At 61.4% G+C, this 54588-nt stretch carries 56 protein-coding genes, 3 tRNA genes, 3 pseudogenes and 1 riboswitch (2 of these 63 only partly in view); of the genes and pseudogenes, 24 read left to right on the top strand and 38 right to left on the bottom strand.

Translation table 11 applies throughout. The features are described from left to right. A protein-coding gene (locus A4G99_RS13490; protein ID WP_066144515.1) for a M20 family metallopeptidase crosses the window boundary here: on the top strand, positions 1-528 show its end. 585 nt of this gene lie to the left of the window's left edge; 528 of the gene's 1113 nt are visible here — the last part of the coding sequence; its start codon lies off the left edge, out of view; the stop codon is at positions 526-528. A gap of 99 nt (positions 529-627) precedes the next feature. Here the strand turns inward: A4G99_RS13490 and ddh are convergent, their stop codons facing one another. After that, the gene (gene ddh, locus A4G99_RS13485; protein ID WP_066144512.1) at positions 628-1563 is read right to left on the bottom strand and encodes a D-2-hydroxyacid dehydrogenase; all 936 of its coding nucleotides are present in this window, start codon (positions 1561-1563) and stop codon (positions 628-630) included. A gap of 129 nt (positions 1564-1692) precedes the next feature. Here ddh and A4G99_RS13480 point away from each other — a divergent pair, with 129 nt between their 5' ends. Next, entirely contained in the window at positions 1693-2265 is a 573-nt protein-coding gene (locus A4G99_RS13480) for a hypothetical protein (RefSeq protein ID WP_066144510.1), read from the top strand. 201 nt (positions 2266-2466) lie between these two features. Here A4G99_RS13480 and A4G99_RS13475 read toward each other — a convergent pair whose 3' ends face one another. The 3 genes from A4G99_RS13475 to A4G99_RS13465 all read right to left on the bottom strand — a co-directional run bounded on the left by A4G99_RS13475 (position 2467) and on the right by A4G99_RS13465 (position 6447). After that, complete coding sequence (locus A4G99_RS13475) at positions 2467-4185, bottom strand: ABC transporter permease (protein WP_066144507.1); 1719 nt, start codon at positions 4183-4185, stop codon at positions 2467-2469. A gap of 1 nt (position 4186) precedes the next feature. Continuing rightward, a complete protein-coding gene (locus A4G99_RS13470; protein ID WP_066144504.1) occupies positions 4187-5059 on the bottom strand; it encodes an ABC transporter ATP-binding protein in 873 nt (290 codons plus the stop codon). A 125-nt stretch (positions 5060-5184) separates the two neighbouring features. Next, positions 5185-6447: an NUDIX domain-containing protein gene (locus A4G99_RS13465; protein WP_066145231.1), complete on the bottom strand. Its 1263-nt coding sequence runs from the start codon at positions 6445-6447 to the stop codon at positions 5185-5187. Between the two features lie 174 nt (positions 6448-6621). Here A4G99_RS13465 and A4G99_RS13460 point away from each other — a divergent pair, with 174 nt between their 5' ends. Continuing rightward, complete coding sequence (locus A4G99_RS13460) at positions 6622-6945, top strand: MazG nucleotide pyrophosphohydrolase domain-containing protein (RefSeq protein ID WP_066144501.1); 324 nt, start codon at positions 6622-6624, stop codon at positions 6943-6945. Between the two features lie 47 nt (positions 6946-6992). Here A4G99_RS13460 and A4G99_RS13455 read toward each other — a convergent pair whose 3' ends face one another. The 3 genes from A4G99_RS13455 to A4G99_RS13445 all read right to left on the bottom strand — a co-directional run bounded on the left by A4G99_RS13455 (position 6993) and on the right by A4G99_RS13445 (position 11199). Then, a complete protein-coding gene (locus A4G99_RS13455) occupies positions 6993-8225 on the bottom strand; it encodes a digeranylgeranylglycerophospholipid reductase (protein WP_066145228.1) in 1233 nt (410 codons plus the stop codon). Between the two features lie 359 nt (positions 8226-8584). Continuing rightward, on the bottom strand, positions 8585-9448 hold the full coding sequence (locus tag A4G99_RS13450) for a 2-oxoacid:ferredoxin oxidoreductase subunit beta (RefSeq protein ID WP_066144498.1): 864 nt from the start codon (positions 9446-9448) through the stop codon (positions 8585-8587). Beyond that, positions 9445-11199, bottom strand: coding sequence for a 2-oxoacid:acceptor oxidoreductase subunit alpha (locus tag A4G99_RS13445; RefSeq protein WP_066144494.1), 1755 nt, complete (start codon positions 11197-11199; stop codon positions 9445-9447). Before A4G99_RS13445 ends, A4G99_RS13450 begins: the two co-directional genes overlap by 4 nt. A 93-nt stretch (positions 11200-11292) precedes the next feature. Between A4G99_RS13445 and A4G99_RS13440 the strand changes: the two genes are divergently transcribed. The 3 genes from A4G99_RS13440 to A4G99_RS13430 are packed head-to-tail and all read left to right on the top strand — an operon-like array spanning position 11293 to position 13311. Next, positions 11293-11931, top strand: coding sequence for an FAD-dependent oxidoreductase (locus A4G99_RS13440; protein ID WP_066144491.1), 639 nt, complete (start codon positions 11293-11295; stop codon positions 11929-11931). 52 nt (positions 11932-11983) lie between these two features. After that, complete coding sequence (locus A4G99_RS13435; RefSeq protein WP_066144488.1) at positions 11984-12868, top strand: oxidoreductase; 885 nt, start codon at positions 11984-11986, stop codon at positions 12866-12868. 50 nt (positions 12869-12918) lie between these two features. Beyond that, positions 12919-13311 (top strand): DUF5611 family protein, encoded by a 393-nt coding sequence (locus A4G99_RS13430; RefSeq protein ID WP_066144485.1) that lies wholly within the window; start codon positions 12919-12921, stop codon positions 13309-13311. Here the strand turns inward: A4G99_RS13430 and sepF are convergent. Beyond that, a complete protein-coding gene (sepF, locus tag A4G99_RS13425; RefSeq protein ID WP_066144483.1) occupies positions 13308-13667 on the bottom strand; it encodes a cell division protein SepF in 360 nt (119 codons plus the stop codon). The genes A4G99_RS13430 and sepF overlap by 4 nt on opposite strands. A gap of 114 nt (positions 13668-13781) precedes the next feature. Here sepF and A4G99_RS13420 point away from each other — a divergent pair, with 114 nt between their 5' ends. The 5 genes from A4G99_RS13420 (at position 13782) to A4G99_RS13400 (ending at position 17346) form a co-directional block, all read left to right on the top strand. Then, positions 13782-14486, top strand: a complete 705-nt coding sequence (locus A4G99_RS13420) for a DUF1028 domain-containing protein (RefSeq protein ID WP_066145225.1) — start codon at positions 13782-13784, stop codon at positions 14484-14486. A gap of 75 nt (positions 14487-14561) precedes the next feature. Beyond that, a complete protein-coding gene (locus A4G99_RS13415; RefSeq protein ID WP_066145222.1) occupies positions 14562-15041 on the top strand; it encodes an RNA-binding protein in 480 nt (159 codons plus the stop codon). A 58-nt stretch (positions 15042-15099) separates the two neighbouring features. Further along, a complete protein-coding gene (locus A4G99_RS13410; protein WP_066144479.1) occupies positions 15100-15402 on the top strand; it encodes a hypothetical protein in 303 nt (100 codons plus the stop codon). Positions 15403-15444: 42 nt separating this feature from the next. After that, positions 15445-16728 carry a ribonuclease catalytic domain-containing protein gene (locus A4G99_RS13405; protein ID WP_066144477.1) on the top strand — a complete coding sequence of 428 codons (1284 nt, stop codon included), beginning with the start codon at positions 15445-15447 and terminating at the stop codon, positions 16726-16728. Positions 16729-16737: 9 nt separating this feature from the next. Continuing rightward, complete coding sequence (locus A4G99_RS13400) at positions 16738-17346, top strand: uracil-DNA glycosylase family protein (RefSeq protein ID WP_066144474.1); 609 nt, start codon at positions 16738-16740, stop codon at positions 17344-17346. Here the strand turns inward: A4G99_RS13400 and A4G99_RS13395 are convergent, their stop codons facing one another. Next, positions 17347-17652: a HalOD1 output domain-containing protein gene (locus tag A4G99_RS13395; RefSeq protein WP_066144469.1), complete on the bottom strand. Its 306-nt coding sequence runs from the start codon at positions 17650-17652 to the stop codon at positions 17347-17349. 162 nt (positions 17653-17814) lie between these two features. Beyond that, on the bottom strand, positions 17815-18234 hold the full coding sequence (locus tag A4G99_RS13390; RefSeq protein ID WP_223301872.1) for an Lrp/AsnC family transcriptional regulator: 420 nt from the start codon (positions 18232-18234) through the stop codon (positions 17815-17817). A 600-nt stretch (positions 18235-18834) separates the two neighbouring features. On the opposite strand from A4G99_RS13390, the gene A4G99_RS13385 reads away from it, so the two are divergent. Further along, positions 18835-19416 (top strand): hypothetical protein, encoded by a 582-nt coding sequence (locus A4G99_RS13385; protein ID WP_150123106.1) that lies wholly within the window; start codon positions 18835-18837, stop codon positions 19414-19416. A gap of 114 nt (positions 19417-19530) precedes the next feature. Here the strand turns inward: A4G99_RS13385 and A4G99_RS13380 are convergent, their stop codons facing one another. The 13 genes from A4G99_RS13380 to A4G99_RS13320 all read right to left on the bottom strand — a co-directional run bounded on the left by A4G99_RS13380 (position 19531) and on the right by A4G99_RS13320 (position 28928). After that, complete coding sequence (locus A4G99_RS13380; protein ID WP_066144464.1) at positions 19531-19935, bottom strand: hypothetical protein; 405 nt, start codon at positions 19933-19935, stop codon at positions 19531-19533. Positions 19936-20085: 150 nt separating this feature from the next. Next, a complete protein-coding gene (locus A4G99_RS13375) occupies positions 20086-20337 on the bottom strand; it encodes a hypothetical protein (RefSeq protein WP_066144461.1) in 252 nt (83 codons plus the stop codon). 108 nt (positions 20338-20445) lie between these two features. After that, complete coding sequence (locus A4G99_RS13370; RefSeq protein WP_066144458.1) at positions 20446-20883, bottom strand: type II toxin-antitoxin system VapC family toxin; 438 nt, start codon at positions 20881-20883, stop codon at positions 20446-20448. Then, complete coding sequence (locus tag A4G99_RS13365; RefSeq protein WP_066144455.1) at positions 20883-21122, bottom strand: AbrB/MazE/SpoVT family DNA-binding domain-containing protein; 240 nt, start codon at positions 21120-21122, stop codon at positions 20883-20885. Before A4G99_RS13365 ends, A4G99_RS13370 begins: the two co-directional genes overlap by 1 nt. After that, positions 21115-21621, bottom strand: a complete 507-nt coding sequence (locus tag A4G99_RS13360) for a hypothetical protein (RefSeq protein ID WP_066144452.1) — start codon at positions 21619-21621, stop codon at positions 21115-21117. Before A4G99_RS13360 ends, A4G99_RS13365 begins: the two co-directional genes overlap by 8 nt. Then, a complete protein-coding gene (locus A4G99_RS13355) occupies positions 21618-21947 on the bottom strand; it encodes a hypothetical protein (RefSeq protein ID WP_066144448.1) in 330 nt (109 codons plus the stop codon). Before A4G99_RS13355 ends, A4G99_RS13360 begins: the two co-directional genes overlap by 4 nt. A gap of 176 nt (positions 21948-22123) precedes the next feature. Beyond that, positions 22124-22195 (bottom strand) — tRNA-Ala (locus tag A4G99_RS13350). 5 nt (positions 22196-22200) lie between these two features. Beyond that, positions 22201-22818 carry a rhomboid family intramembrane serine protease gene (locus A4G99_RS13345; protein WP_066144444.1) on the bottom strand — a complete coding sequence of 206 codons (618 nt, stop codon included), beginning with the start codon at positions 22816-22818 and terminating at the stop codon, positions 22201-22203. Positions 22819-22973: 155 nt separating this feature from the next. Further along, on the bottom strand, positions 22974-23282 hold the full coding sequence (gene rpsJ, locus A4G99_RS13340; protein ID WP_007979652.1) for a 30S ribosomal protein S10: 309 nt from the start codon (positions 23280-23282) through the stop codon (positions 22974-22976). Positions 23283-23285: 3 nt separating this feature from the next. Beyond that, positions 23286-24551: a translation elongation factor EF-1 subunit alpha gene (gene tuf, locus A4G99_RS13335; RefSeq protein WP_066144441.1), complete on the bottom strand. Its 1266-nt coding sequence runs from the start codon at positions 24549-24551 to the stop codon at positions 23286-23288. 144 nt (positions 24552-24695) lie between these two features. After that, complete coding sequence (locus A4G99_RS13330) at positions 24696-25646, bottom strand: homoserine dehydrogenase (RefSeq protein WP_066144438.1); 951 nt, start codon at positions 25644-25646, stop codon at positions 24696-24698. Further along, positions 25643-26182: an amino acid-binding protein gene (locus A4G99_RS13325; protein WP_066144434.1), complete on the bottom strand. Its 540-nt coding sequence runs from the start codon at positions 26180-26182 to the stop codon at positions 25643-25645. The genes A4G99_RS13330 and A4G99_RS13325 overlap by 4 nt, the downstream gene beginning before the upstream one ends. Before the next feature lie 559 nt (positions 26183-26741). Next, entirely contained in the window at positions 26742-28928 is a 2187-nt protein-coding gene (locus tag A4G99_RS13320; protein WP_066144431.1) for an elongation factor EF-2, read from the bottom strand. A gap of 141 nt (positions 28929-29069) precedes the next feature. On the opposite strand from A4G99_RS13320, the gene A4G99_RS13315 reads away from it, so the two are divergent. Continuing rightward, on the top strand, positions 29070-29831 hold the full coding sequence (locus A4G99_RS13315; protein ID WP_066144428.1) for a DUF5781 family protein: 762 nt from the start codon (positions 29070-29072) through the stop codon (positions 29829-29831). Between the two features lie 78 nt (positions 29832-29909). Here A4G99_RS13315 and A4G99_RS25960 read toward each other — a convergent pair whose 3' ends face one another. Continuing rightward, entirely contained in the window at positions 29910-30332 is a 423-nt protein-coding gene (locus tag A4G99_RS25960; RefSeq protein ID WP_223301871.1) for a helix-turn-helix domain-containing protein, read from the bottom strand. A gap of 131 nt (positions 30333-30463) precedes the next feature. Between A4G99_RS25960 and A4G99_RS13305 the strand changes: the two genes are divergently transcribed. Continuing rightward, positions 30464-31261 (top strand): SDR family oxidoreductase, encoded by a 798-nt coding sequence (locus A4G99_RS13305; protein WP_066144425.1) that lies wholly within the window; start codon positions 30464-30466, stop codon positions 31259-31261. Between the two features lie 112 nt (positions 31262-31373). Here A4G99_RS13305 and A4G99_RS13300 read toward each other — a convergent pair whose 3' ends face one another. The 8 genes and pseudogenes from A4G99_RS13300 to A4G99_RS13265 form a co-directional block, all read right to left on the bottom strand. Next, complete coding sequence (locus tag A4G99_RS13300) at positions 31374-32000, bottom strand: 30S ribosomal protein S7 (protein WP_066144422.1); 627 nt, start codon at positions 31998-32000, stop codon at positions 31374-31376. A gap of 2 nt (positions 32001-32002) precedes the next feature. Continuing rightward, complete coding sequence (locus A4G99_RS13295) at positions 32003-32431, bottom strand: 30S ribosomal protein S12 (RefSeq protein WP_007979666.1); 429 nt, start codon at positions 32429-32431, stop codon at positions 32003-32005. Between the two features lie 460 nt (positions 32432-32891). Then, positions 32892-33334 (bottom strand): annotated as a pseudogene (locus A4G99_RS13290) (NusA-like transcription termination signal-binding factor). Next, on the bottom strand, positions 33334-34515 hold the full coding sequence (rpoA2, locus tag A4G99_RS13285) for a DNA-directed RNA polymerase subunit A'' (protein WP_066144418.1): 1182 nt from the start codon (positions 34513-34515) through the stop codon (positions 33334-33336). The pseudogene A4G99_RS13290 and the gene rpoA2 overlap by 1 nt, the downstream one beginning before the upstream one ends. Continuing rightward, positions 34508-37437 (bottom strand): annotated as a pseudogene (locus tag A4G99_RS13280) (DNA-directed RNA polymerase subunit A'). Before A4G99_RS13280 ends, rpoA2 begins: the two are co-directional and overlap by 8 nt. Then, positions 37437-39263 carry a DNA-directed RNA polymerase subunit B gene (gene rpoB / locus A4G99_RS13275; protein WP_190303755.1) on the bottom strand — a complete coding sequence of 609 codons (1827 nt, stop codon included), beginning with the start codon at positions 39261-39263 and terminating at the stop codon, positions 37437-37439. The pseudogene A4G99_RS13280 and the gene rpoB overlap by 1 nt, the downstream one beginning before the upstream one ends. Further along, complete coding sequence (locus tag A4G99_RS13270; protein ID WP_066145217.1) at positions 39263-40819, bottom strand: DNA-directed RNA polymerase subunit B''; 1557 nt, start codon at positions 40817-40819, stop codon at positions 39263-39265. Before A4G99_RS13270 ends, rpoB begins: the two co-directional genes overlap by 1 nt. Further along, positions 40819-41046, bottom strand: coding sequence for a DNA-directed RNA polymerase subunit H (locus A4G99_RS13265; protein WP_066144413.1), 228 nt, complete (start codon positions 41044-41046; stop codon positions 40819-40821). The genes A4G99_RS13270 and A4G99_RS13265 overlap by 1 nt, the downstream gene beginning before the upstream one ends. 286 nt (positions 41047-41332) lie before the next feature. Between A4G99_RS13265 and A4G99_RS13260 the strand changes: the two genes are divergently transcribed. The 6 genes and pseudogenes from A4G99_RS13260 to A4G99_RS13235 all read left to right on the top strand — a co-directional run bounded on the left by A4G99_RS13260 (position 41333) and on the right by A4G99_RS13235 (position 47079). Beyond that, positions 41333-41405, top strand: a tRNA-Asp gene (locus A4G99_RS13260). A gap of 223 nt (positions 41406-41628) precedes the next feature. Beyond that, on the top strand, positions 41629-42087 hold the full coding sequence (locus A4G99_RS13255; RefSeq protein ID WP_066144411.1) for a group I intron-associated PD-(D/E)XK endonuclease: 459 nt from the start codon (positions 41629-41631) through the stop codon (positions 42085-42087). Between the two features lie 67 nt (positions 42088-42154). Then, positions 42155-42227, top strand: a tRNA-Asp gene (locus tag A4G99_RS13250). A 380-nt stretch (positions 42228-42607) separates the two neighbouring features. Further along, a complete protein-coding gene (locus A4G99_RS13245) occupies positions 42608-44128 on the top strand; it encodes a COG1361 S-layer family protein (RefSeq protein WP_223301870.1) in 1521 nt (506 codons plus the stop codon). A 6-nt stretch (positions 44129-44134) separates the two neighbouring features. Further along, positions 44135-46611, top strand: a pseudogene (locus A4G99_RS13240) (RND family transporter). Positions 46612-46647: 36 nt separating this feature from the next. After that, on the top strand, positions 46648-47079 hold the full coding sequence (locus tag A4G99_RS13235; protein ID WP_066144407.1) for a universal stress protein: 432 nt from the start codon (positions 46648-46650) through the stop codon (positions 47077-47079). A gap of 1 nt (position 47080) precedes the next feature. Here the strand turns inward: A4G99_RS13235 and crcB (A4G99_RS13230) are convergent, their stop codons facing one another. The 3 genes from crcB (A4G99_RS13230) to A4G99_RS13220 all read right to left on the bottom strand — a co-directional run bounded on the left by crcB (A4G99_RS13230) (position 47081) and on the right by A4G99_RS13220 (position 49052). Beyond that, entirely contained in the window at positions 47081-47443 is a 363-nt protein-coding gene (gene crcB, locus A4G99_RS13230) for a fluoride efflux transporter CrcB (protein WP_066144405.1), read from the bottom strand. Continuing rightward, on the bottom strand, positions 47440-47880 hold the full coding sequence (crcB, locus tag A4G99_RS13225) for a fluoride efflux transporter CrcB (protein WP_066144402.1): 441 nt from the start codon (positions 47878-47880) through the stop codon (positions 47440-47442). Before crcB (A4G99_RS13225) ends, crcB (A4G99_RS13230) begins: the two co-directional genes overlap by 4 nt. Positions 47881-47889: 9 nt before the next feature. Then, positions 47890-47958, bottom strand: a riboswitch (Fluoride riboswitch). Positions 47959-48005: 47 nt separating this feature from the next. Beyond that, positions 48006-49052, bottom strand: a complete 1047-nt coding sequence (locus A4G99_RS13220) for an ATP-binding protein (RefSeq protein ID WP_066144399.1) — start codon at positions 49050-49052, stop codon at positions 48006-48008. A gap of 76 nt (positions 49053-49128) precedes the next feature. Between A4G99_RS13220 and A4G99_RS13215 the strand changes: the two genes are divergently transcribed. From A4G99_RS13215 to A4G99_RS13200, 4 genes are all read left to right on the top strand, one after another. After that, positions 49129-49614, top strand: coding sequence for an Ig-like domain-containing protein (locus A4G99_RS13215; RefSeq protein ID WP_066144396.1), 486 nt, complete (start codon positions 49129-49131; stop codon positions 49612-49614). A 441-nt stretch (positions 49615-50055) separates the two neighbouring features. Further along, positions 50056-50589 (top strand): DUF1697 domain-containing protein, encoded by a 534-nt coding sequence (locus tag A4G99_RS13210; protein WP_066144393.1) that lies wholly within the window; start codon positions 50056-50058, stop codon positions 50587-50589. A gap of 65 nt (positions 50590-50654) precedes the next feature. Beyond that, positions 50655-51896: a hypothetical protein gene (locus A4G99_RS29400; protein WP_066144390.1), complete on the top strand. Its 1242-nt coding sequence runs from the start codon at positions 50655-50657 to the stop codon at positions 51894-51896. 49 nt (positions 51897-51945) lie between these two features. After that, entirely contained in the window at positions 51946-52578 is a 633-nt protein-coding gene (locus A4G99_RS13200; RefSeq protein WP_066144387.1) for a class I SAM-dependent methyltransferase, read from the top strand. 24 nt (positions 52579-52602) lie between these two features. On the opposite strand, the gene A4G99_RS13195 is transcribed toward A4G99_RS13200, so the two are convergent. The 3 genes in view from A4G99_RS13195 to A4G99_RS13185 are tightly spaced (at most 59 nt apart) and all read right to left on the bottom strand, a layout consistent with a single transcriptional unit that may run on beyond the window. Further along, positions 52603-53367, bottom strand: a complete 765-nt coding sequence (locus tag A4G99_RS13195; protein ID WP_066144384.1) for a protein-L-isoaspartate O-methyltransferase — start codon at positions 53365-53367, stop codon at positions 52603-52605. Between the two features lie 25 nt (positions 53368-53392). Continuing rightward, entirely contained in the window at positions 53393-54304 is a 912-nt protein-coding gene (locus tag A4G99_RS13190; protein WP_066144381.1) for a class I SAM-dependent methyltransferase, read from the bottom strand. A gap of 59 nt (positions 54305-54363) precedes the next feature. Beyond that, on the bottom strand, positions 54364-54588 hold the 3' end of the coding sequence (locus tag A4G99_RS13185) for an HVO_0476 family zinc finger protein (protein ID WP_066144378.1). 426 nt of this gene lie beyond the right edge of the window; 225 of the gene's 651 nt are visible here — the last part of the coding sequence; its start codon lies off the right edge, out of view; its stop codon occupies positions 54364-54366.

Raw genomic sequence — 54588 nt, 5'->3', positions numbered from 1 at the left:
GCCAGCGAACCCGAAGCGGGCGAAAACGCGATTTACCGCGCCACCGACGCCGTGGACATCGTGCGCGACTGTTCGGTTCCTACCGTCTCCGTCCTCGGGAACGAACTCTCGGGGAGCGTCGTCGCCACCGAAATCGAGGGCGGTAGCGCGTGGAACGTCATTCCCGCGACCTGTGACGTCACCATCGACGAGCGCACCGTCCCCGGCGAACGCGCCGCCCTCGAAGCGGTCGAGGAAATCGACGGCGTCGAGTGGTCCGTCGAACAGGACTTGCCACCGATGGAGTGCGACGACGCCGACTTCGCCGACACGGTGCTCGCGGCGGCGGAAGACGCACAGGACAGCGACCCCGAACAGGTGACGAAACCCCACGCCACGGACGCGGGCTGGTTGGCACAAGCGGGCGTGACGTGCGTGGTCTGCGGTGCCTCCGAACCCGGTGAAGCCCACACGAAGAACGAGAGCGTCGGCATCGACGTGCTGGAGCGCTGTTACCGAATCTACCTGAACACCGCCGAGCGACTGTAGGGGCAGTGGCGAATGGGGACCGAGTTGGGGTTTCTCGATCCGCCGTATTTTTCGTGATTGCAGTTCCCGGGAGATGGACATCGACTGCCCAGTCACGACTCAGACGACGCGGTTCGTGAGTTGTTCGTCGGCGTCGATGTGCTGGACGTTCTCCCGGACCAGTTCCGCGATGTGATCGTAGTAATCCACCTCCATCGCGGAGGCGTGCGGCGTGATGATGACGTCGTCCATGTCCCAGAGCGGCGAGTCCTCGGGCAACGGCTCCTCCTCGAACACGTCGAGTGCGCCACCGGCGATGCCCCCGTCTTGCAGGGCGGCAACCAAGGCATCCTGATCGGCGCAGGGTCCACGGGCGACGTTGATGAAGTAGGCGTCGTCCCGCATGGCGTCGAACTCCGCTTCGCCCATCAACCCTTCCGTCTCGGCGGTGAGCGGGGTAGCCAGCGCGACGAAGCGGGCGTTCGAGATGGCCTCGTGGAGGTGGTCGTCCGCGTAGACGGTCCGGACGTGGGGAACCGACTCGGCCGAGCGGCGGACGCCGGTGACGTGCATACCGATAGCGTCGGCCCGTTTGGCGATTCCCTGTCCGAGCGTGCCGAGACCCACCACGCAGAGCGATTCGCCCTGCAGCGTGAACGGTTCGTCCCAGTCCGGGCGACTCCACTCGTGGTCGACCTGCTGGCGGGTGTAGACGTGCAGGTGGCGGGCGAGTTGGAGCATCGTCCCCAACACGGTCTCCCCGACGCTGGTGCCGTGAATCCCCGTGCTGTTCGTCAGAATGATCCCCGCGTCCTCGAACTCGTCCAGCGGGAAGCGGTCGTATCCGGCCTGAACCGAGTGGATCCATTCGAGGTCGGCATCGACAAACGAATCACGGTACGCGAAGGTGACGAGCGCGTCGCAGTCTGCCAACTCGTCCGGGTCGTCGCCCACGACGACGACCGTCGGGTCGACGGACGAAAGCGCATCCCGCAACTGTGCGGGAGGGAAGATGGCGCGAACGGACTCGTGGACACCGAGGTGAGATATCTCCATGGAGGGGGTACCCACGGCGACAGGATGAATCTTCGGACGGCGGCAGTCGGATCGGGATCGCCGATAGTTTCCTGTCACCCCGGTACCAGATCGGTGGTTTCCTGTCACCCCGGTACCAAATCGGGCACGATGACTGGACGCGGTGCCATCGGCGGTTGGTCGTTCGAGCCGAAACAGTGCACGGTCAAGCGACACTTTCTCCGCGAGGAGCTATGGGTGAACGACGCGGACGGCGAAACGGTGCTCGCCACCGAACGAGGGGTCGCGGGCGGAAAAGCGACGTTCCCGTTCGAGGATTCGGATGGCAATCCCGTCTTCCACGTCGATTCGGGACAGACCTACGATATCGCCGGGGAGTTCACCGTCGTCGAAGCCGGAACCGAGGAACCTCGACTCGTCCTCACGAAGGAGTTCGACCTTGGCAGTCGCCACTGGACCATCGAACGACCGGACGGCGAGACGCTCGCCGAACTCGATTCCCGACGGGGCGTCTTCGGCGCGTTGAACGGCGTCACGAAACTCGTCTCTCCGTTCCCCCGTACGTTCTCCATCACGGCCTCGAACGGCGAACACATCGGCACTCTCGGGAAGCGAATTCATCCCCGGACCATCTACGACGTGCGCATCGACCGACCGGGCGCGATTCCGCGGACGACGCTCGTCGTCGGCGCGGTGGCTGTCGCGGTGCTCGAAGGCGTATAAGATCGGAACGAGAAGTCACGTCCGTCGTGAATCGAAGCGGTGGTTCGGTGTTAAACCCATCATCACAAGGGGCTCAGTGGGGGTAACATCTCGTCATCACCACCGACCGATGGTAGAGGGTAGGGGGTGAAAAGGGTCACGTAGTGGCCCTGCCCGCTGTGGTACCCCGTCCGACGAACCGCGATGGGTTTCCGATTCGCGCTATTCGATTTCCAGCTTCCGGCGGAACAACGCAAGTCCGAAGAGGACGGCGCTAACTCCGATGAAGGCGAACGGCACACCCATCGCAACGCTGTCCGTGGTCACACCGATGAAGTCGAGGAGGGAACCGCCGTTGAGCGGGCCGACGTACCAGAGCGCCAGATACGAGAGCTCGAACAGAGTGGACGTCCGACTCCAACCTCCGGCCGCGCTCGCCAACGAGGGGGGGAGCAGCACGCCACTCGCGAATCCGGCCAGTAACGCGGTTCGTCCGGTAACGACGAACACCACGAGCATGCCGCTCCCGACGGCAACCGCGACGAGGACGCCGGCGAGCCACTCCGCGACGAGTTGTCGAATCGGATTCGTCGAAGCGAGTACCAGCGGCATCATCCGATGGCGAACCGTTCGGACCCCCATCTCGGACCAGATCAACAGCGGCCAGACGAACGCCAACGGGTACACCGACGTGCGGAAGGCATCGACCGGGACCTGCGTGACACCGGCAGTCAGAAGGCTGCCGAGCGGAATCGCGACCAGGAGGGCGGCCCCACAGTACCACCACCACCGTCGTCCCCGAAGCGCGAGCCGCAACTCGGCGACGGCCAGTTGACGGATTTCACCGGAACCCCGACTCTCGACGGGGGTCAGGGATACCGATTCGACCGTCTGCCCTCCGGTCGGAGATGTCGAACTATCGGTTCCGCCGACGACGGGTATCGAAGCCCGTATTCGAGACGGCACGCCGAACGTCGGCACGCCAACGCGGAGCCGTGGGAACCACCCCCCGCCACTCGATGGTTCGGTCGATGACAAGCGGTCGAACGGAACGGTCGAAAGGAAGACCACGAGAAGTCCGAGAAGCACCAATCCGAGACGTTGTGGGAACACCCAATGTGGCCACGCTCCGCCGTTCCAAAAGAACGTCTTCTGTGCTTCGAGCGTGCCGACCGACGGAAGACCCCCGTCGTACATCGGTTGTTGGGCGAGCAGCGCGCCCGCCGTCAGCGAGTACACTGCGAGATAGCCCATGACGTCGAACCCTTTCGTCCAGAGGGGGAGTTCGCTCGGCAGCGTGCTCCCGACCGGCGAGAGTGTCGTTCCCAACACCATCGGAACGAGCAAAAAATAGCAGATGTTTCCGAACGTGCCGTTCAACGTATCGACGGTTTCGAAGAGGAGCGAAACTGCCCCGACGAGCGCACAGAGGGGAAGCGCGAAGACGAACAGCGGGAACAGGAGCGAAATCGGGTTCGTCGGACCGACGCCGTTGACCGCGTGGTTTGCGATGGTGGACAACCCGAGCGTCACGACGATGACGACGCCGAGCGCGACGTTACTCAGCCACTTTCCGACGAGATACGTTCGGTCCGAAATTGGGGTGCTCGCGACCAGCCGTGTAACCTCGTACTTTCGGTCGCGGTCGAGCACGTTCTTCATCAGATAAAATCCGACGAACAACAGCACCACTGATCCTGTCAGCCCTGCTTTCAACCCGATGTACGCTGCCGTCGGCTCCCCGTGGAAAGCCGTCATCGTCCCGTCGCGGTGTATCTGGTACGCGAGCTTGATTCCCCCCACGTTGACCAGGTATCCGACGTACGCGATCACGGCCAACACGACCAGTAGGCGACGTGAGCGTGCTCGCTGAAGGAAATCGGCCCGCGCGACGTGGTAGGACTGTCGTAGCTTCGTCCGCGTCCCGGTCGTTCGTGTCATCTTAGCTCCCGTGCCGGTGTTCGACCGTTTCGAGATACGCGTCTTCGAGCGTCGGGGTTACCGGTTCGGCGTCGGTCGGCGGCGTCTCGGCGATCAGCCGAACTTTGACCCCGTCCGACCGCTGGACGGTACTACAGATCGGATACTCCTCGCGTAACGCGTTCAGCTCCGATTGCGACACGATGCACTCGTACACGTCACCGGCAACGCGATCGATGAGTTCCTCGACGCTCGCGTGCGTGACCAGTCGGCCGTCGTCCAGCAGCGCTATTTTGTTGGCCGTCGCTTCGACGTCCGGAACGATGTGCGTCGAGAGGATGACGATACGGTCGCTGGCGGTGTTCGCCAAGGCGCTCCGCAACCGAACGCGCTCTTCGGGGTCCAGCCCGACCGTCGGTTCGTCCACGACGAGGAGGTCCGGGTCGTTGAGCAACGCCTGTGCGATACCGACGCGCTGACGCATGCCACCCGAGAACGTCTTGAGCTTTCGTCCCCTGACATCGACCAGATTTACGAGGGTCAACAGCTCGTCGATACGGGCACTCGCCGTCTCGCTGTCGAGTCCACGGAGGGCGGCGACGTAGTCGAGAAACTCTTCGAGTTTGAGGTCCGGGTAGACGCCGAAATCCTGCGGGAGATAGCCGAGAACGGGTCGAACGGCTCCCGGCGATTCGACGATATCTGTATCGTTCCAGTATGCCGTGCCGGTCGTCGGTTTCATCACGGTCGTGAGAACGCTCATGAGGGTCGATTTCCCCGCTCCGTTCGGGCCTAACAGACCGTGAATCCCGTCGTGCATCTCCAGGGTGACGTCACGGATTCCCCAGACTTGCTCCGAGTACTGCTTTCCGAGATTTTCCGTATGGAGCTTCATTGGCAAATCTCTCTGGTCAAAACATTAGTAATTACTCACCGACAATTACTCGGTCGAGCCATTTCGACAAGTTCGGCGAACTCTTCCTCGTACATCAGCCAAACGCTGTTTCCCGCTGATTCAGCTCAGGAACGGTCGTCGGTCCACTGTGAGAGACCTTCCAGTTTCTCGGCCACCGAACCGATTCCCCCGCGGTCCAGGATACCGCGCTCGGTCACGTAGCCGGAAACGAGTTCGGCGGCCGTCACGTCGAAGGTCGGATTCACCACCGACAGGTCCGCATCGCCGTCGTACACCGCATTCGGTGAGCCGTCTTCCAGCACGGGTTCGTCCGTCGTCCGAACCTTGTCGGTCGCGGTGACGACGAGAACGGGGACGTCCTCCCGGTTCGCCGCGAGCGCCGCGCCCCGCGTTCCGGTCTTGTTCACCACGTCGCCGCTCGGGAGCACCGAATCCGCGCCGACGACGACGCAGTCGATTTCTTCGGTCGCCAGCACGTGCGCCGTCGCGGCGTCGGTGTGCAGGGTTACGTCGGTTCCCTCGGCCAGCGCCTCCGCCACGCCCACTCCCTCGTTCGCGGGACGCGATTCGGCGACGAACACGCGCGCCGCGTTCCGGAGCGCATCGAGCACGGTCCCCGAGCGCGAGAGCGTGAGCACCGCGGCGTCGGCGATTTCCTCACGGGCGTTTTCCGTCGCGTCCTCGTCCACGCGGTAGGCTCGTTCGATGCCCTCGATAGCGGCGCGTTCGACCGTCTCGGGGTCCGCTCCCCTGCTCGCGTCGGCTATGGCGCGATTCACGCGGTTTCCCAGCGCGGCCATGCTCGGACGGGCGTCGAGCAAGTCGCGGGCGAGGGCGGCGAGTTCGTTCCAGTCTCTGCTGTTGCTCTCCCTGCGAACCGCACACGTTCCCGCTCGGTCCCGAAGGACTTCGAGCGCCCGGACGGAGATATACGCCGACCCGTGTTCGGCGTCCTCGCCGACCGATTCGACCGTCGGCGCGACGCGGTCGTAGGAGGTCCAGAGGTCCGGAACCGTCTCTCGACGAAGGATTTCCGTCGGCTGGACCCACTCCGCCTCGGTCGTCTCCCAGTCGATCCGTACGTCCCGGTTCGTACAGTCGAACAGGTACGGATGCACGACCCAGCGTTTGTCCAGCGATTCGTCGTCCACCTCGAACGGGTCGCCCGCTCGGACGAACGTGCAGTCGTCCAGCAGTCCGGTCTCCTCCTCGATTTCCTCGCGCGCGAGGGCGTCGGGGTTCCCCTCCGCGTGTCCGGCCACCCCTCCCCACTGCCCGGAGTACGACCCCACCTCCTCGCTTCGCCGGAGGAGCAACACCTCCCCACGGTTGCGCAGCATGCAGGTCACGACGTGGGTTTCGTCCATGAGCGAAGCGACGAGAGCGCGGGAGTTCAACCTGTGGGCGAACGCGACGACGAGTAGAGTAATTGTCTTGGCGGAACCGACGAGGTCGGTTCTCCGAAACGATGCCGACCGCGTCGTACTTATCATCGAAGCAACACCCCGAAAATTTACTTCGAACTGTCGTTGACTGTGAACATGGACGAACAGCAAACCGTCGCCGCGTTCATGGAAGAGCACGGCATGACGTGCGACCCGGAGTTCCAGATTCTCGACTTGGCGGCCGAAGTTGGCGAAATCGCGGCCGACGCGACGAAATCATCGAAATGGGGGGCTGATTCGGAAGCGCTCGACGTGAAGTCGGACGAAATCGGCGATGCGCTGTTCTCGCTGCTCGCGGTGGCGAACGCCCTCGACGTGGACGCGGGCGACGCCTTGGACGAAGCGCTCGAAAAGTATCGGGAGCGGATTCACGAGAGCGGAAGCGCGATGTCGAAAGCGGAAACTGATTTCGACAAGTGAGCACTTCGAGAACCGAGTAAAACGGAGAGTACTTCGAGATCCGACCGTTACAGCGGAAGCCGCTCTTTGGCGAACCGCTTGAGGAGCGGGATGTCCTCCCGGTGAATCAGCTTCAGCATGCCGCGAATCTGGCCGTTGTTCGCGTTCGCCAGCGTGCTGTGGCTGAGCTGTTTGAGGTCGCGAATCAGCGTGTCGTAGCGCTCGTTTTCGGCGAGGTAGAGCAGTTGCGTCATCAGCAGGCGCATCCGGGCGTTGGGTGCCACGTTGCTGTGCCAGAGGTTGTCGTAGATGGACATGTTGTCCGCCGACGTGTCGGGGGTGGTCGTCATGAAACAGCGGTCGGCGGTTATCGCCGCCGCGCGTGCGGACTTCATGCCGACGTGGATACCCTCGCCCCAGAGCGGGTCGATAGTCGGAACGGTGTCGCCGATGGCCATGAAGTTGTCCGTGGAGAGCGCGCCCGGCGTCTGGATGTGGGCGGAGCCACGGTGTTGCTTGCCTTCGATTCGCTCCGCGTTCGCGAACCGTGGGTCGTTGTCGAGCCAGTACTGGAGGTAGTCGTCGATGCCCATGCCCTCCTTGGCGTAGTCGCTGTGGCTCTCGTTCTGGATGTAACAGAGTCCGACTTTCGCCGTGTCCTCGCCCGTGTGGAAGATCCACGAGTAGCCGCCGGGCGCGAGGTCGTGATCGAGTCGAAGCATCATCGCGTCCGTGAGGTCGGCGTACCCCTCGGGGTCGATATCGACGCCTTCCATCTCGAACTCGACGCCGATGGCCTGATTTTCGCGCTTGAGGTCGCTCACGCCGAGATGCTTTGCGAGCGGGGCGCTCGGACCGGTCGCGTCGATGATGATGTCGCCGTACACTTCCTGATTGCCGGAGTAGCGAACCCCGACGATCTCGTTGTGCTCCATGATCGGCTTCGCGACGCGGGAGCCAAACCAGTATTCGGCACCTTCCTCCCGGCTGTCTTCCACCAAGAAGCGCTTGAAATCGGCGAATTCGAGAACCGCACCCGGTTGGGACTTGGCGAAGTACTCGTTCGGGGATTCGAGGACGACGTTGTCGGTGTAGTTCATCACGACTTCGTCCGGGATGCCGAACGCCGCCATCATCGACGAGAACGTCCCAGCGGTCGATTTGTTGCTCTGTTGTGGGAAGCCGTCTTCCTTCTCGGCTTCGAGGACGACGACCTCGTAGCCACGCTGGGCCAAGTCCCGCGCACACTGCGCACCGGCGGGGCCCGCACCTGCGATGATCACATCGTAGTGCTCGCTCATGCCGTCACCTTCGTCGCACATGAGGAGGGTTCCTCCGTTTCGAACGCTTGCAATGAGGGGGAATCGGCGGTCGAACGGCCGTCGGTTCCGTCGCAGCGTCGGCCAGTGTCATAAGAGTCGAATGTCGTCACGGCGGGGGAACACCCGGTGCCGCTAACGACAGTACACATGTCCGCAGTCATCTCTATACCTTCTTACCGTTCATCTCATAAAAAACAGGCGCAAACGGCTTGATGAACCGGGTTTTCGTCGTGAGCGGATGGTCAGATGTGTCTGTGTCTCACACTACCATGGCCGGTCGACAGCGGGTTGGCTGGTCGTTGCGGAAAAAACAAAATCGAAATGGAACCCGAACTGCTTCAGTAGAACTCGCGCACGAGGTCCATCGCGTCCTCGGGTGCGCCGTCCGGAATCTCGGTCATGTTCTTCCCGAGACCGTGGAGTTCGCCGTACGGGACGCTGTCCTCGTCCTGGTAGATGACGCCCTGATACTCCTTGCTGGCGTCGAGGATTTTCTCCTTTGCCGCGTCGTAGTCGTGCGGGTCGTGACCCTCGTCCGCGAGGTCGACGATGGCGTCGCGGTAGTAGTCGTACGTGTCCACGTCGTTGAACGTGACACACGGCGAGAAGACGTTCACGAAGCCGAAGCCGTCGTGCTCGATGGCCTTCTGGACGATTTCCGCATGACGCTGTGCGTCCGTCGAGAAGGACTGTGCGATGAACGTCGCGCCCGCCGAGAGCGCGAGCGCGAGCGGGTTGACCGGCGGCTGTTTGGGGCCTTCCGGCGTCGTGCTCGTTTCGAAGTCCTCGCGGCTGGTCGGCGAGGCCTGTCCCTTCGTCAGTCCGTAGATGCGGTTGTCCATGACGACGTAGGACATGTCCACGTTGCGTCGAACTGCGTGGATGAAGTGACCCACACCGATGGAGTACCCGTCACCGTCACCACCCGCGACCATCACTTCGAGGTCGGGGTTGGCGAGTTTGACACCCGTGCCGACCGGGAGCGCACGTCCGTGAACGCCGTGGATGGCGTAGGAGTGCATGAACGTCCCGATCTTACCGGAGCAGCCGATACCGGCGACGACGAACGTGTCGTCCGGCGTGTTGCCGGTTTCGGCGAGTGCTTTCATCATCCCGTTCATCGTCCCGAAGTCACCGCATCCGGGACACCACGTCGGTTGCTTGTCCGACTTGAAGTCGGTGAATCGAACCTCTGAACTCATGCTTCTATCTCCTGTCCGAGTTTCGCCTTGATATCGTCAGCCAGTTCGTCGGCCTTGAATCGGATACCGTTGTACTTGTTTATCCGCTCGACACGGGTAAGCGCGTCGTGTTCGAGAACGTCCGCGAACTGCCCGGTGGCGTTACACTCGACCACGATGACCGTGTCCGCGGACTCGATGTCCTCGGTGAGGTCGGGACGCGGGAAGATGTACGGAACCGAGAGGAACCGAACGCTCACGTCGTCCGCTTCGAGGAAGTCGAGGGCTTCACGCATCGGCCCTTCGTTCGACCCCCACGAGATGACGAGCGTGTCCGAGTCGGAGTCACCGAACTCGCGCGGCGTCAAGTCCTCCTCTTCCTTGGCCGTCTCGACCTTGCGGTTGCGTTTGTCGACCTGCTCGACACGAATCTCGGTGTCTTCCGTCCGGCGACCGAGCGAGTTGTGTTCGAGACCGGTGGACATGTGGGCACCGCCCTTCGTTCCGGGGAACGCGCGGGGGCTGATGCCGTCCGCGGTCGGGAAGTGGGGTTGGAACCTGTCCTGTTCGTCCGTCCACGCGTCGATGTCGTCCTCGTCCACGACGTTTCCGCGGTCGATTTCGACCGCGTCCATGTCGAACTCCTCGGGCGCGAACGTCTGCTCGGTGACCGCCATCGCGAGGTCGGCGAGCAGGAAGACCGGCGTCTGGTACTTCTCGGCGAAGTTGAACGCCTCGATGGTCTTGTGGAAACACTCTGCGATGTTCGTCGGTGCGACGACGAACCGCGGAATCTCGCCGTGGCCACCGTACAGCGTCATGTTCAAATCGCCCTGTTCCTGCTTGGTCGGCATCCCGGTCGATGGACCGGAGCGCATCACGTCACAGATGACGAGCGGCGTCTCGCTCTGTGCGATGAGGCCGAACGTCTCGGTCATCAGGTCGATACCCGGACCGGACGTCGCCGTCATCGAACGTGCGCCTGCGCGCGCCGCGCCGAGCGCCATGTTGATGGCCGACAGTTCGTCCTCGGCCTGCATCACGGTGCCGCCGAAGTGCTCGATTCGGCCCGTGAGATACTCCATGACGTTCGTCGCCGGCGTGATCGGGTAGCCGGAGTAGAACCGACATCCCGCGGCGAGTGCGCCCATCCCGATGGCCTCGTCACCGTTGAGCAGGACGTAGTCGTTGTCCGTCGTCTCGACGTCGTAATCGAAGTCGTGATCGTACTCCTCCTGGACGTACTCCTGCCCGAGAAGGGCGGCTTTCTTGTTGTTCTCGACGATGGCCTCACCTTTGGAACCGAACTTCTTCTCGAGTGCGCTGTCGAGGTTCTCGATGGGGAAGTTCGTTACTTCGCAGGCAGCGCCGAGCGCGACGATGTTCTGCATGATGGTTCCGCCAGCGTCCTTCGCGAGGCTGCGGAGCGGAACGGCCAGCCCGATCATCTCCTCGGGAATGTCGACGTCCTCCATCTCCGTTCGTTCCCCGTCGTAGATGATGACGCTGTCCTCGTGAAGTTCATCGAGGTTCTCGTCGATCGTCCGCTGGGTCAGTGCTACGAGAATGTCCAATCGGTCCACGACGCTCTCGATTCGGTCGGTAGACGACCGAATCTTGTACGCGGTGTACCCACCTCGGATACGGGACGCGAAATCCTTCGACGTGAAGACATGTCGGCCCGCCCGGGAGAGTGCTTGCGCAAAGATTTTCCCGGTCGAATCGATTCCATCGCCGGCTTCGCCGCCGATGGCCCAGTTCAGGTCTTGCATCGTTGCTAGGCTACCCGGTGGCAAATCAAAAGCCTTCTGAAGCGGACTCGGTGAATCGGCAAGGAATTTGGTACTTACGGCCAAAGGTAGGATATGGATGGAACTGAGGTCGAAGTGAAGTCGGTGAGTAATGTCGGCGGAAATACAATCGCGTTGGAGATCGAGGCACCTTCGGACTTTTCGGCTCGGCCGGGACAGTTCCTGCAAGTCGCGGGAACCGTCGATGGCGAGGAGATTACGCGCCACTACACCCTTTCGTCGCCCGACGCGGAGGGGACGTTCGAGATCACGGTCGCCGTCGACCCGGACGGCGAACTCGGCCCCTGGCTCGCGGCGCGCGATGCCGGAGAGACCGTCGAAATCGCCGGTCCGTTCGGGCGGTCGTACTACGAGGGCGAACCGAGCGTCGTCGTTCTCGCGGGCGGACCGGGTGTCGGCCCGGCAGTCGGAATCGGAGAGCGCGCGCTCGCGGCGGGCGGCGACGTGACCATCGTCTATCAGGACGACGCCCCCGTCCACGAGGAACGACTGCGGGAACTGGAAGCGGGCGGTGCGACGGTCGTCATCACCGACGAACCGCTTCCCGAGAGCGAGAACGCGCGGACGGTTCTCTCGCGCGCGGACGGACAGGTATTTATCTACGGATTCACGCCGTTCCTGACGGAAGCACGGGACGTTCTGGCGACGGTCGGGCACGACCCGGACGAGGCGAAGTCCGAAAACTTCGGCTGAGGTCCAAAAAAACAGTACCCTTTTATCACACCGTGAAAATAACCCTCACTTAATGGGTCTCAGATGTTCGCTGTTAGGTCACGACTACGGCGAGTCCGAAATCGAGCGCGAGCGCGAAGAGCAAGGTAACGAAGTGGTGGTCGCGGTTCGGGAGTTCGAGAAATGTCAGCGCTGTGGCGCCGAAAGCGTCATCAGCGAGAACAAGGAAGTCACGACTATCGAGGAACCGGAACCGACGCCGGAACCGATTGAAAGCAGGACGGAAGAGGGGCTAGCGGCATCGGCATCGGCCGAACCGACACCGACCGAACAGGAATCGGTCGAACCGATGACGACCGGACCGGAATCCGAGACGGAAATCATCGACGAAACGGTCGAGTCGGACCCGGAACCGGTCGGTTTCAACGATGATGACTTCCATCCGCCGGAGAGCGCGGACGAGGACGACGGCGTCATCCTCGACGACGAAGACGACGAGGTCGAGGAACAGGGCCGCGGTCACGGCGAGTGGCCCGACCCCGAGGACACGAACGTGGACGAGTCGGCCCGCGGGTCGACGGACTGGCCCGATACCGGACTCGATGACGAGGGGTTCGACGCACAAGTCGATGACGGGAGCGACGTCGAGGTGAGCTTCGGTGGCGGATTGACGCCGGAAAGCACGCCTCACGCGGAGGACGGTGCCGAGGTTGTGGAGGCCGACACCAGTGAGGAAACGGGGTTCGTGCGGACCACGCGGCCCGAACCACAGCGGGAAACGGGATTCACACGCGCACGGGAGGCACCCCAACCGGACCAAGCCTCGGAATCGAGTCCGAGCGCGGAACTCATTTGTCCCGAATGCGGGCAGTTCGGCGGTGCTGCCTCGGGTTCGTCACTCCGTGCGGGAGACATCTGTCCGGAATGTCGGAAAGGATACCTGAGCGAACACGAGTAGACGCGACGCGAAAAGGGTAAACATCCACCCCTCTAATCTGGGTCCAACTCATGAAAGAATACAAAATGCGACGCGGTGAGCATCTCGAAGACAGAATGCCCGACCTGAAAGCGAGCATCGAGGACTACTTCGGTCCCATAACGGATACCGAGGATTTCAACGGACACGAACTCTACGTGGTCGAAGAACCGGACAACCCCGTTTTCAAGCGAATCGTGGCCGGTGCCGCATCGTACAGCGGAAAGAAGGACAAACTCGCCGTTGACTTCGAGGAGCGTCCCGCCGAGGACGTCATCGCGGAGGGGAACGCCGACGCTGCCGCCGACGCGGTGAGCAAGAAAAACGAGTTCCTTCTCGAAGCGACCGGCCGCGACGCGAAGGCACGCCGTGACTCGTTGAAGCGAACCGTCGAAGACGACGCGGACACGCCGGATAACGTCTAATTCCGACCGAGTTTTGTTCGACTGACGTTGACACCGGTCGGCGTCACGATAAGCTGATCATCACCTTTCTGAACGATGTCGCCGTTGACCTCGCGGGCGACCTGCTGAAGCTCGTCAGTGATGCGCTCGACGGTGGTGTCCTGCGTCCGAAGTCGAGTGATGTCAGCGATAACGATGTCGCCGTCGTAGACGGCGTCTTTGATGGCGATAACGTCCTGCTGTCCTTGGATCTCGGCGATGTGAACGTTCAATCCCGACTCGCTGGGTGTGGTCTCGAAGTCGTCCAAATCCAGCTCGACATAATCCCCGGCGCTTCCCGATTGCGTCTCGCCGAGAATCTTATTCATGAATCCCATAGAACTACGGGGCAATCGAACGAGTATAGTTCTTACGTCAGACGGAGCAACGAGCGAGCACGTAGAGCAGTCGAAAAACGCGCTTTTTTGCTCGCACGCTGTGTTCGCCTCTCCATGACGTTCAGCATCTGCGTCCGAGAGGGGTACACGGACGAAAACGGGGACGACCAGACGCGGTTCGGCGTCGCGGTGACGACACGCCTCCCGGGGGTCGGAACGCTCTGTCCATTCGCCAGCGAAAACGGGGCGATTGCCACCCAGAGCCTCGTCAACGTCGAACTCGGACGGAAGGGTATCGAGTACGTGGACGACGGCCTCGCGATCGACGACGCGCTCACGGCGCTGCTCAACGCCGACGACGGCGCGGAGAACCGGCAACTGCACGGCGTGGATGCCGAGGGGACGTTCACCTTCTCCGGGGAGGAGTGTCACGGCTGGTACGGCCACGAGAGCGGCGAGAACTACACCGTCGCCGGGAACCTGCTGACCGGCGAATCCGTCGTCGCCGAGACGGCACGCGCGTACCGCGAGAGCGCGGACGAGGACCGGCCGCTCGCCCAACGACTCATCGACGCGCTGGCCGCGGGCTACGCCGAAGGCGGGGACAAGCGTGAGGAACTGAACGTCCAGAGCGCCGCGCTGTTGATCGAGACGACCGAACCCGAGGAGACGGACCCGTACTACAACGACCTGCGCGTGGACGCGACCGAAACGCCGATCAGGGACCTACGGGAGGCCTACGAACTCGCCGGTGACGGGTTCACCGCCGCCGTCGAGCGCTACGAAGCGGCGAACGATGACGGGAACGACGATACGTAGCACGTACGACCCTCGATGCGGACGATGCCGGTCGAAACGGGTGGGTTTATAGACGAGACGAACGCACGACGGATTATGGAAGTCAAATCTCGCCATCATCTCCGGAGCGACGAGGTTCGGGAGATCGACGCGGCGCTCGAAGACACCCTCGGCGTCGAACTCGATGCCGACACCTACGAACTCGTGGAACTGGAGGATTCGGAGTTCGACATCGTCCTCGTGGACGGGGAACCGACGGTCTTCTACACCGACGACGAACCGTTCCTCACCGTTCAGGGTGCGAACGCCTACCCGCCGACGAAGCGCGTCGTCACCGTGGACGCGGGTGCCGTCTCGTTCGTCAGCGACGGTGCCGACGTGATGCGCCCCGGAATCGTGGAAGCGAGCGACGACATCGAATCGGGTGACCTCGTGGCCATCGCCGAGGAGACCCACGGCAAGGTGCTCGCCATCGGGCGTGCGAAGACGGACGGCGACGAGATGGTCGGCGACTCCGGAAAGGTGGTCGAGTCGGTCCATTTCGTTGGGGACGACCTCTACGAATTCGTAGTCTGATCGGACCCGAAACGTTCCCGGCAAAAAGGCGAAGTGTGAGGGCGTCGAAGGACGTGATATGTGGGGTTCCCGGTGGACCCGGGAGAGAAAGTCGGTCGACTGTATCGCGTGTGGCGATGCCGTTCGGCGCTCCGCGGCGCGCGAGTACGACAAGGAGGGGAACCGTTGGGAGCGCAACGGAAAGACCTTCGAGCACCTCTGTAAGGCGTGTCACCGCGAGTTGTGTCATCAGCCCCGCGACGAGTTGGAGGGGCTTCTCGTGGAGATGGACGCCGACCACGTCGAACAGGACGAGTTTTTAGCCCGGTACGAAACCGCCATCCGAGACCGATACGGCCCGCTGGAAGAACGGGAAGGATAGTCAGTCGATACGCCTAACTTCCTAACTCCCTTATCGGCGGGCATGACGAGCGACGCACAGGCCGAGGCGGGCACCGCCGAAGGCCAAGGGCCGGTCGAAATCTCCGAAGATCTCGCCGAGCGACTCGACAGCAAGCGCGAACAGTTGTTCGAGAAGTTCGAAATCAGGGACGGGTTTCCCGGCCCCGTGATGACGGAGGCCGAGAAGCGGACCGAGAACATTCAACAGGAGATTCAGGACGAGGCCGACGAGCGCAAGGACCTGCGTGAGATGACGACGTGGACGACCGACCCCGTCGACGCACAGGACTTCGACGACGCGATTTCCGTCGAGGAGCACGAGGACGAGTACGTCCTCTGGGTCCACATCGCCGACGTGACCCACTACGTCCACCCCGAATCGAACATGTGGGAAGAAGCGGTCAAACGCGGGAACACGGTGTATCTCCCTGCCTACACGATTCACATGCTCCCGCCGATGCTGGCCGAGACGGTCTGTTCTCTGGTCCCCGACGAGGACCGACTCGCCCACACCGTCGAGATGCACCTCGACAAGGAGAACCTCTCGTACGAGACCATCGACATCTACAAATCCGTCATCCGGAGCGACGAGCGACTCACCTACTCGCAGGCCGAGGAGCGACTTGACGACGAGGACGCCCCGCTCCACGAGGAGTGTAAACTCTCCTTCGAACTCGCCGACCGGATGCACGAGCAGCGAAAGGAGGACGGCAGTCTCGTCCTGAACCCGCGACGTGACCGCGCCCACACCATCATCGAGGAGTCGATGCTGAAGGCGAACAAGGCCGTCACGCACGAACTGATGTGGGGCCGCGGCGTCGAGGCGATGTACCGAGTTCACCCGCAACCGACGCCCGACGAGTGGGGCAAGGCGCTCCAGGAGATTCAGGACTTGAACGGCGTTTCGATTCCGGGTAGTACGTGGGACGACCCGCGGATGGCCGTCAACGCCACGCTGGAGGAAGCGCCGGGGCGACAACTCGACAAGATCCAGTGGGCCGTGATGAAGGTGATGCCCCGCGCTCGCTACATGAGCGATCCGTTCGGCGGCCACCACGCGCTGAACTTCGAGATTTACGGCCACTTCACCAGTCCCATCCGTCGGCTGTCGGACCTCATCAACCACTGGATCGTCTACACCAACGACGTGCCCGAGGACCTCGTGGCGCTCTGTGACCGCGCGAGCGACAAACAGGCCGACGCGGAAGCCTGTGAGCGCGAGTACAAACAGTTCCTCGAAGAGGTCGGGCTCGACCCCAACGCGGTCAACAACCGCGGCATCGAGGTCGTCGAGGACGACGAGTAGACGCGATCGATGTTCCCCGACTCCCGTAACGTCCTCGAACCGAACTGCTCGCGCTGTCCCGAACTCGTCGCGTGTCGAAACCGGATTTCGTGGGGGACCGGTCCAGTGGATGCCGACGTGATGGTCGTGGGCGAAGCGCCCGGTGCCGGGGAACCCGACGCCGAACTGTGGCAGGGGGGCAACTGGACGGGAATGGCCTACACCACGCGGCACTCGGGTCGAAAAATCCGGGGACTGTTCGTCGAACTCGGCTACGACGCCTACTTCACCAACGCCGTGAAGTGCTTTCCCGAGGGAGACGACGGCTCGAACCGCGAGCCGCGTGCCGAGGAGTTGGCGAACTGCTTCGATCACTTGCAAACGGAAATCGAACGGGTCGACCCGTCCGTCGTCGTCACGACGGGAAAACACGCCACGAAACTCCTGTTCGACTTCGAGTCGATTCGAATGAACGGCTTTCTCGACCGCGTGCTTTCGCCGGTCGAATGCGAACGGCTCGGCGTAACGGCATTGCCACTGCTTCATCCATCCTACGAGAACGTCTGGCGGAAGCGACTCGGCTACGACCGACCGGAATACGTTGCGGCTATCGGTTCCGAACTCTCGGCGTTGGTTTGATCACTCGTCTGCAGGTGCAGTTTCGGATGCACCGGACGGTGTGTCCGTGTCGTCCGTGATGTGTATCATCCCGTCGCTTTCGTACGTGATCTCGTACCCACGGTAGCTAAATACCGCTTTGCCGCCGATCCGAACCTGCCCATCGACTCGCGGCCGAAACAACGAATCCAATGCATCGGGGTCGACAGCGTCGTATAGACGTGGACCGATCTCGTCGGGTGACGCGTCCTCGTGGTCCGCGATCGCATTGACGACGGCGGTACTGGGCCGCTCGCCGTCCTGCAAATGGTAGGAAGTATGTTCCATTCCAGTACTTCCCTTAAGATTCGTCAATGGTTAAGTATGTCGGATAAATCTGTGTGAATCCCATCCTAAAGATAGTATTTCCCCAATTTCGAAATAATTCCCGGTGTCAGTCGGAGACGTCCTTCTGACCGAAGTGGTCGTACGGTTGCATGTGTTCGTCTTTCACCAGCAGTTGATCGACGACGTCCAGACCCATGTCGTCGAGTTGTTTGCTGACCTCGGTCGCGTCCTCGCGGGTCGTCGCGACGCCTCGACGTGGAGGTTCTGCACGCCGACCATGATCTCCTTGACGTTGACGACGCCCGACGCGTCGAGTGCCTCCGCCGCCAGTTCCTCGCGCTCGGGAATCGGAGCGGTGCAGATGAAGAGAACGCGGAGCGGGAATCCCGCCTCGTGGTAGTCGATCTGTGGGTGATAGCCTCTGATGACTCCCGCCTCTTCGAGACGTTGGAGTCGATTTCCGACGGTACTGGCGGAGACACCCACAGCGTCCCCGATTTCCGTCGTCGTCATGTTGCGTGCGTCCTCTTGGAGCAAGTGAAGGATGCCCCGGTCTACGTCGTCCAGTGTGTCGTTGCTCATTGGTTTGTTATCGAAACCGCTTCTCACTATTCGTATCCTGTTCCTAAAAAGTCGGCACGCGTTCGAGATGACAAACTTTCGTGGGAGGCATGGCCGAAACATGGCGAGAAGCCAACTCGCCACCAGAGCCTCCGGCACCGTCGAACACTTGCCTAGTAGTACACCCGGGCTTCGGGCGTATTTCATACGAACACCGCTACCCCCTTTATTATATTCCGAATAAGCGAGGCGTCCTCGGAAAAACTCGGTGAAACGGTGGCCGGACCGGATTTCCCGTGTCGGTCAAATTCCGGTTTGCAGCCGGTTTTCGCGGGGTTTGGGCCGTGAAACGGTCCGAGAAATGATGGATTTTACTGAACAATCCTCTTGTCTGTCGTGTTGAGAGGATCGTCGGGCATCCGGACTTCTCCGCCCGCCGGACCCATCGGAAACACGAGTGGGTCGAAGAGAACCGAGCGTCGAATCGAGTGCTACGGATCGTTTCGGGAGAACGGTCGTGGGTATCGCTCTCGATTTGGGAGGATAATATGTCACACTTATTGATTTGGAATTTCCCACGACTCGACAAGGCTTATGGGTTGATAGAATACTCCACTCACCATGCAAGCAACGAGGCGGATAAACCATACCTACCGAAACCGGCTAATCTCCGGGCTTTTAGCCGGTGTGGGGGCGTTTCTCGGCGGCTATGGCTTGACGTGGGCTTTCGTCACGCTCGACGAGTTGCCGACCTTTTCGTTCGCCGCCGAGAAGTGGCAAGTCGTCACGTGGTACTTCTACAACGCGCAATTCGTCGAAATCTCCCAAACCATCTCCGGTTCCGATGACTCCGACTACCTTCGGAACAGCGTCGATCTGATCGCCAACTCCTCGGATCCGTATATCCAGTTCCTCCATCTCCTCCCGCTCGTCGTCATCTTCATCGGTGGCGTTCTCCTCGCCTCTCACCTGGGTCGCGCCCGGACGGCCCCGCACGCGGCACTGAACGGCGCACACGTCGTCGTCGGCTACCTGCCGATCAGTCTCGTCGGCGCGTACATCGCCTCGAAACACGTCTCCGCCATCGGCGTGACCGCGCGCGTCGGTCCGAGGTACCTCGACACGCTCCTGTTCATGGGCCTCCTGCTCCCCCTCGTCGTCGGTTCACTCGGCGGCTTGGTTTACCACGTCGTTCGCGAATAACCTCCCACTCGCCACTCTCGCTTGTACTCGTCGTAAACGGTGGTAGTTGACTCGCGAAGATGGGTCCTTGCGGTTCCTGAACTCACTATATCGTCGAAATGAATCGAGAAGCCGTCAAGTAACGAGATGAATCAGATAGACGTGCCAGAACCAATCGAGCGGCGTCCAAACGCCGAAGGAGTGGGACACGGCGTCATCGAGCGCGATGAGCACGCCAAACAGCGCCGCCAACCGGAGATCGGACGCGCTGTCCGACCAGAACGAACGGAACACCACCGCCAGTAACGCACCTACGATACCCGATAGTGTCAGCAACGCTCCTGTGGCGGGGTAATCCGGCCACACGAAGAGGAAGCCGAACAGCGCCACCGTCAGCGCTGTCACGGTGGCCCATGCCTCTCGTTTGGGCATGCGGTTCGAGGCTACCCAGCAGACGATGTACGCCGCTAACACACCGATGTAGAGGTGGTGCGGAGCCAGAATGTTCCCGTCCGGAAGGCGCTGGGCTGGAAACGTCATCGTTCTTCGCCGTCGGAGGTGGCGGAGAACGAGTACGACCGAGGCATATATTTACTATACCCATCGTTTTCGAGTCAGGCCTTTTCAACCATCGTCCCCAGGCGCTGTCCAGATGAATCAGGGAACTACTACGTATTCGATTCCGTGAAACTACTGGCTGTTACCGACTCCTTGTCGATACTCGCTTCGGCTTTTCCGAACGGGCGGCGGTCCGGTGGCGAGTCCTGCGGAACACTCACCAATCGCCTCGCCACCAAGCGAACGAAGTGAGCGAGGGGGGGGGACTACGGCGAGTCCATCACGCACCGCGTCGATGTCCGCCAGCCACTGCAAAAAGACGCGCACCGTCGTCAGTTGCTTCTGCAACGTGATCGGCGCGATTTCGTCGCGTCGCCACGCCACGAAGTCCGACAGCGTCCTCCCCGAGAGGACCGTCGTATCGTCGATCCCTCGCTCGTCGAAGAAGTCGAGCAGATGGCCTAACCTCGTTCACTTTGAAGGGGATTTGGTTTATTCAGGAGAGTAGGGATTCGTCGCAGTGGTGAGTCGGGTGATTTCCTCGAAACGGTCGAGGTCGTCGTCAAAAGAATAGATGTACTCGATGTCGGTTCGCTGCATATGTGCGACGGTCGTGAGGTCAGGGAGTTCAACGTCGGGATACCGTCGGATGAGCGCTTGTGCTCGGTCGAAGTCCTCCTGGGCGATGTGACGGATTCGAAAGCCGCCGCTCTTGGTAATGGCGTTGAGCACTTTCACGCCCTCCTTGCCGCCCGCACGGTGCTGAATTGGCGTGATGGTCTCCATGAGGTTGGGCGATGTGACGACGCCGCGCGGGAGGTCGCCTCGATCAATCGCCTCGACGATTGGTTTCGCTTCGTCGTGCCACTGGTCGCGCTTCGAGCGCCAGCCGAGCAGCACGTTCGCGTCTACGAGAGCTTCCCCTCCCATCAGTCGTACTCGTAGGAGCGCACTTCAGTTTCCTCCACAGCGTCGGTTTCGCCCATGTCGATGGGTTCCATGTCGGCCATGTGCCCCATGCGTTCGCGGATGATTTCGGCCACGAGTCGGCCATCTTCGTCCACGGTCCAATGCAACCGGTCGCCGGGTTCGAGGTCGATCTGTTCGCGTACCTCGGCGGGGATCGTCGCCGAGTAGCTGCTATTCACCGTCGTTTCGAATTCAGACATACTGATAGGTTGGGGGTGTAGGTTCAAAACAATTACCCCGGAAATTGGGAGTGGGAATCGCCAGCTCGACTCGCACGCCGACATCGCCGATTCTCGTAGCGACGTAGGCGTTTCTCTCGGCACGAGTGAGTACGGACAGGTCGGGCGTCGGAGGCGACTCTTTGACCTCCGTGGTGGCGATCTTCACCGGGTCGCCGTAGATGTCCTTGGCACCGACGAAGTCGGCTTTCCTGAGGGTGCACAGATGTGCACACGCCCCCTCGTGGAACTGGAATCCTTTGCAGTCACACCGGCCAACGTAGCGGTCTCGCTGCTTGGCGAGCGCCACCACATGAACATTTCCACCAGGGAGAATCACGCGCCAGCCGTAGCTGCTAATCGGGTCGATGGCAGCGTTTTTCGGGTCCGCACGTTCCCACGAACTCCGCTTGTTGCGGGCCAGCACCGAGAAATTCAGCAGGTCGCCAGTCTCGGCGTCTTTTTGAGAGATAGCGCTCATGGAGGCGAACACCTCCTGACGAAGACACCAGCTTCTCCCGCTGCTGGGTCCTTGATGTGATCACGAATCGCCTCGACGACGGTCTCCGCATCGACCTCATCGAACTTGATCCACCCTTCGCTGTGTCGGTGCCAATTGACCTCGAAAAAGTTGCCATCTTCAACCAAATACCCGCTCCATCCGGCGGCATCTTGCCACAGCCGCAGTTCGCCGTTCTCGTCGAAGAGGTCAGTTACTTGGCGACGCTTGACGACTTCGACGGTCGCCTCGTTCTCGTCGAGGTCAACATCAACTCTCGTGCGCCTCTCTCCGTGACGCCCACTCATGCCGACTACCCCCGCGATCCTTCGACCCAATCGGGTGACGGCTTCGACCCGGTTGGAGTCGCCACTCGAACTCTATCAGAAACGGGTCTTCTTCTCACTCGGTGCCGTCGTGAAACGGGGACGCTACGCTGTCTCTCTTCAGTTTTTGGTGCCTTCGCAGGAAAGTGAAACTTCGATGGACTCGCCGGGATTTGAACCCGGGGCCTCTTCCTTGCGAAGGAAGCGATCTGCCACTGATCTACGAGCCCTCGAATTATTGTACCATCCGTGCGTTACTTGTAGCTTGTGTTTCGGTGCGGAGGATGTGAAGGCGTCCCGCGATTAGCCCCAGTGCGAAGCCGGTGAAGTGGGCGAGCAGGGCGACGCCAGGAGCCGCTGTCATCAGCGTGACGAGGGTCGTGAAGACGACGACGATGAGGACCTGCGCGCGGCGCGAGAGGCGTAGGCGGCCGAACACGGCCTCCGAGATGTCGTTGCTGGCGATGAGGTAGCCGTACAGGCCGAGAATCGCGCCGCTGGCTCCGAGGACGGCGGGGACCTGACTGCTGAACAGTTCCGTCACCCACACCTGCACCAGTCCGGCCGCCATCCCCACCGTGAGGAAGAAGGCGTGATAGCGGGCCGTCGTCGTCCCGCGCTCGACGATGAACCCGACGAGCACCAGCGCGACGGCGTTGGAGAAGAGGTGGGCGAACCCGGCGTGTGAGTACACGCTCAGCGGCAGCGTCCACACGTGGCCCGCCACGGGCGGCGAGAGCGCGAACAGCCCCAGCGCCAACGCGGGGCTGACGAACCGAACCGCGGATTGGACGACGAAGACGACGAGACAGACGGCGAGCGTCTGAATCGTCGGTGAGCGGGAAAGACGCATACCACTACTCGTCACCGAGACCACAAAAAATGACACCACGGGACGACCGCTCGTCGTCGTGACGGCACAACCGCTGGTCGATGGGTGAAAAACGAAAGAAGATTTGCAAAGATTTCCGTCGCGCGGGTATCCGCGCAACCGGTGAGTTCCTCGGTTCAGTCTTCGAGGACGATCTCGATGCTGACGTCGTTCGGAACCTGAATGCGCATCAACTGTCGAAGCGCGCGTTCATCGGCGTCGAGGTCGATGAGGCGCTTGTGGACGCGCATCTCCCAGTGTTCCCACGTCGCAGTGCCCTCTCCGTCGGGCGACTTGCGCGTCGGGATCTCCAGCGTCTTCGTCGGGAGCGGAATCGGACCGCTCAGGGAGACGCCGGTCTTCTCGGCGATCTCACGGACATCGTCGCAGATGTCGTCGAGGTCCGAGGGGTTGGCTCCTGCGAGTCGGACACGTGCTTGCTGCATCGTTTACTTCTCGTTGACTTCGAGGACCTGACCTGCTGCCACGGTCTGACCCATGTCACGGATTGCGAACGAACCGAGTTCCGGAATCTCGCCCGCAGGCTCGATGCTGAGTGGCTTTTGCGGTCGGACCGTGACGGTTGCTGCGTCACCGGACTTGATGAAGTCGGGGTTCTCCTCCGCGATTTCACCGGTGGACGGGTTGATCTTCGCGTCGATGGACTCGATGGTACACGCGACCTGCGCCGTGTGGGCGTGGAAGACCGGCGTGTAACCGGCCGTGATGACGCTCGGGTGCTGCATCACGACGATGCGAGCCTGGAACGTGTCGGCCACTTTCGGCGGGTTGTCGGCCGGGCCACACACGTCACCGCGACGGATGTCGTCCTTGCCGATGCCACGCACGTTGAAACCGACGTTGTCGCCGGGTTCCGCTTTCGGAACTTCCTCGTGGTGCATCTCGACGGTCTTCACTTCGCCACCGACGTCGCTCGGCTGGAACGAGACGTTGTCGCCCACGTTGAGCGTACCCGTCTCGACACGTCCGACCGGAACCGTACCGATTCCGGAAATCGTGTAGACGTCCTGGATGGGCAGACGGAGGTCTGCGTCCGTTGGCGGCTCGGGTGCGTCGAGGTCGTTGAGGGCCTCGAGCAGCGTCGGGCCGTCGTACCAAGGCGTGTTGTCCGAGGACTCGGAGACGTTGTCACCCTCGAACGCCGAGGTGGGGACGAACGTCGCGTCGTCGGACTTGAAGTTGACCTGCTTGAGGAGCTTCGAAACCTGCTCTTTGACGTCGTCGTAGGTGTCTTCCTTGTAGTCGACGACGTCCATCTTGTTGACCGCGATGATGAGCTCGTTGATACCGAGCGTCTTCGAGAGGAAGACGTGCTCCTGGGTCTGGGGCGCGACACCGTCGTCTGCGGCGACGACGAGGACAGCGTTGTCTGCCTGCGATGCGCCCGTGATCATGTTCTTCACGAAGTCACGGTGGCCCGGACAGTCGACGATGGTGAAGTAGTACTCGTCGGTGTCGAACTCTTGGTGGGCGATGTCGATGGTGACACCACGCTCTCGCTCCTCTGCGAGGTTGTCCATCACGTAGGCGAACTCGAAGCCGCCTTTACCCTTCTCTTCCGCTTCTTCGCGGTGCTGTTCGATAACGTGCTCCGGGACGCTCCCTGTCTCGAAGAGGAGTCGCCCGACCATCGTGCTTTTACCGTGGTCGACGTGGCCGATGACGGCCAAGTTCTGGTGTGGTTTGTCGCTCATTGTATATCTCACGCGCAGATGCGCTCTGGAGGAATTATTTGGCAGAAGCGGTTAAAACCATTTCGATACGCTATGCGAGCCATCTCGCCGCCGTCTGGCGGTTAATGGCAACAGATGTCATGGTGAAAATGAACACGGGGGCGGCTACGATTCGCGTTCGAGCCGCGTCACGTCGGCCAGCACTGCCGTCGCCGTTTCGGGGCCGCCCGCACCGCGTCCGCTGATGTTGAGTCGTCCGGCGTACTTCGTCTCGAATTGGACGATATTCCGGGTTCCGGACACCGCGAGCGTCCCGTTTTCGGGGACGAGACGCGGACCGACGCTGACACCGTCCCGGGCGACTTCGCCGACCAGCCGAATGGTCCACCCGTCCTCGGCCGCCAGTTCGAGCGCACTCCCCGGCAAATCGCGGATTCCATCGACGTCCGCGTCCGAAAGCGTGTGTCCACCGTCGAACAGTACGTTGGCGAGGATGGCGCATTTCAGCGCGGCGTCCGTCCCGTCCACGTCGAACGATGGGTCGGCTTCGGCCACTCCCAAATCCTGTGCTTCGGCGAGGACGTGTTCGTAGCTCAGTCGCTCGGTGGCCATCCGCGAGAGAACGAAGTTGGCCGTCCCGTTGAGTACGCCGCGAACGGCCGTGACGTTGTCCGCGCCGACGTCCTCGATGGTCGAGAGTACGGGAATCGCACCGCCGACAGTCGCTTCGAACAGGAGACTTCCTTCGCTGTCGCGTTCGTGCGCACGCAGTTCGTCGTATCGTTCCGCCACCGGTCCCTTGTTCGCCAGCACGACGTGACGGTCCCTGGCGAACGCTTCGCGCGCGTGGCCGAAACCGGGTTGTGCATCGCCGAGGGTGGTCGGCGTCGCCTCGACGAGCACGTCGTACTCGCTTTCGAGCGCCGTTTCGGGGTCGGCGTCCCCGACGGTTCCGTCGCTCTGCTTGCGCGCGAGTACAGACTCCACACCGATACCGTCCGCGTCCACGACGGCACCCGACGAATCAGTGAGCGCCGTCACCGTGTGGCCGTACTCGGCCGCCAGTTCGGCTACGGACCGACCGACAGCACCGGCTCCGAACACCGCGAGTTTCATGCTACCGCCTCCCCGTCCGTCAGCGGCTGGATGACGCGTAATTCCTTCTCACCGGCGATGGTGGCCACCGTGTCGAGAACGTCGTTCGTCTCGGTGGAATCCGTGGCGAGGCGCAGTCGAGCACTCGACACGTCGCTCGTCCCTTCGGGTGCGGACAGAGAGATATCGACGACGGAAGCGTTCGATTCCGTCGTGATTCTGGAGAGCGTGTCCGAAACGTCGGTATCGATGATATGCCCCGTGAGGATGACGGTAATCTCCTCGTCGTATCGTTCCGCACCCGCTCGAATGACGTTGATGCTCGCGGTTCGAAGCGCCGCGACGATGGTCTCGAACCGGTTCGGATGACATTCGAAATCCACTTCGACCGGAATGTTGCCGCGTGGTGTGAGCGACCCGCGTTCGTGAAAGACGCTGAGCAAGTTGCCACCGTGGTCGGCGATAGGTTTCAAGGCACGGAGCAGTTGACCCGGTTCGTCCGATAGTTCCAGCCGAACCGTGTATGCTTGTACGCGCCCCTCGTCGTGATCCGCCATGATGACTGGAGTGGGGTGATGGAGCAGTATAAGCCTTCAGACGGTCGCAAAATTATCCAATCGCAAGCGGGGGACGGGATGCAACGGAGCAAAACGGTGCGAAACCGGTGTTAGTCAGTTCCTGTGACAGTAGTTAACGGGGTCGTAGTAATATCCATGGAGGGTGAACCGACGAATCGGTGATAGAACATGAGATTTACCGATGCAGTCGGTGCGAGTAGTTCCGGTACGAGTCGAAAGCAGGATCACGTCTGTGCGTTCTGCCAGACCGCGTTCGACAGTCGAAACCAAGTGTGCCCCGTGTGCGACGCGGAGATCGTCTTCCGGGGGGACCGATAGCTGTTCGCGGCTGTAACTGACGGTACCTTCTCACCGATCTGAAAACGCTCGGCGAGCGATGCTAGCGACTCCACAGCCACGTGCAGTGAAACGGCAGTGATTCTACGCGGTGCGATGGCGATGATTCTACGCGGTGAGATATCCATCGAACAGCAGCGCAGGGCGTCAGCTCCTCGGTTCGTGACTGCACGAAAGAAAGGACGTTCGAGGGAGTCCTCGATTAGAAGTAATCGACGGCCTGCGGGAGTTCCAACTTCATGCCTTTGCGCTCTCGGATCTCCATGATGGTCTCGCGCTGGAGGTTGTCCGCCATAAAGCGGAACCCGGCGTTCTCCGTGTTCCACGACGCACGACCTTCCGTCGCACTGCGGATGTCCGAGGAGAACCCGATCATCTCGTCGACGGGCGCGATACCCTCGACGACCATGAGGTCACCCTCTTGGTACATGTCGTCCACGCGGCCACGGCGACCCTGAATCTCGCCGGACGCGGCACCCATGTGGTCGTTCGGAACGTCGATACGGACGTTCTGAATCGGTTCGAGGAGTTTGACGTGACCGTGGATGAGTGCGTTGTGCACTGCTTGCCGGACCGCAGGGATGACCTGTGCCGGACCACGGTGGATGGTGTCCTCGTGGAGACGTGCGTCGTTGAGCTTGATGAGCGTTCCCTCGACGGGTTCGCCAGCGAGCGGACCGTTGTCGAGCGCCTCTTCCAGACCTTCGATGACGAGTTCCATCGTCTCGTTCAGGTGCTGGATACCTTTCGTGTTGTCGATGAGGATGTTCGACCCGTGAATCTCCTCGACATTCTGGCTGATATCCTTGTCCATGCCAGCCTCTTGGAGCACTTCACGGCGCTCCTGTTCGGGCATGTCCATCGAAACCTCCCCGAGTTTCAGCTTCTCGACGATATCGTCCGACAGCGGTTCAACCGTGAGGTAGAACCGGTTGTGGCGGTTCGGGGAGATACCTTCGACTTCGGTGGTCGCTCCTTGGACCTTCTCGCGGAAGACGACGATAGGCTCACCAGTCGTCACCGGAATTCCCTGGTTGCGCTCGATACGCTGGGTGATGACTTCGAGGTGGAGTTCACCCTGTCCGCTGATGAGGTGTTCACCCGTGTCCTCGTTGATGTCGATCTGGATGGTCGGGTCCTCTTTGGAGACCTGTCGAAGCGTCTCGATGAGTTTCGGCAGGTCGTCCATGCTCTTTGCCTCGACGGACTTCGTGATGACGGGTTCGCTGATGTGTTCGATGGACTCGAACGGCGTCATCTCCACGCTCGATACCGTCGAACCGGCGATAGCGTCTTTCAGACCGGTGACTGCCGCGATGTTCCCGGCAGGGACGCGCTCCACTTCCTCGCGTTCGCCACCCATGTAGATACCGACGCTCTGAACGCGGTTCGTTCCGGCGGTTCCCGAGACGTAGAGGTCTTGGCCTTTCTCCAGCGTTCCGGAGAAGACACGACCGGCGGCGATTTCGCCAGCGTGCGGGTCGATACCGATGTCGGTGGCCATCAGGACGACTTCGCCGTCCGGGTCCACGAGTCGCATCTGCTCTGCGAGTTCGGACTCGTCGTCACCACGCCAGACGCGTGGGATACGTCGCGGTTGCGCCTCGATGGGGTCCGGGAAGTGTTCACAGACCATGTCGAGGATGACGTCCGACAGCGGCGTTCGCTCGTGGAGTTCTTGGCGCTTGTCGTTGCGTTCGAGGTCCATGATGTCCCCGAAGTCCATGCCCGTCGCTTGCATCGACGGCATGGAGACACCCCACTTGTAGAGTGCCGACCCGAATCCGACGGTTCCCTCTTCGACGGAGACGGTCCAGTCGTCCACGTCGTCCATGTCCTCGGTCATGCCGCGGATCAGCTCGTTCACGTCGTCGATGACGTTGAGCAGGCGGCGTTGCATCTCCTCGGGACCCTCTTGGAGTTCCGAGATGAGTCGGTCCACTTTGTTGATGAACAGGGCTGGCTTAACGCCCTCGCGGAGCGCCTGTCGGACGACGGTCTCCGTCTGCGGCATTGCGCCTTCGACAGCGTCCACGACGACGAGCGCACCGTCGACGGCACGCATCGCACGGGTCACGTCGCCACCGAAGTCGACGTGACCCGGCGTGTCGATGAGGTTGATGAGGTGGTCTTTGTCCTCGTACTCGTGGGTCATCGAGACGTTTGCCGCGTCGATGGTGATACCGCGTTCCTGCTCGTCCTCCTCCGTGTCCATCATCAACTGGGTGGCTTCGCCTTGGTCGGCGATCATGCCCGCACCAGCGAGAAGGTTGTCCGTCAGCGTCGTTTTACCGTGGTCGACGTGGGCGGCGATGGCGATGTTCCGGATCTGTTCCGGCTTGTCCATGAGCCGCTCACACTGTTCGACGATTTTCTTTCGTCTACCCATATATGGGTATCCCTACCTGTACGAGGTTGAAAAGCGTAGTGTTTTCCCGCCCACAAAACGGCTGGAAACGGCCCATTACCCTGCTAAACAGTCACATATGGCACAAGAGTAATGCCCATTCAGAGCGTGACAACAGCACGCATGGATATTCGAGTACACGGTTCTACGTCCCCCAACCCGTTCCTCAGTGCCTCCGACCTCTTCGAAACCGAACTCGACCTCGAACGACCCGTTCACGTTCGTGTGCGCGACGATCCGGACGAACGAACGTGGACCGCCCACCCCGACGGCCACCACGTCCTCAACATCTCCCGGCAGGCCGCGACCAGCGTGATGGCCCGCGAACTTGCACTCCACGAGTACTCGCACATGGCCCGTAACGAGCAGTCCCACCCCTCACACACCCAATCGACCGCCGAGGCGCTGTTCCTCGCCTTCGCGGGTCGGTCGGTCGAGCGTCGGAAACTCACTCACTGCTACCAGATCGCCAATCACATGAAGGACATCTACGCCGACGACATCACGCTCGACCTCGGTCCGAGCGACAAACTCGTCACCTTCCTCGAATCGCAACTCGCGGCGCTGGTCGCCGACCGTCCGCAACGACTTCCGGGCCGCCGACTGACCGCGACCTCCGACCCCGAGATGACGGCCGTCAACGCCGCGTTCGCGCTCGCCATGGTCGAGCGCCACGACCTCGTCGAGCGGGACCACCGCCTCTACGACCTCGCCCGAACCGCTTCCCGTGACGCTCCGTCCGTTGACGTACAGGGGTTCAAATACCGCTTCCTCTCGCTCGGCGACGACCCCACCGAGAGCGAGTACCGAAAAGCGCTGGTCGACGCCGCCCGTGAATACGTCCTCGGTGGCGAAGAAGGTGGTTCCGAACAAGCGGCGGACTAGGGAATCGAGCGGATTAGGGAACCGAATTCTTTCGGACGGCGGAATACGACGTTCGCTACGAGATGGACTCGGTAGGGATTACGATTCTTCCGGAGCCTCTGAACGAACCTCCTCCCAGCCGTGCTTCTCCACCCATATCCCGAGACAGCCGAATACGGGCCTGAAATCGAGCAGCTTCTCGGTTGCCGTGTACTCGACTCGCGGTGGAATCTCGTCGTACGACTCGCGTACGACGAGCCCCGCGTCCGTCAACTCCTTCAACCGGTTCGTGAGCGTCGTCGGGGGAACGTCCAGCCGCTCCCGAAGTTCGTTGAACCGCCACGGGCCGGGGTCCAGTACGAACTCGTGCAGGACCTTGAGCATGTATGCGCTGCCCAAAAAGGTGAGCAAATCCGATTTCTCGTTGGACCTCGCTTCGGGGACACCCTCCGCGGGAGGTATTTGAGCATCGATATCCGAGAGGAGACCACTCCAGTCCGCCTCACGTTCGTGTTGGCTCACGGATTCACTATCGAGACGGTTTCTAATACGGCTATTGGTCCAAGTGACGAAGCAACACCCGAGCTTGGGCCTTGCTTTCATGCTTGGGTCTTGACAACTTATTCATGCACCGATCCGAGGCGTAGTTGCACATGGATCGTACTCACGTGGTCAACTCGGATTCCTCCGCTGAATCTGATGCTGAGCAAAGCGAAGTCGCACTGATCACCGGCGCGAACAAGGGAATCGGATACGAAACTGCTCGGCAGTTAGGCGAACGAGGGATGACGGTTTTCGTCTCGGCGCGTCACGAACAGCGTGGCGAGGAAGCGACGGAGACGCTTCGGGAGGATGGAATCGATGCACGCTTCGTTCGGCTCGACGTGACTGACGAAGCCACCATCGAGGCCGCGGTACGGAGCATCGAAGACGAATTCGGCCGACTCGATGTCTTAGTAAACAACGCCGGGGTCAGCCTTGGCGGTAATTCCAACGAGGGGGAACGACCCCCCAGCGAGGTTACCGACGGGATGATGCGACGGACGTACGAAGTCAACGTCTTCGGGGTCGTTGCCGTGACGCATGCGATGCTTCCGTTGCTTCGCCGGGCACCAGCCGGACGGATAGTGAACGTATCGAGCGAGCTCGGATCCATGGCGCTCCTCGCCAGTTCGAAAAACCGGTTCAACGAACTGGCGTACAATTCGTCGAAAGCAGCGGTGAACGCGATGACGCTTGTCTATGCCGCCGAACTGCGCGACGCGGTTCTCGTGAACGCGGCGGCTCCCGGCTACACCTCGACCGCGCTCCACGATTTCAGCGGCGGTCGTCCCGTCGAAGAGGGAGCGTCGTTCGTCGTCCGTGCGGCAACCCTTCCGGCGGATGGACCGTCGGGACAGTTCATCGGTCCATCGGAGTACTTCGAGGAAGAGCACGGACTCCAGTGGTGAACGCTTTCTCCACGAAGAAGCGATAGTAAAGCAGTTGTCACGGAACGTCGGCACCGTCGTCTCCGAACTCGTCACTCAAGGAGCGATAAACGAGAGAATATCCGGGAGAAATTTAGCGGGCCGCGGCGGCGACGCGCTCTTTCTCTTCTTTCTGGTTGACCGCGTAGGTCTGGACGTCGTAGTCCGCAGCGCCGATAAGCTGGGAGGCGAGTGCCTCTTCAGCGTCGGTGGACGTCTTGAAGGACGCGCCGAGCGCGCCTTCCGCGATGAATTTCAGGGACTGGTCGACGCGGCGCTGGGGCGCGACGTCGACTGCCTTCGGGACCGAGATACCACCGTACTTCAGGCGGACGGTCTCCTCACGCGGGGCGGCGTTCTCGACTGCACGGACGAGAACCTGAACGGGGTTCTCCTCGGTACGGTCGTGAACGATGTCGAACGCGGAGCGGACGATTTTCATCGTCTGCTGTTTCTTGCCCGTGTTCTCCTCCGTCTGCATGAGACGGTTGATGAGGCGCTCGACGATGCTGACCTCGCTCTTCTGGAACTGCTTCGATGCGTGGCGGCCCATCGTGTGCGCGACGGGCGTGATGTTGATGTAGCGCTCGGTGCTGGGGTCGTTGAACTCGATGTTCGAGACGTCCCACGTACCGAACAGCTTCGCCGCCATCTCGTCGCCTTCGGTGCCGACTTCCTCTTCCGCTTCCGCTTCCGGTTGTTCTTCTTCTTCTGCACTCATGGTTATCGGACCGGTTTCTCCGCGTTTCCGCGAACCAGTTCTTTCAGGCTCACGCCGTTGACCTTCTCGACCTTGTAGTTGACACCGGAGATGTCACCCATCGCACGACCTTTCGCACCACCGATACCGGCGATGGTGACCTCGTCGTGCTCGTCGATGAACGAAATCGCGCCGTCACCGGGACAGAACGCGGAGACCTGCTTTCCGTTCTTGATGAGCTGGACACGAACACACTTTCGGATCGCGGAGTTGGGCTGCTTCGCTTCGATGCCCACTTTCTCCAGCACGATACCTCGGCCCTGCGGCGCGCCTTCGAGGGGATCGGATTTCTCCCCGAGACCACGCTCACGTCGGGCGTAATCGGAGTCAGACCACCGATGCTTCTGGCGGTCCTTCTTCAGCTTACGAGCTGCGTACTTGCCGTTCGCCATATGCTGTGGACTATCCGACGAAGGTACTTAAGCGTCCCCTTTTGGAAGCGAAGAGACGCCCGCAGGTCGCTCGAAAGGGGTCGATAAAGCGATCTGAGCGCGTTTCAATGATTCTAAGCCGAGTCAAATGGTTCGTTCGAACCGGACTGTGTCATTGACCGGTCAAGGAATTCGTCCGTAACGAGCGTGAGATGGCGTCCGCAAACTACCCGAACAGGATGTCACCCCATCGCAAGAGTCGAACACTCGCCGCGAGCAGGAGCGTAGCGACAGCGAGCGGGCCAACGACTGAGCGGAACGAAGTCCTCGTGAGTGAAACGAACGAGGGCACGGAAGACGCGATGCGTCTTCCGGAGTGAAGCGAAGGAGGAGTGCTTTTGGTCCAGCTTTTACAGGGAGACTGCCAGCGTCGCGCGCTACGGCACGCGACCGCTGGCTTTCGACCGTCGTAAAAGGTGGTTTAGGTCAACTGGATGTCGTCGACGTCGAAGTGGCGCGCGCGAGCAGTTTCGCGGCTTCGATGTTGCGACCGTTCGTTCCGATGGCAACGCCGGTGTCCTGCTGTGCCACCTCGGCGTAGGCGACCGTATCGTTGTTCTCGCTGATAGTGACGTGGTGAACTTCCGCCGGGGCGAGCGCGTTGATGACGAATCGCGCCGGGTCGTCCGCGTCCTCGACGAGTTCCACGTCCGCGTCGAGTTCCTCCTCGACCGTGCGGACGTTCGCGCCTCCCGGGCCGATGGCTTGTCCCATCTCCCCCGGTTTGACGACGAAGATGACGCGTTTCTCCTCCTCGTCGTCTCCATCGTCACCGAGTACGACACAGTCGCGGGCGGTCGCACCCGTCTCGTCCTCGAAGAGGGCGATGTACTGCCGTGCCGTATCGGTGAGTGTGACCGTCATCAGTCGGAGGGTTCCGCGCCGCGACTAACCGAGCCCATCCGGAGGTTCACGTCACCGGTTCCGAGTTTGATCGGCTTGCCGACGATGACGTTCTCGATGACGCCGTTCAAGTCGTCGATTTCGCCGTGGATGGCGGCGTCGAGCAGGTGGTTCACCGTCACCTCGAACGCTGCACGCGCGAGGACGGACTCCTTGCTGCCGGAGATACCGTGACGACCGATGGACTCGATCGTCCCGCGGTTGGTCATGATGTCGGACACGAGCATCAGGTGACGAACGTTCACGTCGTCGAGACCCTGCTCTTCGAGCGTGTCCATCGTCTCCTCGATGATGGACTCGCGGGCCGCCTCCACGCCGAGCGTCCGATAGATCTCGTGGATGTTGTTACACGTCGTTCGGGAGGCATCCACGCCCTCGATTTCGAGCGCGTCGGCGAACGCCGACCCTTCCGTGTAGAGGACGAACTCCTCGCCGTCGTCGAGCGATTCGCGGCGGATGACGACGCGGGAGATCTCCTCGATTCCCTTGAACACGATTTCGCGGAGTTCCTCGACCAACTGGAGTAGCTTGCGGTAACTCGGCTGGTCGGGACCGAACTCGATGACAGTTCCCTGCTGGGTCGTCTGCACGCCCAGGCTGTCCTCGATGATGGAGGCGACCTCGTCCGGGGTGATCATCCGCTCTTCGAGCGTGTCCTCGTTCAGGTTGATGGACACGATCATGTCGGCGACGTTCGTCGAGATGTCACCGAGCGCGAGGATTTTCGTCGCCTCGATGTTCCAGACGACTTCGTGAGCCTTCTCTCGGTTTTCGGCGTACTCGTCTTCGAGGTACACCGTCATGATGGGCGTGTCGGGCGTCTTCCGTGCGTCCACCAGTTCGATGAGGCGCGGAAGCCCCTGTGTCACGTCCATCTCCGCCACACCAGCGTAGTGGAACGTGTTCATCGTCATCTGCGTTCCCGGTTCCCCGATGGATTGGGCACTCACCGTCCCCACGGGGTCGAGCGGGTCGACACGGGTGTCGAGGTAGCGGTGTTCGACCGCTTTGGCGATGTCCGTTACCTGTTCGAGCGAGACGCCATCGCGGGATTCGATGGTCTCGTACACTTCGTCCTTGAGTCGTCGGGGAAGGTCCGTATCCTCGACGATGGCTTCCATATCGTCTGTTACGTTAGTCATCTGACTCCACCTGCCGTGCGTCTGCGTGTTCGGACAGATTCGTCGGCGGCTGTCGGTCGCCGAGGAATTCGAGCTTGCGGGTCTCGCTGTCGAACTCCTCGTCGAGAATCTGGTCTGCGATGCTATCCACGTCTATCGGGTTCTCCTCGGACGAGGAGACCTGAACCGGCGAGGTGCCGTCCTCACCGAACTCGAACTGGACGATGGTGTCGCTGGTGTCGCGCACCGTTCCGTCGTACTGCGTTTCGAGTTCGGACAGGGCGTTGATGAGACGACGCTGAAGGTACCCGGACTTGGAGGTCCGGACTGCCGTGTCCACCAGCCCTTCCCGGCCACCCATCGCGTGGAAGAAGAACTCCAGCGGGGTCAGACCGCCGGTGTAGGAGTGCTCCACGAACCCGTGGGCGTCCGCGGACAGGTCGTCGGCTTGGTAGTGCGAGAGCGTACGGTCCTCGTACCCGCGGTTGATGCGCTCGCCCCGAACTGCCTGCTGTCCGACACAGCCGGCCATCTGGGTCAGGTTGAGCAGCGACCCACGAGCACCGGAGTCGGCCATGATGACTGCCGGGTTGTCGCTCGCGAAGTGATCCTCCGCGATGTCACCGGCCGAGTCACGCGCCTTGCCGAGCGTCTGCATGATCTTCATCTCCAACGTCTCGTCCACGGTTCGACCCGGAAGCGATTCCAGCTCGCCGTTCTCGTACGTCTCGATGAGATCCTGCACGCGGTCGTATGCGTTCTCGATGGCTTCGTCGATCTGGTCCTGTGCGTCCAGCGGAATCGTCTCGTCGTCGATACCGATGGAGAAACCGAAGTGCATGATGGCGCGCATCGCCAACGTCGCGACTTCGTTGATGAAGTGACGGGCGCGGGTCTCGCCGTACACCTTACAGATGGTGTCGACGATCTCCCCGCCGAACGCGCCGACCGCGTCCTCGTCGATCGTCCCTTCGATGAGTTGACCCTCCTCGATGATCACCGTGTCGCCGGTCGAACTCATGAACTCCAGTTCGAGCTCGTCGGGCAGGAGTTCCGAGAACAGCGTCTGGCCCGTCCAGTACGGGGTTCCGTTCTCCTCCGTGCCGTCCTCCTCCGGCAATTCGTCGATCCGTGTCGCACGGAGCAGGTCGAGCGCCTGCGTCTCGTTGAAGTGCGGGTTGTGGTGGGTGAGCAGGTACGTTCCGGAAATGTGGTCCTGAATCGCGCCGATGATGTTCTCACCGAAGCGCGGGGAGAGGATTTGTTCCTGCACACGCATGAGCACGCGCGCTTCCGCGCGTGCCTCCTCGTTCTGGAGTGCGTGCATGTTCATCTCGTCCCCGTCGAAGTCGGCGTTGTACGGGGGACAGACGACGGTGTTCAGTCGGAACGTCTTGTACGGCATCACGACCACTTCGTGGGCCATGATGGACATCCGGTGCAGGGACGGCTGGCGGTTGAAGATGACGATGTCACCGTCGATGAGGTGTCGGTTGACCTCCCATCCCGGCTCGACCTTCTCGGCCAGTTCCTCGCAGTTCTTCTCGGTGACCTTCAGGCGTCGGCCGTCGGGTCGCTTGACGTAGTTCGCGCCGGGGTGACCTTCCGGTCCGTTTCGAACGTAGCGTCGCGCGTCCTCGATGGTTCGCGGCGTGACGTTCATCGTCTGGGTCATCTCGCGGGCGACCCGTCGCGGACACCGACTTCGTTCAGCGAGAGCGTCGGGTCCGGCGAGATGACGGTCCGTGCCGAGAAGTTCACACGCTTTCCGGACAGCGAGCCACGGAAGCGACCTTCCTTGCCCTTCAGGCGCTGGCTCAGCGTCTTCAGCGGACGCCCGGAACGGTGACGAGCGGGCGGCGTGCCCGAAATCTCGTTGTCCATGAACGTCGTGACGTGGTACTGCAGCAGTTCCCACAGGTCCTCGATGATGAGTTGTGGCGCACCGGCCTCGCGGTTCTCCATGAACCGCTGGTTGATGCGGATGATGTCCACCAGCTTGTGGGTCAGGTCGTCCTCGGACCGCTGCCCGTTGTCCAGAGTGATCGACGGGCGAGCAGTCACCGGCGGGACCGGCAGGACGGTCAGGATCATCCACTCGGGACGCGAGCGGTCGGAATCGATACCGAGTGCCTCGATGTCCGAGTCCGGGATGTCCTCGAACCAGTCGCGGATGTCCGAGGGCATCAGCTTGTTCATGTCCTCGGTCGTCAGGTCGATACCGAGCGCCTTCTCGATGGATTTCCGGTCGGCCTCGCGCGGGCGGAACTCCCCGGAAATGATCTGGTTGATGCGCGATATCTCGATACCCGTCTTGTCCGCCAACTCCTGTGGCGCCATGGGTTCGAGGTCCTCGTCCTCCTCGCCGTTCTCGTCACGGCCCTGCATCCGGGAGGCGATTCGCTCGGAGTACTCGCTCGTGAGCACCTGTTGGACCTCGTAGTAGGTCGTCGGCTTCTCGTGGTTGATGTCGTACTGGACTTCACCACAGTGCGGACAGCGGTCCTTCTTCCGCGCCTCGCGGATGGCCGCCTTCGTCACGTCGGTGATGTCGTTGCCGAGTTCCTTCGTCCGCGTGAGCATGCCGTGGTACTTCTCCTGTTCTTCCTCGGTGAGCAGGAGTCGGGAACAGTCGCGGCACGTCCCGCGAAGCAGTCGGCGGATGAGTTTCGTGAAGCCGACGTGGATGACCGGCGCGGCCAGTTCGATGTGACCGAAGTGGCCGTTGCACGACCCGGAGTGTTGTCCGCAGGTCTTGCATTCCAGACCGGGGTCGATGACGCCCAATCGCGGGTCCATCAGCCCCATGTCGATGGGGAATCCGTCGTCGTCGTACGTGTCGGCGGTGATGATCTTCGTCGCCGACATCTCTCGGTACTCCTCCGGGTCCATCAGCCCGAAGCTGATGGATCCGATTTCCTTGGGAGTTTGACTTGTTGCCATTAGACTGCGTCCTCCAGTTCGAGTCGCGGCGCGATGCCAAGCGCCTTCATCTCGTCGAGCAGGAGCTTGAACGCGTAGCTCATCTCGATTTCGTGAATGTCCGTTTCTTCCTCACAGTTCGGGCAGTACACACGGTTCTGGTCGATGTTCTCGACCGCGCTCATTCCACACTGACCGCAGACGTAGATCCATTCGCGGTCGGAGGAGTCGAGCAGTCGCTCCTTGAGCGCCAGCGCGGCACCGTGTCCGATGAGCACCTCACGCTCCATCTCACCGACGCGGAGACCACCCTCGCGGGCACGTCCTTCCGTCGGCTGGCGCGTGAGCACCTGCACCGGTCCACGCGAACGAGCGTGGAGTTTGTTCGACACCATGTGGTAGAGCTTGTGGTAGAGAATGGTGCCGACGAAGATTTCAGCTTCAATCTTCTCGCCCGTCACGCCGGAGTACATGATTTCCTTCCCCGACGATTTGTACCCGCGTTCCTGCAGCGCGGCGCGGAGGTCCTCTTTATCCTCGCCGGTGAACGCGGTTCCGTCCACGCGACGGCCTTCCATCGCGCCGACTTTCCCGCCAATCATCTCCAGCACGTGACCGACCGTCATCCGCGACGGCAGCGCGTGCGGGTTGACGATGAGGTCCGGGACGACCCCTTCCTGCGTGAAGGGCATGTCCTCCTGCGGTGCGATGTGACCGACGACACCTTTCTGTCCGTGTCGCGACGCGAACTTGTCCCCGAGTTCCGGGATTCGCTCGTCACGAACGGACACCTTGGAGAGCTTCGAACCGTCCTCGCCCTCCATCAGCGTGACCGTGTCCACGACGCCGGATTCGCCCGAGCGCATCGTGACACTGGTTTCGCGGCGCTTCTGTGGTGACAGGCCACCCATGTCGTCCGGCTCTTCGAGGAATCGCGGCGGACTCGTCTTCCCCAACAGAACGCTGTTCTCGTCCACGCGCGTCTCGGGGTTGACCAGTCCGTCCTCGTCCAGATGCGTGTACGCGTCCTCACCGCGGGCACCGCGCACGTCGTCGCCCGGAATCTCGAAGCGGTCTTCCTGTCCACCAGGGTAGCGGCGTTCCTCACCCTCGTAGGTACGGAAGAAGTGCGAACGCGCGAGCGCGCGTTCGACGGACCCCTTGTTCATGACGAGCGCGTCCTCGATGTTGAACCCTTCGTAGCTCATGACCGCGACGGTGAAGTTCTGTGCGGCGGGTCGGTCGTCGAACCCGATCTGTTCCGTCGTCTGCGTCTTCACCATCGAGAGCTGTGGGTAGTGGAAGAGGTGCTGTCGCGTGTCCGGGCGAATGCGGTAGTTCGCCGACGGCAGACCGAGCGACTGCTTCATCATCCCTGCACCCATCGTAATCCGCGGGCTGGCGTTGTGCTCCGGGTACGGAATCATCCCGGCACCGATACCGAAGATGAGTTGCGGGTCGATTTCGAGGTGTGTGTGGTCCTCGTTCAACTCGGTGTCATCGACGGCGACGTAGATGTCCTCTTCCTCCTCGGCGTCGATGAACTCGATCTTCCCACGCTCGACGAGGTCTTCGAACGAGAGGTCGCCCTGCTTGAGCGCCTCGGTTTCCTCGTCCGTGATGCGCGTTTCGCCGTCCTCGACCACGAGGAGCGGGCGGCGTGCGCGCCCCGCGTCGGCGTTGATGATGACCTCGCTGGTGCGTCCCTTGACCGAGACGTTGACCATCTCGCTGACGTCGCCCCGTCGGCGCGCCTCGCGGACCTGATCTGCAAGCTGTTCGGGGTCGGGGTGTGTTCCGACCAAACTACCGTTGACGTATACTTTGGCTTCTCGTCCCTGACTCATCAGTCTGCGCTCCCTTCGATGCTCTCGATTCCGGGAATCCCCTCGACGCCCATCGACGAGAGTTCCTGTTTCAGTTCCTGTTCGTCCTCGATGTTCTGGCTGAGTTCCATCGCCTGCGCGAAGTTCTTCACCAGTCCACAGTTCGGCCCTTCCGGCGTCTCGGACGGGCAAATGCGACCCCACTGGGTCGCGTGTAGGTCACGTGCCTCGAAGTGAGGCTGCGAACGACTGAGCGGACTGCGGAGACGGCGAAGGTGTGACAGCACACCCATGAAGTCCGTCCGGTCGACCAACTGCGACACGCCGGAGCGGCCACCGACCCAGTTCCCCGTCGCGATCGGGTGTTCGAGACGCTCGGTGAGAACGTCCGACCGAACCACCGTGTTCACGGACAGTTGTCGGTTACGCATGTTCGCGCGTTCGAGCTGGTACTTCACGTCGCGTGCCAGCTTGTTCAGCGCCGTCCGGAACAGGTCCTTCATCAGGTCGCCGGACACCTTCAGTCGCTTGTTGGCGTAGTGGTCCTTGTCGTCCGAGTCGCGCCGACCCAGTGCGAGTTCGAAACACGCCTCGGCCATCCGGGCGAGGTAGTACGCCTTGTTGATGCGAACTTCCTCCTCCTCGACACCGTCCTCGTGGAGGTGCGGCAGGAGATAGCGGTCGATGACGTAGTTCGCTCGTTTCAACTGGTAGTTCTTGCCCTGCCCGGAGGCGACCCGCTTCCCGAGGGTTTCGATTGCCTCCTCCTGCGTCTGGACTTCGGCGGCCTCCAGATTTTCGAGCATGAACTTCACGATTTCCGGATCGTCGGAGACTCGGTGGACGATCTCCTCGTCGGATTCGAGTCCCAGCGCACGAACGAGCGTGACGAAGTTGACGCTCCCCGAAACGGACGGGAACGACACTTCGAGCAGGCCGTCACGCGAGCGCTCGACCAGAACCAAGGCACGGTATCCTCGGCGCTGGCTGAACGTCTTTGCGACCTGAATCTCGTCGCCGTACTTCGTGTCGTACTCGGCGAGAATCTTGTTCGGTGCCAGGTCCTCGGAGGTCATCAACACCCGCTCGGAACCGTTGACGATGAAGTAGCCGCCGGGATCGGCGGGGTCCTCACCGATTTCGACCAAGTCGTCCTCCTCGAAGTTGGCGATGTTACACTTCTCGGAGCCGACCATGATCGGCATCCGTCCGACCTTCGTCTCGGTCGAATCGACGACGCGTTTGTCGTCGCCTTCGCCTTTGACGATGGTCATCTCCATGAACACCGGCGCGGAGTACGTGATGTTACGGAGGCGTGCCTCCTGCGGGTAGAGGAGTTCTTCACTCCCGTCCGCCTCGCGCACGCGCGGAGTGACCACACGAATGTCGCCCAGTTCGACGAACACCGGTTCCTCTCCTTCCTTGTCACCGATGTCGGTGTCGATGATTCCCTTCTCGGTAACGACTTCCTGCATGCCTCGGTTCAGGAAGGCGTTAAACGAGCGGTAGTGATGCTCCGCGAGTCGTTCTTTCGAGAAATACTCCCTCGATAGTTCGCGTCGATCTTGCTGTTGCATTATTCCACCACGAGTCGATACACGACTGCTCGTTCGGTCGTTCGTGAGTCGCGGACGATTTTGATAACGTCACCCGGCTCTGCGTCGTCGGGCAGTGCTGGGTCGGTCCGTTTGATCTTCGGCAGGTCTGTACTCTTGATGTCGTATTCCGCGAGCACTTCGTCGAGTTCGTCCGAATCGACGATGGTGTGCTCCGGAACCATTTTGTGTTGGCTTACGTCTACCATGTGTGCACGAGTTTCCGGCTAGCGGGAGAAATGGCTATCACGAGATACTACAGGGTATTACACGTAGCACTCATTTAAGGCTTGCTAAACAAGGTTCGCACACGCTCGGCTATCCCGAATACCTCCGCACCGGACGGAGGCAGCCAACTGAACACTGCTATCTACTCCGTTCTGGTATAAATGGTTTGGGCAAGCGGGATGCGTTAACATAGCTCGGCACGAATCCACATACGGAACGTCATTGGAAAGCCTTAAGAGTACAAGCCAGAAAGAAGTGAATGCGAAGGCCCGGGTGGTGTAGTGGCCCATCATACAACCCTGTCACGGTTGTGACGCGGGTTCAAATCCCGCCTCGGGCGCTTTCTGAACTTTCAACTCTCGAACAGAGTCATTTCTACTGATTTCTGTGATTCTCGATTCTTGTGTAGACTGAAGCATTACATGTTCTGTTGGCTCTCGCCCGTAGTTTACTACCCCTTCTACCCCTTCGGTAATTTCGATACCTCGTGAAAATCGATTTCGGAAAATTGTCTCTCTCACCGAAATAGTCAATATAATTGATATAGATCGTTAATACGACAGATGAGATGCTCGGGTGAGACAAATACGAAGGATAGAGGAGATGAAACCGAGGCGAAAGTCATTCACGAAATGATTTCGCATGGATACAGCGTTTCAATCCCATTTGGCGACAATGACAAATACGACTTGATAGTTGATGATGATGGACAGTTATATCGGATTCAGTGCAAAACGGCATGGCAGAACAAGGAGGAAACGATACGATTCAATACTCATTCACAAACAACTAAAAAAGGGAACTATCACGAAAATCAATATCACGGAAAGATCGATGCATTCGTCGTTCGTTATCCAAGAAACGGAAAAACGTACTGGATATATGTGAATGAAGCAACAGTACAGAAAATGGAACTTAGATTCGATGCCAAAATCGACCATCCTTCGATCAATTGGGCGAAAGAGTACGAGTTCACGGGTGAAATCCCACCTAGAAAGTGTGCTTACTATTCACCCACGTAACGTAGTACCATAGAGCGACGAAATCGACACCCCTTAATAAGGGCGCGAGAAAGAAGTGAATGCGAAGGCCCGGGTGGTGTAGTGGCCCATCATACAACCCTGTCACGGTTGTGACGCGGGTTCAAATCCCGCCTCGGGCGTATTTCTTCCGAACTCACCGACGAGCAACGCAGATGCGTTGCTCGTCTCCCAGTGAGGACGAAATCGCCAACGGATTTGAATCAGACCGAGGTTCTGCGCCGTGCGCAGGTTCTCGGGCGTGGTTCAAATCCCGCCTCGGGCGCTTTTCAAACTTTCAACTCTCGAATAGAGTCATCTGTATCCTGTGACGTGATTTCGGGACGAAACCTCACTCCGACACGAGGCAAACCTATACAAATGGTGGCGTCGTGACAGGTGTGGGGGACGAACGAATGGCACGAACGGGGGAGACGGTTCTCATGGGATGGGGAGGATGAATCGTCGGGTAGTTGTCTCGCTCATTCTGGTATTACTGGTCGCTCACGGCGGCTGGACGGCTATGGGGCGCACGGCAGGTACGGCGGCCAGCCAACAGGGGACGCCGAACCCGACGGGATCGTTCAGTATCGTCTCGACCGCGTCGAACGTGCCGATAAACGGATCGGGAAACCTCTCGATCACGTTCGTCAACACCGGACGCGACGTTTCCAACGCGAGTATTCGAGTGCGCTCGCCGAACGAGAGCGTTCGGTTCGGCCCGTCACAGACCGCCAGCAAGTTCGTCGGCAACTGGTCGAAGGGCGAGCGGATAACGGTGAAATTCGGTCTTCTCGCGGAGGAGTTCGCGCGATCCGAGAACTACCCGTTTCAGGCGAGGGTGTCGTACACGACCGCGAACGGCTCTCGGGAGCGAACGGAACCGTACACGTTCGACGTGCGGCCGACCGAGCGGGTTCGTTTGGAGCGGTTCGAGGTGACAGCGATATCCTCGAACGTACAGGCAGGCGACACGGGGACGGTCTCGCTGACCGTCGAGAACACGGGACGAGATGTTCACGACGCCGTCGTCTCGCTCCAGTCGGCGAACGAGCAACTCAGTTTGGGACGGTCGCCGAACGCCAGCCAGTTCGTCAGTCGGTGGTCGTCCAACGAGCGGCGAACGTTCCAGTATCGCGTCACGGCGAGCAACGACACGGTCGGCGGTAACTACCCGTTCAGCCTCTCGATCTCCTATCGGGAGAACGGAACCCGGAACCGAACGAATCCCCATCTCGTCGGCATCATTCCCGACCCCGAACAATCGTTTTCGGTAGGAAACTTGCACAGCACCTTGCGGGTGGGACAACAAGGGTTCGTCTCCGGTACGGTGACCAACGAAGGACCACAGCGCGCCCCGAACGCCGTCCTCGTTCTCGCACCCCAGCGCGGGAACACCACGTTCTCACCGACCGAGACGGAGTACGCGCTCGGGACGCTCGATAGCGGCGAGTCGAAACCGTTCGACTTCCGTATCGACGTGAGCGACACCGCCGACCGCGGCCCGCGACAGCTCTCGTTCGTCGTGCGCTATCAGAATCAGGACGGCGACCCGAGACAGAGCAAATCGCTCGACGCACAAATCGACGTCCATCCCCGGAAGGACGAGTTCCGGATCGATGCGAACCGGGCGTCGGTCGAGGCCGGTTCGACGGGGACGGTGTCGCTCGTCGTCACGAACAATCGGAACGAAACCCTGCGGAACATCGACGCACAGGCGTTCGTGGACAGTCCCTTGACCGTCAACGACAACGAGGCGTTCATCCCGAAACTGGAACCGAATCAGTCGGCGACGATCCGGTTCGACATCGGTGCCGACGGTGGGACGCTTCCGAACACGTACCCGGCGTCGGTCGATTTCCAGTACGATACACCGGACGGCGAGACGAAACTCACCGACACGTACTCGGTTCCCGTTCGAGTGACGTCACCGGAACGCGGTGGCGTCCTGTCGTTCGTGAGCGGTTCGAACGGAATCCTCGTCCTCCTCGGCATCGCCGTCCTGCTCGTCCTCGTGGCCGTGTTCGTCCTCCGCAGGCGGTGACCTCCGATGGTGGACTATCAACGCGTTATCGACTGGCTCGACGTGTGGATCGCCGAGCGGTCGAAAACCGTTCTGCTCGTCTTTCTCGTCCTGACCGCCGTCTTGGGTGTCGGCCTCGTTCGCATCTCGACCGAATCCGGGACGAGCCAGTTCACCGAAAACAGCCCCGCACAGGAGGCGTTCGACGCCGTCAACCGCGAGTTCACGCCACCGTTCGCGGCGGAAAACGGAAGCACACAGCTCATCCAAACCGGCCGGAACGTGCTCTCGAAACCCGAACTGCTGGCGATGCTGGAGGTTCAGTACCGCCTCGAACAGCGGACCGACCTCCGGGTTTCCTCGACGACGAGCGCCGCGAGCATCGTGGCACGAACCATCGATCCGAACGCGACGACGCTCGAAGCACAGGTGCGAACCGTTCGGCAGGCGACGCCGACGGAGATCGAAATCGCCGTTCGACGGGCCTCGGGAACGCCCGGTTTTCGAACCCTTCTGAGCAAGGACTTCAATCCACGGGCGGCCTCGGCCTCGGCGACGATCGCCGTCGTCGATCATCGAATTCCGCGTGGACTCTCACAGCAAGCGGGTGCCGAATCGAGCGCGAACGACCCGCTCACGCGGATCCAACTCCGCTCGGAATCCGTCGTCGGGAGCGTCGATAGCGACATCCGCGTGTTCGGTAGCGGTATCATCTCCTCGGAACTGTCGAGCGTCACGTTCGACTCGCTCATCATCGTCACGCCCGCGGCCGCGATCCTGATACTCGTCTTCCTGATCTTCGCCTATCGTGACCCCTTGGACCTCCTGCTCGGAGTCGTCTCGCTGGTGATGACCGTGGTTTGGACGCTGGGGTTCATGGGTTGGATCGGGATTCCGTTCACACAACTGCTCGTTGCGGTGCCACCTTTGCTCCTTGCGGTCGGTATCGACTACGGCATTCACGCCATCAACCGCTACCGGGAGGAGCGCGTCACCGGACTGGGAATCGGGAGGTCGATGCGACGAACGACCGACCAACTGCTCGTCGCCTTCTTCATCGTCACGGGAACGACCGTGATGGGGTTCGGGTCGAACCTCACGAGTCGCCTGCAACCGATCCGTGAGTTCGGACTGGTCGCCGCGATAGGCATCGTCGTCACGGCGCTCATCTTCGGAATCTTCCTCCCGGCGGCCAAGGTCGAAACCGACCGACTTCGGTACCGGTACGACCTCCCCGTGTTCGGCTTACGACCGCTCGGCGAGGAAGGGTCCGCACTCGGGCGACTCCTGCAAGTCAGCGTCACGCTCGCTCGGCGCGGTGCACCGTTCGTTCTCGCGTTCGCGCTGCTCGTGACGGTCGTTTCGGGGTACTACGCCACCGGCATCAGTACGTCCTTCTCGAACGAGGATTTCCTCCCGCCGGAACAGACGCCGAGCTATCTGCAATCGCTGCCGGAACCGTTCGCGCCGGGGACGTACACCGTCACCCAAACGACGAACTTCCTGGACGAGAAGTTCGCCGCCGTTCAGGGCGACACCGTGACGGTGTACGTTCGGGGGCCGTTACGCGAGGATTACGCGCTGGAATCGATTCAGCACGCGAACCACAACCCGCCGAAGGCGTTCGTCCAGAGGGATCGACAGGCGAGTTCCGAGAGCATCATCACCGTTATCCGGAACTACAGCGCTCAATCATCCGAATTCCGCCGACTCGTCCAACGGAACGACATCGACGGTGACGGCGTTCCGGACGATAACCTCGGCACGATTTACGATCGGTTGCTGTCGTCGCCCGCACGGGACGAGGCACTCCAGTACATCACGGCCGACCAGCGGCACGCACAGGTCGTCTACTCGACGAAAAGCGGTGCGTCACAGGATGCGGTCGCTCGTGATGCCCGAACCCTCGCGGGGCGATATCGTCTCCAAGCGACGGCGACGGGCGAAACCGTCGTATTCCAGTCCGTCGCGTCGATCATCTTCGCCTCGGCTCTCAGGAGCCTCATCACCGCGCTCATCGCGACTGCCGTCTTTCTCGCGTTCGTCTATCGCGTGCTCGTCGGGCGGGCGGCCTTCGGCGTGATCAACCTGCTTCCCGCGTCGTCGCCGTCGCGCTCCTCGCCGGAACGATGCGGTTGTTCGGCATCCCGTTCAACGCGCTCACCGCGACCGTTCTCGCGATCGCGCTCGGGTTGGGAACCGACTACTCGGCCCACGTCGTGCATCGGTTTACCGACGAGTTCGAACAGGGAACGGACGCGTCCGAACGCCCGACGGACGCCGACGTGTTCGACGCCCTCACCCGAACCGTCCGCGGCACTGGCGGTGCGCTGACCGGCAGTATGCTCACGACGGTCGCCGGGACGGGTATTCTCGTTCTCGCCATCACGCCAGTTCTCGGTCAGTTCGGTCTCGTGACGGCTTTGAGTATCTTCTACTCGTATCTCACGGCGATCCTGTTGACGCCATCCGTCATCGTCGTCTGGTATCGCTACTTCCTGTAGAACAGTTATTTCCCTGCCCGTCGAAGGTAGAACGGGATGTACGACGAGATACTCGTCCCGACCGATGGTAGTTCAGAGGTTACCGACGCCATCACGGAAGCACTCGACCTCGCGTCGTTTACGGGTGGGAGGGTACATTCGGTGTACGTCGTCGATACGCGGGATTACAACACGCTTTCGGACACGAAATGGCTCACCATCGAGCGTGACCGAACGGAACTGGGAGAAACGGCGATTTCGGACGTAACACGGGTGGCGGACGAACGGGACGTACCGCTAGAAACGGAACTCCTGCGCGGGATTCCCCACGAGGAAATCCTCTCCTACGCGGACGAACACGGAATCGACGTCATCGTGATGGGGACCCACGCCCGAACCGGTCTCGAACACTTCCTGAACGGGAGCGTCACCGAGAAAGTCATCCGCAATACCGACCTGCCGGTACTCGTGATCCGAGTGACGGCGTAGCTTAGCCGAGCAGTTGGGCGACGCCCCACGCGAGGGCGATAGCGAGGATGGCACCGACGAGGTTGCCGAGGGCGTTGGTGGCCGCGCGGAATCGCTCGCCGGTCTCCCACAACCGAAACGTCTCGAAGGAGAACGACGAGAACGTCGTAAACGAGCCACACGCACCGGTGCCGAGCAGGAGCGCGAGTTGATTCCCGAGGGAGAGGAACGTCACGAGACCCAGGACGAAGCTCCCCACGACGTTCACGGTGAGCGTTCCGATCGGGAACTCGTCGGCATCGATCCGTTCGCCGACGAAATGGCGGCACAGCGCGCCTATCGCACCGCCCGTTCCGACGATGTGGGCGGGGTCGAGCGAACTCATTCCGGCACCTCCGTTTCCGTCGTTTCCTGCTCTGCCATCTTCTCCGCTTCCTTGCTCCTCCCGTTGACGTTACGGGCGAGCATCCGGCCGAGCAGGACGCCCATCAGTCCTAACCCGTAGTTCGCCGCGACGTTGCCGATCATCCAGAGCGGCGACGCCGCTTGCGTCGTCTGCACCGCGAACGTGCTGTAGGTCGTAAACGATGAGAGGAACCCGGTGCCGACCACGACGTGGGTTTGGTCGGCCAGATACCCCATGTAGATGGCCTCGTACAGGATGAATCCCAGTGCGAAACTGCCGGCGACGTTCGCGATGAGCGTCCCCGTCAAGCCGGGTTGGACGAGGCTGACGAAGTAGCGGAGGTTCGACCCCGCAAACCCGCCGACGCCAACCAATAGCAGAACTTCTAACGTGTGGAGTGGATGTGTACGTCCCATATCTGTCGCTCTCGAAAAGGAGTCATCAGCCGACGTGTTCGGCGGTTGGGGGAGGCGGACTCCATCGCCCGGTTAGTCACTGTTCCCTCCCGAATCCACTTAACGAACTCGAAAGGAGCCGGATATTACCGGTTCGCGAATTCGCTCGCGCTTGGACTCCCGCCGCCGTGTTCGACGTCTCGCTCCCGAATCCGTATCTCGTGGACGTTCTCCGTCGCGTCGTCCACGACGAGGGCTTCTCCCGGTGTTTCGGACATTCGGTCGGCGAACGACCCGTGCATGTACGTCGGGCGAGCACGAGCCAACGCCTCCCGGTCGCCCCGCGAAGTCAGTCGGTGGGCCACGAGCAGATCCGACTGGGAAACCGCCACGTCCGGAAGCGCAGCGGGACGCTGGGTCGCGGCGACGAAACTGACGCCCGGTCGTCGACCCCGAGTCAGGATGGTTTCGAGCGCCGTCCCGGCGATTCCGTCGAAGAACGCGTGCGCCTCGTCGACGACCAGCCACGGAAGCGTCGCTACCGATTCCCTGACCTGGGAACGATACAGGTCGTCGGCAATCGCCCGAACGACGGCGTTCATCGGCGCGTCGTCGTAGACCGAACAGTCCAGTATCGTCGCCGACGCCACGCAGTCCGTCGCGGCGAGTCCATCGGGCGAAAACACGCCCCACGAGTCGGCGAGCGCGAGATGATTCCGGGCCGTGCGGCGGGTAGCCCGCGCGACGTCCGCGCCCGAGACGTATTCGTGCATCCCGGCCAGCGACCCCGTCTTCGCGGCGGCCTGCCACACCAGCGACCCGGCCGAATCCTCGTGATCGAGTCCGAGCAACTCACACCACGCACGCGGGGAAAGTGCGTCCGCCGACACGCGAGGGTTCTCGACCACGTCGAATCCGGAGACGTCTGCAAACGTCCGGAACGCCCCCATCGGGTCGGCGACGACAGGGGTGACGCCCGCCGTCTTCGCGAGTTCCTCGATCAGCACGCCGAGCGTGTAGGACTTCCCGTACCCGCGCTTGCCGACGACCAGCGTGGCGTGTGGTCCGTCCAAATCGATCCGAACCGGCGCACCTGCACTGCCGTCGCGGGCTCGATAGGTGCCGAGCCTTCCCGAAACACCCGAAACACCCGAAACATCCATGTCGCCCGCTCGCCCCAAAACGTCGGTCATGTGGGGTGTTGGCTTCGCTCTCCGGTATAAACCTTCGTCCGAGGGTTTATACTCCAAACCGGAACCACTCCGGGCCATGTCAGTGCGTCAGCGGCTACGGCAGGTGAAGCATCGTCGTGGGACTCGGGCGTTTCGGTCGGACGAGCGGGCTATCGAAGGGCTTCCGATTCGACTTGTCATCGCGCTCGTCGTCGGCGTCGCCAGTCTCGGGGTGATGATGAACATGTTGTCGGGGCTTCACGGGTTGACGGTGAGCGAACTCGACGCGAAACCGTCGCCCGAGGTAGTCCATCCGGGTTATCACTCGGTCGATATCTCGGTCATCGATTCGGACGGCAACCCCGTCGCAGGGGCGACAGTCGTCGTCAAGGGCGATTCGGCCACGTTGAAACACATCCAGACCGCGACGACGGATGACGATGGGAAAGCGACACTGTCGATACGTCCCGGATTGGGACCAAATCAGGACGATGGCACGCTCGAAATCGACATTAAACCACCCGCGGGAAGCAAGTTCGAGGACAAGCAAGGGAACACGAAAATACTGGTCGTATCCGGATAGGAAACGGGTGATGGACCGTGAACCCGCTCGGGCTCCGGGTCGTTACGGGGCTGTTTCCCGCGCAGTAGGTTCAAAGAAACAGCTCAATTCAAATAGTAACAGCTATCATCCCCCTCCTTCTACCGTGTTCCATATGGCAATGGCTCGTTGTCGACACTGCGGTCTGCAGATGATCGGCACGTCTTACCCTGTAGCGACGAAGTGGTATCACGATCATCTCCGCGACGAACATCCGAAGGCGTGGCTGCACGCGTAGTTTGACTCGATGACTGCGATCTGAATCGCTGTTCTTCCCCCGTTCGTGGGGAGACATCTCGATTAAGGAGACCATTCTATCGTGTTGTCCGCCGGACACTCGAACGGTTCCCGGTCGAGTCCCCCGTCTACCGGCGAAAAGTACGTTCTTTATGACGATTCCACACCATCATCGAGTGATACCCCATGACGACGTACATCGCTTTTCTACGCGGCATCAACGTCGGTGCGCACAATCGAATGAAGATGGATGCCCTCCGCGACCTCTGCCGATCACTCGGATTCGAACACGTTCGAACCTACATCCAGAGCGGGAACGTCGTGTTCGAGACGGACGATTCGACCGCGAACGAACTCGAAGACGAACTCGTGGATGCCGTCGAAGCGTCGTTCGGGTACGATATCTCGGTCATGGTCAGGACACGCGACGAACTCCACGAAATTATCGACCGATGTCCGTTCGCGCAATCGGAGGACGGGACGACGAAGCTGTACGTCTCGTTTTTGAACGACTGCCCCGATGACGAGCGGATTCGAACGCTTTCAGCCGCCGGGAACGACGCCGAGGAGTTCGAAACTTTGAACCGCGAAGTGTACAGCCGTATTCGAACGGACGAGCGGAAAAGCGGCCAGTTCACCGATGTCGGGGATGTTCTGGATATGCCTGCGACGCGACGCACGTGGAACGTGGTCACGAGGGTACACGAGTTAGCGCGGTAAATCCGTCCCTCGTTTCGACCCTATCGGCCTTTTCGTTTTTAACTGGTGATGGTCGTAGTAGACGTATGTCCCGGAACGAGGGAATCGAGCGGGGAACCCGAAACGCGCTCGCCGCATGGCTTCTCGTCGCCATGATCGGTATCACCGTACTCGCGAGCGTTCTCGGCGGGGATTTCCTCTGGGCTGGTCTCGGTCTCGTCGCCCTCGCATTCGCGCTGATTCCCGTCGGAGCGCACCACCGCCCGACGACGATGGTGCCGTGGGAAGCGCTCTGTTTCGTCGCAATTCCCCTCGCGAGTGTCCCGTTCGGTTCGGTTCTTCCCCGCTCCGTCGCGACGTTTCTGACCGTCGCGGGACTTGCGCTGGTGCTGGCGGTGGTATTGGACGCGTTCACCGAAGTCGAACTCTCCCCGTGGTTCGCGGTCCTGTTCGTCGTCATCACGACCATGGCGATTGCCGGTCTGTGGGCGGTCGTCCAGTGGGTCGCCGACCGGACGCTCGGTATGCACGACTTGCACGGACTCCAAAGCCTGATGTGGTCGCTGCTCGCCGCGACCCTCGCCGGTCTCGCGGCCGGAATCGTGTTCGCGACGTACTTCCGGCACATCGATTCGCGCCGATTCGGCTTTCGGGATGGTGGCAAGCGACGCGACTCGGAGGAGACGACGGCCGTCCAGTCGTCGGACGGATGGCTCTCGGATGACCAACAACGGTTGCTGGTGCGGTCGCTTCAGGTGGTCCTCGTCGGCGTACTGGCGTACGGCCTGTACCGGGCGAACGTTGGCATCGTCGTCAACACGGCAGTCGCGCTCGCGCTGATGGAGTTACCGGCGGTGCTCGAACGGGATTACCACTTGCCAGTCGATACCGGCCTAACGCTCTGGATCGTCGTCCCGGTCTTTCTGCACGCGGTCGGGACCGTCGGTCTGTACGAGTCCGTCGGCTTGTGGGACCAGTTGACCCACACCCTCTCCTCCTCGCTCGTCGCGGCGGCGGGCTACACGACGGTGCGGGCGCTCGACGTCCACGCCGATTCCATCTACCTTCCCCGGAAGTTCATGCTGCTGTTCATCCTCCTCTTCACGCTCGCGTTCGGCGTCCTCTGGGAACTGCTGGAGTTCGGACTCGGCGGGTTGGCGACGATGACGGGAACGGGGAGCGTCCTGTCGCAGTACTCGCTCGAAAACACGATGCTCGACTTGATGTTCGACACCGTCGGGGGAGTCATCGTGGCCGTCTGGGGGGCGACACACCTGTCGAACGTCTCCGATGCGGTCGCCGCGCGGTTGGATGCCGGGGCGGAGTGACGGGCGACGGCCTAGAAACCTATGGAACTCCCGTCCCTCGATTCTAGTCATGAGTTCCCCCGAAGACGGATTCGACGATGCGTACGCCGGAACACCACCGTGGGACATCGGTCGCCCGCAGTCGGCCATCCGCTCGTTGTTCGAGCGGGACGAAATACCGTTCGAGGGCCCGATTCTCGACCTCGGTTGTGGAACCGGAGAGAACTCGCTCTTCCTCGCCGACCGCGGATACACCGTTCTCGGAGTCGATGCGTCCCCCCGTGCCATCGAGCAGGCGAAAGCGAAGGCGGAAACCCGTGACGTCGCCGGGGACATCGACTTCCGGATCGAGGACGCGCTTTCGCTGGACGGCGTCGAGGACGAGTTCGGCGTCGTCGTCGACTGCGGCCTGTTTCACGTCTTCGACGACGAAACCCGACGAACGTACGTCTCGTCGCTGGCGAGCGCCGTCGGGCCGGACGGGCACGTCGTCATCCTCTGTTTCAGCGACCGGGAACCCGGAGAGTGGGGACCGCGACGAATCAGCGAGGAGGAACTCCGGACGGCGTTCGAGGACGGTTGGGAAATCGTGAAAATCGACCCTGCACGGTTCGAAGTCAACGCGCAGGGAGAGGACGTCTCACCGTCCAACGACGAGAGCGTCGAAGCGTGGCTCACGGTGGTTCGACGCGCCGTGAAATAACGAATATTCGCCGCTTCTCGGGAGCTACAATCCGTCGCCGTCCCAGTCGATCCACTCGTGTTCCCAGCCGCGACGGGTCTGAAAGTGGCGTTCCGCGAACTCGCGGTCCTCGCGGTCGGTTCGGTTCCGTTCGACGGTATCGGCCTGTTCGCCGTCCACGAGGAGCGGCGAAAACGCGACGGTGCCGAACTCATCCGCGACTTCGGAGGTTCCATCACGGGTGCGCTCGACGGCGGCCAACCGCTGTGTGCCGCCGCCCAACGGGACGACCAACCGGCCGTCGGGCGTCAGTTGTTCGACGAGGGCGTGCGGCGGTCGGATGGACGCCGCTTCCACGACGATTCGGTCGAACGGTGCGTACTCGGGGAGTCCGTCCGCACCGTCGCGGCAGTCCACGAAGACACCGTCGTAGCCCGCGGACGCGAGGTTCTGCCGAGCCTCGTAGACGATGGTTCGCGTGATATCGACCGCGTGGACGTTCTCCTCGCCCACGATTTCAGCGAGCACGGCGGACGTGTAGCCGACGCCAGCGCCGACGACGAGAACGGAATCGGTCTCCCGAACGTCGAGGGCTTCCAGCAGTTGGGCGACGGTGCTCGGCGACAGTATTTTCGTCCCTCGGTGGTCGAACGACTGGTCGGTGTAGGCACCTTCGTGTGCTTCGAGGGGGACGAACTCGTGGCGGGGGACTGTCCGAAGTGCGAGACCGATGTACTCGCTCCGAACGAGTCCTTTCATCTCGTGTTCGAGGCTGGCGACCATATCGTCGCGCAGCGCCGACGGTTCCATGGTTCGGCTTGGGTTCCGACGTTCTTCAATGGCGCGGCCTGTGTCCGATAATTGCTTGCTGTTGCGTGCCCGGGATGTCGCGCACGTCGACGGATTCGAAGCCAGCGCCCTCGAACCACTCCCGGAACTGAGTCTCGTCGTAGGTATCGCCGTTCTCGGTCACCGCGAGCATGTGCGCCCCGAACAGCGCCGCGTCGTCGGCCCACCCTCGGACCTTGTCGGTGAAGACCGCCACGCCGCCGGGGGAAAGCGCATCGAACGCGTTTTCGAGAAGCGTCCGGTTCTCGTCCGGGCCGAACGCGTGGGCGACCCGCGAGCAGAACGCGAGGTCGAATCCGGTCGGAAGGTCGTCGGTCGCATCGCCGGGGACGAGTTCGACGGGTTCGTGTTCGAGGAACTTGCGGTCGGCCTCGATGACGTCTGGTCGGTCCAACAGCGTCACGTCGAAGCCACGACGGGCGAACTCCTTCGAGAACTCACCCGGCCCGCCGCCGATGTCGAGGACGCGCTCCGCGTGGGGGTTCTCGTGAACGGCTTCCGTGACGCAGGTGCGGACCGTCGTCTCGTCGATGGTCGCCATCGCGCCCATGAAGTTGGCCGTCCATTCCTCGGACGGGTCGGGCGAGTCTCCAGTCAGCATTGTCTCCGGGAGCGCGAGCCACCCCTCCAGACAGTCCATGTAGTGGGGCATACGACCGATGGAACGCACGTCCGTCTTGGCGAACAGTCCGAGTGCTCGATTGGTCGCCTCGTATTCGCCATCGACCGTTTCGAGGTAGCCCAGTTCGGCCATCGCGGCGAGCGTGATTCGTGCGGCGCGCTCGGTGACGCCCGTTTCCGCGGCGACTTCGACCGGCGTTCCAGCGTGGAACATGACGGCCTCGATGATGCCCGTCTCGCGGGCGGCCCACAGCAAACACAACTCGCGATAGTCCATGCAGAACCGACGATGGCGAGTCGAAAAAAGCTACGTGTCGGAAGTTTCTGCCCGTCCACTTACCACGCGGACCACGCCGTCGAACCCTCGTCCTCGGCGTAGATTCGTTTCACGTCCTTGGCAAGGACGGCGTCGCCGTCGAAGTCCAGTCGGTCGTGGTCGTAGCCCGACGCGTCGTCCGTGACGAGGATGCCGTCGATGGTGAACTCCTCCTTCGCGAGTTCTTCCCGTTCGCCGACGACGAACTCGTAATCTCCCGGAATGTTCACCTTGACACTTCGGGA

This window comes from Haladaptatus sp. R4 (assembly GCF_001625445.1).
Lineage (GTDB): Archaea > Halobacteriota > Halobacteria > Halobacteriales > Haladaptataceae > Haladaptatus.
This window is presented reverse-complemented; position numbering and strand designations above follow the sequence as displayed.

What these genes read in the sequence shown, in the direction of transcription:
- ddh (WP_066144512.1), bottom strand. Translation starts at nt 1,563, where the DNA reads ATGGAGATATCTCACCTCGGTGTCCACGAGTCCGTTCGCGCCATCTTC.
- A4G99_RS13480 (WP_066144510.1), top strand. Translation starts at nt 1,693, where the DNA reads ATGACTGGACGCGGTGCCATCGGCGGTTGGTCGTTCGAGCCGAAACAG.
- A4G99_RS13475 (WP_066144507.1), bottom strand. Translation starts at nt 4,185, where the DNA reads ATGACACGAACGACCGGGACGCGGACGAAGCTACGACAGTCCTACCAC.
- A4G99_RS13470 (WP_066144504.1), bottom strand. Translation starts at nt 5,059, where the DNA reads ATGAAGCTCCATACGGAAAATCTCGGAAAGCAGTACTCGGAGCAAGTC.
- A4G99_RS13465 (WP_066145231.1), bottom strand. Translation starts at nt 6,447, where the DNA reads ATGGACGAAACCCACGTCGTGACCTGCATGCTGCGCAACCGTGGGGAG.
- A4G99_RS13460 (WP_066144501.1), top strand. Translation starts at nt 6,622, where the DNA reads ATGGACGAACAGCAAACCGTCGCCGCGTTCATGGAAGAGCACGGCATG.
- A4G99_RS13455 (WP_066145228.1), bottom strand. Translation starts at nt 8,225, where the DNA reads ATGAGCGAGCACTACGATGTGATCATCGCAGGTGCGGGCCCCGCCGGT.
- A4G99_RS13450 (WP_066144498.1), bottom strand. Translation starts at nt 9,448, where the DNA reads ATGAGTTCAGAGGTTCGATTCACCGACTTCAAGTCGGACAAGCAACCG.
- A4G99_RS13445 (WP_066144494.1), bottom strand. Translation starts at nt 11,199, where the DNA reads ATGCAAGACCTGAACTGGGCCATCGGCGGCGAAGCCGGCGATGGAATC.
- A4G99_RS13440 (WP_066144491.1), top strand. Translation starts at nt 11,293, where the DNA reads ATGGATGGAACTGAGGTCGAAGTGAAGTCGGTGAGTAATGTCGGCGGA.
- A4G99_RS13435 (WP_066144488.1), top strand. Translation starts at nt 11,984, where the DNA reads ATGGGTCTCAGATGTTCGCTGTTAGGTCACGACTACGGCGAGTCCGAA.
- A4G99_RS13430 (WP_066144485.1), top strand. Translation starts at nt 12,919, where the DNA reads ATGAAAGAATACAAAATGCGACGCGGTGAGCATCTCGAAGACAGAATG.
- sepF (WP_066144483.1), bottom strand. Translation starts at nt 13,667, where the DNA reads ATGGGATTCATGAATAAGATTCTCGGCGAGACGCAATCGGGAAGCGCC.
- A4G99_RS13420 (WP_066145225.1), top strand. Translation starts at nt 13,782, where the DNA reads ATGACGTTCAGCATCTGCGTCCGAGAGGGGTACACGGACGAAAACGGG.
- A4G99_RS13415 (WP_066145222.1), top strand. Translation starts at nt 14,562, where the DNA reads ATGGAAGTCAAATCTCGCCATCATCTCCGGAGCGACGAGGTTCGGGAG.
- A4G99_RS13410 (WP_066144479.1), top strand. Translation starts at nt 15,100, where the DNA reads ATGTGGGGTTCCCGGTGGACCCGGGAGAGAAAGTCGGTCGACTGTATC.
- A4G99_RS13405 (WP_066144477.1), top strand. Translation starts at nt 15,445, where the DNA reads ATGACGAGCGACGCACAGGCCGAGGCGGGCACCGCCGAAGGCCAAGGG.
- A4G99_RS13400 (WP_066144474.1), top strand. Translation starts at nt 16,738, where the DNA reads ATGTTCCCCGACTCCCGTAACGTCCTCGAACCGAACTGCTCGCGCTGT.
- A4G99_RS13395 (WP_066144469.1), bottom strand. Translation starts at nt 17,652, where the DNA reads ATGGAACATACTTCCTACCATTTGCAGGACGGCGAGCGGCCCAGTACC.
- A4G99_RS13390 (WP_223301872.1), bottom strand. Translation starts at nt 18,234, where the DNA reads ATGAGCAACGACACACTGGACGACGTAGACCGGGGCATCCTTCACTTG.
- A4G99_RS13385 (WP_150123106.1), top strand. Translation starts at nt 18,835, where the DNA reads ATGCAAGCAACGAGGCGGATAAACCATACCTACCGAAACCGGCTAATC.
- A4G99_RS13380 (WP_066144464.1), bottom strand. Translation starts at nt 19,935, where the DNA reads ATGACGTTTCCAGCCCAGCGCCTTCCGGACGGGAACATTCTGGCTCCG.
- A4G99_RS13370 (WP_066144458.1), bottom strand. Translation starts at nt 20,883, where the DNA reads ATGGGAGGGGAAGCTCTCGTAGACGCGAACGTGCTGCTCGGCTGGCGC.
- A4G99_RS13365 (WP_066144455.1), bottom strand. Translation starts at nt 21,122, where the DNA reads ATGTCTGAATTCGAAACGACGGTGAATAGCAGCTACTCGGCGACGATC.
- A4G99_RS13360 (WP_066144452.1), bottom strand. Translation starts at nt 21,621, where the DNA reads ATGAGCGCTATCTCTCAAAAAGACGCCGAGACTGGCGACCTGCTGAAT.
- A4G99_RS13355 (WP_066144448.1), bottom strand. Translation starts at nt 21,947, where the DNA reads ATGAGTGGGCGTCACGGAGAGAGGCGCACGAGAGTTGATGTTGACCTC.
- A4G99_RS13345 (WP_066144444.1), bottom strand. Translation starts at nt 22,818, where the DNA reads ATGCGTCTTTCCCGCTCACCGACGATTCAGACGCTCGCCGTCTGTCTC.
- rpsJ (WP_007979652.1), bottom strand. Translation starts at nt 23,282, where the DNA reads ATGCAGCAAGCACGTGTCCGACTCGCAGGAGCCAACCCCTCGGACCTC.
- tuf (WP_066144441.1), bottom strand. Translation starts at nt 24,551, where the DNA reads ATGAGCGACAAACCACACCAGAACTTGGCCGTCATCGGCCACGTCGAC.
- A4G99_RS13330 (WP_066144438.1), bottom strand. Translation starts at nt 25,646, where the DNA reads ATGAAACTCGCGGTGTTCGGAGCCGGTGCTGTCGGTCGGTCCGTAGCC.
- A4G99_RS13325 (WP_066144434.1), bottom strand. Translation starts at nt 26,182, where the DNA reads ATGGCGGATCACGACGAGGGGCGCGTACAAGCATACACGGTTCGGCTG.
- A4G99_RS13320 (WP_066144431.1), bottom strand. Translation starts at nt 28,928, where the DNA reads ATGGGTAGACGAAAGAAAATCGTCGAACAGTGTGAGCGGCTCATGGAC.
- A4G99_RS13315 (WP_066144428.1), top strand. Translation starts at nt 29,070, where the DNA reads ATGGATATTCGAGTACACGGTTCTACGTCCCCCAACCCGTTCCTCAGT.
- A4G99_RS13305 (WP_066144425.1), top strand. Translation starts at nt 30,464, where the DNA reads ATGGATCGTACTCACGTGGTCAACTCGGATTCCTCCGCTGAATCTGAT.
- A4G99_RS13300 (WP_066144422.1), bottom strand. Translation starts at nt 32,000, where the DNA reads ATGAGTGCAGAAGAAGAAGAACAACCGGAAGCGGAAGCGGAAGAGGAA.
- A4G99_RS13295 (WP_007979666.1), bottom strand. Translation starts at nt 32,431, where the DNA reads ATGGCGAACGGCAAGTACGCAGCTCGTAAGCTGAAGAAGGACCGCCAG.
- rpoA2 (WP_066144418.1), bottom strand. Translation starts at nt 34,515, where the DNA reads ATGACTAACGTAACAGACGATATGGAAGCCATCGTCGAGGATACGGAC.
- rpoB (WP_190303755.1), bottom strand. Translation starts at nt 39,263, where the DNA reads ATGAGTCAGGGACGAGAAGCCAAAGTATACGTCAACGGTAGTTTGGTC.
- A4G99_RS13270 (WP_066145217.1), bottom strand. Translation starts at nt 40,819, where the DNA reads ATGCAACAGCAAGATCGACGCGAACTATCGAGGGAGTATTTCTCGAAA.
- A4G99_RS13265 (WP_066144413.1), bottom strand. Translation starts at nt 41,046, where the DNA reads ATGGTAGACGTAAGCCAACACAAAATGGTTCCGGAGCACACCATCGTC.
- A4G99_RS13255 (WP_066144411.1), top strand. Translation starts at nt 41,629, where the DNA reads ATGAGATGCTCGGGTGAGACAAATACGAAGGATAGAGGAGATGAAACC.
- A4G99_RS13245 (WP_223301870.1), top strand. Translation starts at nt 42,608, where the DNA reads ATGGGGCGCACGGCAGGTACGGCGGCCAGCCAACAGGGGACGCCGAAC.
- A4G99_RS13235 (WP_066144407.1), top strand. Translation starts at nt 46,648, where the DNA reads ATGTACGACGAGATACTCGTCCCGACCGATGGTAGTTCAGAGGTTACC.
- crcB (WP_066144405.1), bottom strand. Translation starts at nt 47,443, where the DNA reads ATGAGTTCGCTCGACCCCGCCCACATCGTCGGAACGGGCGGTGCGATA.
- crcB (WP_066144402.1), bottom strand. Translation starts at nt 47,880, where the DNA reads ATGGGACGTACACATCCACTCCACACGTTAGAAGTTCTGCTATTGGTT.
- A4G99_RS13220 (WP_066144399.1), bottom strand. Translation starts at nt 49,052, where the DNA reads ATGACCGACGTTTTGGGGCGAGCGGGCGACATGGATGTTTCGGGTGTT.
- A4G99_RS13215 (WP_066144396.1), top strand. Translation starts at nt 49,129, where the DNA reads ATGTCAGTGCGTCAGCGGCTACGGCAGGTGAAGCATCGTCGTGGGACT.
- A4G99_RS13210 (WP_066144393.1), top strand. Translation starts at nt 50,056, where the DNA reads ATGACGACGTACATCGCTTTTCTACGCGGCATCAACGTCGGTGCGCAC.
- A4G99_RS29400 (WP_066144390.1), top strand. Translation starts at nt 50,655, where the DNA reads ATGTCCCGGAACGAGGGAATCGAGCGGGGAACCCGAAACGCGCTCGCC.
- A4G99_RS13200 (WP_066144387.1), top strand. Translation starts at nt 51,946, where the DNA reads ATGAGTTCCCCCGAAGACGGATTCGACGATGCGTACGCCGGAACACCA.
- A4G99_RS13195 (WP_066144384.1), bottom strand. Translation starts at nt 53,367, where the DNA reads ATGGAACCGTCGGCGCTGCGCGACGATATGGTCGCCAGCCTCGAACAC.
- A4G99_RS13190 (WP_066144381.1), bottom strand. Translation starts at nt 54,304, where the DNA reads ATGGACTATCGCGAGTTGTGTTTGCTGTGGGCCGCCCGCGAGACGGGC.